We start from the raw sequence: 54,791 nt of genomic DNA, 5'->3' as shown, positions 1-54,791 counted from the left end.
CAGACGCGGCGCAGGATCGATCAGAAACGTCCGGAGGTTCGGAAGGGAGAACGGCATCGTGAATTTCCTTCAGGTTGCGATTGCATTTCAGTACGTTTTCTTATGATTATGACTGTAGGTAGCGTCACTCCAGCAAATAGTTTTCAGTCTAGATGAATGAAATTCAGATCAAGAACCTCGACCTGAACCTGCTCCTCGTCTTCCGGGTCCTGATGGAAGAGGGCAGCGTGAACCGGGCCGCCGAACAGCTCGGCCGAACACCCTCGGCCGTGAGCCACGCGCTTGGGCGATTGCGCGAACAACTGGATGACCCATTAATGGTGCGCGCCGGTGGCATTATGAAACCAAGCCCGCGGGCCGAGGCCCTGTATCGCGAGATCCGACCGATCCTGTCACGTATCGAACGCGTGGTGCAGGCGCCCGCCCCCTTCGAACCCATGACCTGCTCCAGGACCTTTCGCATGGCAGGACCGGCGCTGAATTGCATCGCCTCTGGAGTTGTCTCGCGCATGCAGGCAGAAGCACCGGATGCGGCATTGGCATGGCAACCCTATTCCAAAGAAACCATGGATCAGATCATCAAGGGTGAAGTGGATATCGCATTTGGAAACGCCAACTTTCCCCTGCCTGAAGGTCTGAGGGCAAAAGTCCTGAAACCGATGAAACGTTATGTTCTGGCCCGGCGGGGCCACCCGGCGACAAATGACTGGAGCTTGGACAACTGGATGCGATGGCCGCATGCCGTTGTGAGCATTCCGGCCGCCATCCACGGTACGGTCGAAGAGCATCTTGCCCATCTTGGTTTGAAGCGCCGCATTGGATTTCACGCGGCTAGCTGGTCCGGAATCGCATCAGCGCTGAACGATACAAACATGTTGGGAAACTTTGTTGCGTTAGTCTTGCTGGAGGGCCGCGCTGGCGACGACCTGCAAGTCCTGGAACCGCCCGAACCGATGCCCGATCTTGTTTTTCGTGTCATCTGGAATGCGGAGCTGGACGCGGACCCGGCCCTTGTCTGGATGCGCGGTATTGTTTTGACCACATTTGAAGACCTCGTGGATGAAGCCCAAAAACTCGTGTCAAATCGCGATATCATCGTACCGCGAACCTTCGGTTGATGTTTCAGGCAACCCCAGACACTCTTCATCTCGGAAGCAGTCATTCGTCGTCGGCCCAGAATTGAGCACTTTTGGGCTCAGTGTTGCCGTTCTCTGCGGCTTGCATGATCGACTGGTCGCAGCCCAAACCGGACATCCATCGTCGGGCTTTGCAAACTCCCAAATGAGGTAAAAACCTGCCTTTTAACACTTGGTGCCCAATATCTGGTTCCTGCTTCTCGCGATGCTGCCAAAATTAAGTCAGCGCTGAATCAAAGCTCTTCTTCGACGAGAGAAAACAATTCGATTGGACGCGCAAGTCCACGAACTTCTTGAAACCCACAAGGGGAAAACAGATCAGGGGAGACTTCGGCAATCGCAGATGTTGCCAGCACTCTCCGGCCAATAGATTTAGTCAGCCCCTCAATTCGACTCGCAACGTTCACTGCACCTCCGAGAACCGTGAAATCAAGTCGACCAGGGCTGCCGATGTTGCCATAGCTGACTTGTCCAACATTGATCCCGATCCCAACGTCCAAAGACGGCTTTTTCGCTTCAGCGCGGCGACGGTTGAGGACCGTCAAACCGGCCAATACACTTTGTGCGGCTTGCGCAGCCTTTCGGCATCGGTCGGCGTGATCAGCCTGAGTTGCGATGGTGAAGATCGAGAGAATTCCATCACCCATGAACTTGAGAACATCGCCACCGTTATCTTCCACAGACTGAACAACCAGATCAAAGTAGCCGCTCAGCGCGTCAAACACATCGGCCTCGGGTGCGGCTTCTGAAAGCGCCGTGAACCCTCGTAAATCAGAAAACATGACCACCGCATCAAGGGTCGTTCGTTCGCCTCGCTTGATCCGCCCGCTCCATACGGCGTCGGAGGGCCCATCGCCAAGATATGTTCGCAATAGACCCTTGGCTGACTTGCGCATCGTGACAGGTTCCAAAGCGGAAGACAAAGCAGGCAGCGCTGCCTCAATCAATTCCAGATGTTGCGGTGAAAAGCCGTCTGGTTCCTGCGTGACAAATGTGCAGCCGTGCAGAGATCCGTCGCCATAATACATCAGAGTTGCATAGTAATCTGTGCCACCGAGCTCAGCGAACTCTAGATACGATAAATGCTCAGTCTTTGGATCCAGTTGTCGCAGGCTTTTGTGAAGCGGCTTTCTGTGCTCCAGAATGTACTCAAACGAGCTACCAACATACCCTTCCGTCAACATCGTTTCATGAGTTACGTCGTAGCTGTCGGTCCCATCAGGTGTCCAAACGACCCCCCATGCAATGAGTAGCGGATTGGCGAAGCGCTGACCGATATTGACCCGCCAGAGCGGTACACCTTCCTCAATTAAGGACGAGCAGAAATGCGAAACTACTTTAACAGGGTCGCCTGAGCGGCGTCCTTCGGTAATCATCCAGTCGGTTAGTTGTGCTACGGAGGCCATGTTCTCAAACTAGCTGCTTAGACAAGATGATAAAGAACCTTGTCTTTGCTTTGTTTGCCTTAATCCAAGCAGTTTCTCAACGACCTTAACCGCATACGGCAGAGCGAAGCGCTAGGGTGCAACGACCGAAAGACCGTTGCTTCAGTCTTCAATTATCTGACGACTTTTTCTCATCGTAGTCCCTAAGAAGGGCATGTGTGAATTGTACAAACAGCGTGATGAAGACCCCGACGCCTACGAAAATATACAACACGGTAAAGAGTTTTCCTGTGTCGGTTACGGGCGTTAGGTCACTGAGGCCAACCGTAGAAATAGTAGTTGCACTGAAGTACAGCGCGTCCACCCAAGACCACCCCTCGACGCTGACATAAAACAAAGTTCCGGAAAGCAACAAGAGTATTGCAAGGGTAAGCGCTCCGCGGAATCTAGGGCTACTCCACGAGCGGACAATCGCTTTTAAGAGCCTGTAGAAATTCAAAAAAAATGAAAACATTCCGCCGTCCAATCCATAGTTCTGTTTGGCAAATCGTTGAGGTGCCATTGCAATCCGTCAAGGGAACTCTGCTACATCGGAGCCGAGATTCGTATTAATCGGTTTTCGGCAGAACTAAAAAGACAACCGGTCAAATGGGTACAGTACGCTCAATTTGCTCTGATGGTAAAATTCCATATATGCTTTTGTACAGGCTCCCAAATCGTCCCAAATCGGTGAATCCGTGAGCGAGCGCCACTTGCTTCACCATGGGTTTTTGCTGAGACGCCTGAATAAGTTCATCATGGACATTGGCCAGTCTTTGAAGAGCAAAAAATCGTGCTGGTGTTTCACCCGTTACGTCGCGAAATGCTGAGATCAATGTTGGCGCGCTTACCGCGGTTACTCGACACAGATCTGCCACTGATGGCCTTTTTGACAAGGCGGAAGAATAGTACTCTCGTGCTTTTGAGACCAAACCCACTTTTTGAGACCAAGTCGCTTTGCGTGCATTCCCACTATTCAGAGATAAGGCAAAGAAGATCGCAAGCGTCCTTGCAAGACGCGCCTCCAAATCACTCTGGGTATATTGACCATCGGCTTGGTTCATTATGCAGCTAAGTGTTCGCACCAAAGCTGCGTGAAAATCAGAAGACAGTTTCACGATAACCGTTGGTCCGCGAAAATCCGATGTATTTCTGCCGGAAAAAAGTTGAACCTCTTTGAGAAATCGTTGCAAGGGCACACGACCACATAACGAAGTTCGATTGCGCGCGACTACCTCGGTTTCCGATGCAGTGAAATTGAAGAAAACGGAGTTTTCTTTCAAAGGAACGCCACTTACCGTCCATAACTCTGAAGCGCAGATTGGTACAGTGAAATTAGCGAAGCTTTCACTTTGTGCGGTTCTCACCAATGCATTGGGCTTGAAGCGGATACTAGACAAACGGGAAAGCCCTAAACGAGCTGTGAAAATTGCGCCTTCGTCAGCCCCCTTTCCCAACTGTATCACATCGCCATCGAAAACCTCTCCTGTCATTGCTTCACGTACGGTTGCCGCAAAAAGCTCCGGTTTGCCTTCGCCAAGTTCCTTAAAAAAGTTCATATCGATTTTCCTCGGAGAGTTGGCTACCTTCGTTAAAATTAAACAATCGAATGCTTTGATATTCCTAGGGTGAAAGATATGCGCAAAAATCAATTGTCAACGCTCTGCTTGGTAGTCTCAAGCATGCTGGCAACGCTGGCGAGCGCTCAAGAGGATTCTACAAGAACTCTCATAACGAATGTTCATGTTTTTGACGGGGTAAACGAAGCACGCATCGAGAATGCTAACGTTTTGATCGAAGATAATCTCATAACCGCTGTTTCTTCCGACCCAATCGAAGCCGAGAACGCGGTGGTGATTGACGGTGGCGGTCGCACGATGATCCCAGGATTGATCGATGTCCATTGGCACACGACGTATGCCTACACCCCTGCATCCGTTCTAATGTTGAATCAAGGCGACATGTCGGAAGTGGCCATTCGCAGTATGAAGGGGGCTGAAGAGACTTTAATGCGTGGATTTACCACCGTTAGAGACCCTGGCGGAAATCCGTTTACGATCAAGAAACTGATTGACGCTGGTGAATACCCCGGTCACCGCATTTTGCCCTCCGGACCATTCATGAGCCAAACGTCAGGCCATGCCGACTTTCACACGCTGCTTGAAAACCCAAGAAACTCCAACTCTGAACTGAGTTATTGGGAAAAAAATATGATGGCGATGATTTCTGATGGCGTACCGGAAGTCAGAAAGAGAACCAGAGAAATCCTCAAGTTTGGTGCTACTCAGGTCAAAATCACGACTGGTGGTGGTGTCTCTTCCCAATACGATCCGCTGGATGTGAGCGAGTATTCGGTCGACGAAATTCGTGCGGTAGTCGAAGAGGCAACGAACTTTAATACCTATGTTTTGGCGCATGTGATGACAGACAGAGGTATCCGTACCTCAATAGAAAACGGCGTGATGAGCATTGAGCACGGCTTCTTCGCATCAAGAGAAACACTGGAATTGATGAAGGAAAAAGGCGCTTGGCTCAGTCCTCAGGCGATGTTTGAGGCCGATATGGTTTGGGATAGCCCAGTTAGTGCCAAAAAGTGGAAACAGGTGACTGATGCTGTAGACGCGCTGTACCCAATGGCCGTCGAAATTGGCGTGAATCTCGCCTTTGGCACCGATCAACTCATGGATCCATCAAAGGCGTATCAACAGAGCGAATATCTTGTGAGGTTGGGAACTTGGATGACGCCTTATCAAGCGCTCAAGATAGCGACCTCTGAAAATGCCCGCCTAATGGAAATGAGTGGCCCTCGTCATCCCTACCAAGACGGTCCACTCGGAGTTATCAGAGATGGCGCATACGCTGATCTGATCCTCGTGGACGGCAACCCGCTTGAAAACTTGGAGCTTGTAGGGGACCCACAAGAAAACTTCGACCTGATTATGAAGGACGGAGTCATCTATAAAAACGAGCTTTGAACTGTGTTTCGCTTAGAGCCCAAGTGTCCATAAATGTCTTAAGCTGGCAGGTGATGACGCATTGACCAACTGTCCGTTGTCAGGGATTTTGGGACAGATGGCTGCCTGAGCTAAGAGAGGATCTGGCGCATCTGGTTGGTTTGATTATGCGGCGGATTTGCGGTGAAGCAAGCGCCGGGTTTCGAGTGTCTTCCGTTTGATCCTTTCTCGTTGTTTCAGAATGGTGTGGCCGCGTCCGAAGTAGACATCAGCGGGCGTGAGGTTTTGTAAGCTTTCGTGGTAACGCCGGTGATTGTAGTGATCGACGAAAGCATCGATCTGCTGCTGGAGGTCACCGGGCAGATAGTAGTTTTCCAGCAAGATGCGGTTCTTCAAGGTCTGGTGCCAGCGCTCGATCTTGCCTTGGGTCTGTGGGTGATATGGCGCGCCTCGAACATGATCCATTTTCTGATCTTCCAGCCATTCTGCAAGCTCACCAGAGATGTAGCTGGACCCGTTGTCACTGAGCAGGCGTGGTTTGTGCCGCCCCGTTGCCTGATCACAGCCTGAGGCTTGCAAGGCGAGGTCCAGTGTGTTGGTCACATCCTCGGTCTTCATCGTCGTACAAAGCTTCCAGGCGATGATGTATCGGCTGTAATCGTCCAGGATCGTGCTGAGATAGAACCATCCCCAGCCGATCACCTTCAGATAGGTAAAGTCGGTCTGCCAGAGCTGGTTCGGCCGTGTCGTCTTGTCGTGGAACTCATCTGCTGCTGACAGAACCACATAGGCTGGGCTGGTGATCAGGTCGTAAGACTTGAGGATGCGATAGACCGAAGCCTCTGACACAAAGTACTTTTCTGTGTCGGTGAAGCGAACAGCTAACTCACGCGGGGAAAGCTCACTTTCCTTCAGTGCCAGGTCCTTGATCTTCTCACGCATTGGCTGCGGAATGCGGTTCCAGACCCGTGATGGCTTGGGACTACGATCCTCAAGCGCCTCAGGACCACCCGACAGATACCGGTCATACCAGCGATAGAAGGTGGTCTTCGGGATGCTCAGCTTATCCAATATGCGCTTGGTCGGGAGATGCGAACCTTCGACGAGGCGGATGATCTCCAGTTTTTCGGATGCGGGATACCTCATTCGTCGTCGCCCCCATCCGCGATCATGCTTTTTTTGAGCAACCGCAGTTCAAGAGCCTGTTCGGCAACCACTTCCTTCAGATCGCGTGCCTCGCGGCGCAGATCTTTGACCTCGGTCGATGTCGCTGCACGGGCCGTGTCGCCTGCCAGACGTTTCTTGCCGGCTTCAAGGAACTCCTTGGACCAACTGTAGTAGAGGCTCTGGGCAATGCCTTCACGGCGGCACAGCTCTGAAATACTGTCTTCGCCCTTCAGGCCGTCCAGCACAATCCTGATCTTCTCTTCTGCTGAATATTGCTTACGCGTGGCGCGGCGGATGTCTTTTACAACTTTCTCACCGTGGCTCTGCTTGGTTCCGGGTTTCTTTCTCATCTCCACTCCTTGGCGGTTACGATGAGCCAGAAACCCTCTCTTATCAAATCGACCTAAACTGTCCCATTGGCGCTGACGTCAGACAGATCGAGTCTACCGGCATCTCGGAACCCTTGCCCGTCGCGGCGACTTTTGATTTCCGCGACGAGGACGGCGAAAGCCTTTCTGATGTTGCCCGCCTTGACACGATGGTTACCGTTGTCGACGCCGTGAACCTGCTCAAGGACTTCTCCAGTCATGATTTCCTGCATGACCGCGGCGAAACGATGGGTGAAGGCGATGAGCGTACGCTGGTTCATCTGCTAACGGACCAGATCGAGTTTGCTGACGTTGTCATCCTAAACAAGATTGATGATGCGGGGCCGGAACGCACCGACGCCGCTCGTAAAATCATCCGCAGCCTGAACGCGGATGCACAGATCATCGAGACGAACCACTCCGAGGTCGACAGCGACTCTATTCTGGATACCGGCTTGTTCGATTTCGAAGCAGCTCATCAACATCCGATGTGGGTTAAAGAGCTTTACGGTTTCGCCGACCACGTCCCGGAAACCGAAGAATACGGGGTTGCGTCTTATGTCTACCGCGCCCGTCAGCCGTTTGAGCCCGCGAAAATTCTGGCCTTGCTCGACGGCGACTTGCCGGGTGTGATCCGGGCAAAGGGGCATTTCTGGATCGCAACACGGCCTGAATGGGTGGCCGAGTTTTCCCTCGCCGGTGCCCTGTCGAGCGTTCAGCCGATCGGCACGTGGTGGGCGTCGGTCCCCGATACCCGGTGGCCGGACCACCCTTCGGTGCTGGATTACATCAAACAGCACTGGGCAGAGCCATGGGGCGACCGGCGGCAAGAGTTGGTCTTTATCGGCGCGGGCATCGACTGGCCGCTGTTGAAGTCCCGGCTTGACGCCTGTTTGCTGTCTGAGGCGGTCGCCTCTGGACCGGACGTTTTGCCCATCGACCTGCCTGATCCTTTCCCGCTTTGGCGCCGCGTGGAGGATGCGGCATGAGCTTTATCCGAACGGAATTTAAAGATGCAGCGGTGGGTGTTGGTGTGGCCGACACCCCAGATGGATTGGCAGAAATAAAAAAGCCGGGGTGCGCTGCAGCGATCTGGCGGCGTCAGCTTGGTTCAGAGTTTCAGGCATGGGTTGATACGCTTGATCCATCGCAACTGCCAACGGCGCGCCTTGTTCTTCGCACCGACGCGATCCCAAATGCCCTACGACATTTGTGCGACATCGCAGGTATGGATGACACGGCTGAACGCAATTGGTTCGAAAAGGACATCGCTGATTTGGCTGCAGGTTTTGCCAAGATCATGCGTGCACCCTATCTGCGCCTTCGATTGGACGCGATCAGCACCAACGCCTGCCGGAAATTTCATATCGACGCGATCTATGCGCGTCTGATCTGCACTTATCGAGGCACCGGCACACAATACGGCATTTCTACAGATGGCGAAGATCCAACGCGGGTTTTCACCGTCCCGACCGGCGCTCCTATGGCCATGCGTGGCACGCTTTGGCCGCAGGACTCACCCGTAGGTCTGGTGCACCGCTCACCACCGATTGCAGGCACGGGTGAAACACGACTGGTACTTGTGCTGGACCCTGTATTCGACCTGGATGAGGCTGATTGATAGGGCGAAGGTTTGCCCAAGCGCAATTCTGCGGGAACTACACCACTCGTTAATGCCTTCCCCCCCAATTTTACTTGCCAGATGATTCCCTAAAGCAACAAATTCGTTAATGCTACGTTAACGTCTCTTTTCCGCCTTATTTTGCGTTGATAAGAGTTGCCTAATCGTTAGTGGTGAGTTGAAAGTGCAGGCGGGTACAATGAGAGCCGGACAAAACGGTCGTAAAGCCATATTGTGGAGTCAGACAGAAATTGATGGACTTGAGGCGGCGCCTTTGTCCTATCTGACTATCGGAGCAGCTTGGTCATGGCGCGGACAAGCGCGTTATCTTGTTGAAACTGCTGCGAGGGCGGTGGAATGGGCTGGGACTGTCGGCGCCAGTGCTGCTGCGACGCTGGAACATTGCGCTCAGGTCCAGAGCTTGCCGGAAGAAGCCAGTGGCCTGCTGGTATTAACCAACGGCGCGCAGACTTTCACGGCAACCTTGTTTCCAATTGCAGGCGAATCAGTGCCGCTGCTGGTCTTTGAAGGGGACTACCCCGCACGGGATCAGGAATTCTGGATCAGTGACATCACCGCAAACGAGTGCCGCGCTGACGATGCCACGCGTATGGATAACACCGTGGTCGCGTTCCCAACCCGTTCAAAGCAAAGCCTGGTTGAGCCGGACCATCGTTATGCGATCACGGTTGGGCGCAGGGCTGATTAAGACGTCCCTAAAGTAACCAAGTTTTCCTGGCGGAAATTACGATACTATTCGGGGCGGCATGTTGACTCTGCCGATTTCACGGATATAAGCGCGGCTTTATTGGTGTTGGTGGCCCCCGCAAGGGGATGCCTGTCATGGGGGAAACCTCAAGAGGACAACGCCCTTCATAGCGGCCCGCAGGGCCTCGACCAAAACGAAGGAGATCAGCCGTGACCAAACGCACGTCTGCCAAGTACAAAATAGACCGCCGGATGGGCGAAAACATCTGGGGTCGCCCGAAATCCCCGATCAACCGTCGTGAATATGGCCCCGGCCAGCACGGTCAGCGCCGCAAAGGCAAACTGTCGGACTTCGGTCTGCAGCTGCGCGCCAAGCAGAAGCTGAAAGGCTACTATGGCGACCTGACCGAGAAGCAGTTCCGCCGCATCTACGCCGAAGCCGAGCGTGTAAAAGGCGATACCGGTGAAAACCTGATCGGTCTGCTGGAGCGCCGTCTGGACGCCGTCGTTTACCGCGCCAAGTTCGTGCCGACCGTTTTTGCTGCACGTCAGTTCGTGAACCACGGCCACGTCAAAGTGAACGGCAAGCGGGTCAACATCCCCAGCTACCGTGTCAAAGAAGGCGACGTCATCGAAGTACGTGACAAGTCCAAGCAGCTGGCTGTTGTTCTGGAAGCCGTTGGCCTGGCCGAGCGTGATGTACCTGACTACATCGACGCCGATCACTCGAAAATGACCGCGACCTTCGTGCGCGCACCGGGCCTGAGCGATGTGCCTTACCCGGTCATGATGGAACCGAACCTGGTCGTCGAATTCTACGCGAAGAACTAATCTTCGCCGACACCGAGAGTTTCGAGGCCGCGCAACCTGCGCGGCCTTTTTCGTTTCGCTATGGTCCTGTTCAGGCTGCGTTCGGCGATCCAATGTCCTGTCTCGGAGACACGCCGAATTTGCGCGAATACTCTCGGCTGAACTGGGTCGGGCTTTCATACCCCACTTCAAATGACGTCTGAGACACGCTGAGCCCGCGATGGGACAGCAGCCTGCGCGCTTCGAGCAGCCTCAGGTCTTTTTGGTACTGCAACGGTGACTTCGCGGTGACCGTTTTGAAATGAGCGTGAAAGGCCGAAACGCTCATACCCGCTGTGTGCGCAAGGTCGGATACGGGTAACGAGGTTCGGAAATCCGCCCGGATGACGTCAATGGCCCGTGCGATCCTGCTGGCGGCACTGTCACGCCACAGCATTTGCCGCAACATCCCGCCGTGATCCGCCTGCAGCAACCGATAGTGGATTTCTCGGTTGATCATCGGCGCAAGTACCTGCCGGTCCATCGCGGTCTGGCTGGCGCGAAACAGGCGTGCCATAGCGTCGACCATCTCGTCCGAGGCTTGAGATACGGCCAGACTGAGGGCTTCTTCGGGTTCGGATGGCGTAGTCTCAACCTCATCGTAGAGGCCACGCAACACGGATAGGTCCAGCGAAAGAACCAGACCCACATAGGGTGTCTGACGGCTCGCCTCGGTGACCGAAGCCAAAACTGGCAGTGCGTGGCTGACGATCAGAGAGTCTCCCGCTCCGAAATGAACCAGCCGGTCGCCAATGCGGGTTTCTTTTCTACCTTGTAGAACCAGGCAGACAATAGGGTCATAGACCTGGGCTTCGATGGACTTGGTTTTGACGTCGTGCAGCAGCCCCAGACCGTCCAGCGCAGTTGGGTAGAACTGCGCATCTTCGGGTTGACCGCGCACGGTTTCGCAGATTTCCGCAATCAGATCAGTTTGTGTCATGTCCGGCCTCGCGCTCCGTTCATGAGTATTCTGCCCGACCGTGCCTGACCAATGAAAACCCGAAGGTTCAGAGGAATAGGCAGAAGTTGAGGAGAAATCGGCATGCCTCAAGCGGGGGAAGGGCCTACCTGTGTGTCATACTCATCTTAATGGAGAACGATTATGGCACAGACCATCCTCATTACCGGCGCGTCGTCCGGCATCGGTAAAGTCACTGCGGAACTGTTTCAGCAAAATGGCTGGAACGTCATCGCCACCATGCGCAGCCCCGAGAAAGAAACCGAGTTGGCGCAGCTTGAGAATGTTCTTGTCACCCGGCTGGATGTCACCGACGAGGCCTCGATCACGGCGGCGGTCGCAGAGGGGATCGCGCGGTTTGGCCAGATTGATGTTCTGCTGAACAACGCAGGTTACGGCGCTTATGGACCGCTGGAGGCCTTTCCGATGGACCGTATCCGGCGGCAGTTCGACACCAACGTGATCGGTCTGCTGGCCGTGACCAAAGCTGTGTTGCCGCATATGCGGGCCAACGGGTCGGGGTGCATCGTTAATATCTCGTCCATCGGTGGGCAGATCACCTTCCCACTCGGAGCGCTGTATCATGGCACGAAATTCGCGGTCGAAGGCCTGTCGGAATCGCTGCACTACGAGCTTGCCGCAGCCGGAATCAAGGTGAAGATCGTCGAACCCGGTCTGATCGCCACAGATTTCGGCGGTCGGTCCTTCGATTTCGTCAATGATGAAAGCATGACCGAATATCAGCCTGTGGTGCAGGCCCTGTTCAGCACATGGGGGTCCGAGGAAATGGCCGAGCGCACCTCTCCGCCCAGTGTCGTGGCCGAAGTCATCCTGTACGCGGTGACGGACGGGACGGACACGCTGCGCTATCGGGCCGGGGCTGATGCGGTGGAGTTGTTGGACAACCGCAAGGCTCTGGATGATGCTACCTTCATTGGCGGTATGAAAACGATGCTTGGGCTTGGCTGAACTCAGATTGGCAGCGGTCGCCCCTCGGCGATCGCTTCCATCGCGAAATATGAGGTCACGCTGTCCAGTTCGACCTTCTCGATCAGGCGTTGATAGACTTTGTCATACGACGCCATGTCCTCGGTCACGACTTTCAACTGATAGTCATAGTCGCCACCAATGCGGTGGAAATCCACCACCTCGGGAATGGTTAGAACATGGCTGCGAAAGGCCTGCAGCCACTCGGTCGAGTGGTGCCGGGTGCGCAGCATGACGAAGACCACAAGGCTCAGCCCCAGTTTCTCGCGTGCAATCCGAGCGGTTGAGCCAATGATCACGCCATCCTCGTTCAATGCCTTCAGTCGTCGCCAGCAGGCATTTTGTGATAAGCCAACCCGATCCGCCAGTTCGCGTTGCGACAACGTGGCGTCGGTTTGCAGCTCACGCAGGATGCGTTTGTCAATTTGATCTATTTTCTGTGCCATATGAAGTCATATGACACAAAAAGAGAAGGAAGTGTCAAAAGAAAGGTGAAGTTTCCTCGGGAAAACCAAATCACATTAGAAGGGCAATACGGAGCCCTTGCCATGACCCTGTCCAAATTTCGTGCAGACATCCAGTCCACCACTCACAATTCAAGTCTGCGCGACGGGTTGATCGGAGAAAACGTTCTGATCCCGGGTCTGCATGGGGACGTCCCGCTGGTTTATGCGGATTACGTCGCATCGGGCCGTGCGCTGCGGCAGGTTGAGGATTTTGTCGCCCATGAGGTGCTGCCCTTCTATGCCAACAGCCATACCGAGGCCTCCTATTGCGGGTCTTACATGACCCGTCTGCGCCGTGAAGCACGCGCAGAGATAGCCCGCATCGTTGGTGCGAGGGGAGAAGACGCGGTGATCTTTACCGGGTCCGGCGCAACTGCGGGTCTGAACCGGCTGGTCAGTTTGTTGGGTACGGATGCGGCTGACCGGCCGGTTGTTCTGATTGGGCCGTATGAACACCACTCGAACATTTTGCCCTGGCGCGAAAGCAAGGCGCAGGTGATTGAAATCCCTGAGGCCGTCGAGGGGGGCGTTGATCTCGCTGCGTTGCAACGGGCTTTAGTCGACAATGCCGGTTCCGATCTGATCATCGGGTCGTTCTCGGCCGCATCGAATGTTACCGGGATCATTACAGATCCGGACCCGATCACCCGGTTGCTCAAGGCGCATGGTGCGGTGTCGGTTTGGGATTACGCAGGCGGCGGTCCCTACCTGCCGATGGATATGGGGCCGGAGGATGCGCGCAAGGATGCCATCGTTTTTTCACCACATAAGTTTCCGGGCGGACCGGGTGCTTCGGGCGTGCTGATCGTCAACCAGAACGCTGTGAAACGCACATGCCCCAGTTGGCCGGGCGGCGGAACGGTTAGTTTCGTCTCACCGTGGCGGCATGACTACAGCGAGGATTTGGCGGCGCGGGAAGAGGCCGGAACGCCCAACGTGATCGGGGATATCCGCGCGGCGCTGGCGTTCATCGTCAAGGATGTGGTGGGCACCCATGAGATTTCCCGCCGCGAGGCGCAGTACAACCGCATGGCGTTGGAAGGGTGGGGTAACAACCCGAACCTGACCCTGCTGGGCACTGAAAATCCACATCGCCTGCCGATCTATTCGTTCCTGGTGCGGGACAACTCGGGTCAGCCGGTGCATCAGCAACTGTTCACCCGGATGCTCAGCGATATCTACGGTATTCAGGCGCGGGGCGGCTGTGCCTGTGCCGGGCCCTATGCGCATCGTCTGTTGGGGATCGATCGGGAAACGTCGGAGGAATTGCACGCAGCGCTGTCCGCCGGGGAAGAGATGAAGAAACCGGGATGGGTACGCCTGAACTTCTCGTATTTGATGAGCGAAGAGACGGTTCAGTTCATCATCGACAGCGTCAACGACCTGTCCCGCCGGACAGAGGAATTCGCGCCCTATTACAGTGCTGACCCGGCAACCGCCCGCTTCAAAGCGGCGTGACGGAATTGCCGCTTTTCTCAACGCGTTGAGACGGGTATGAGAGGCTCCAATCAACGGAGCCTCTTATGAACAAGATCACCCCTCAACCCGGCATTATGGACATCGCGCTCTATCAGGGCGGCCAGTCGCATGTGGCCGGGGTCGAGCATGTGATCAAGCTGAGTTCGAACGAGAACCCGTTCGGCCCCAGCCCCAACGCGATCGAGGCGGCGCGCGACAGCGTCGCGACCTTGCATCGTTATCCCAGCACCGACCACGCGCCCTTGAGGGAAGCCATCGGTGCGCGTCATGGGCTGGACCCGGCGCGTCTTGTCTGCGGTGTGGGCAGCGACGAGGTGCTGCAATTCATCGCTCAGGCCTATGCCGGACCGGGGGATGAGGTCATCTATACCGAGCACGGCTTCTCCATGTACCCGATCATCGCCCGCATGGCCGGTGCGACGCCGGTGATGGTTTCAGAGCGGGACCGTCACGTCGACGTGGACAACATCCTGGCCGCCGTGACTGGGCAAACCCGGATCGTGTTCGTCACCAATCCGGGCAACCCGACCTCGACCATGATCCCCGAAGCGGAACTGGCGCGGTTGGCCGAAGCGCTGCCGCAGAGCTGTCTGATGGTGATCGACGGGGCCTATGCCGAGTTCGTCGACGGGTTCGACGGTGGTGCATCGCTGGTGGACCGGTTCGAGAACGTGATCATGACCCGAACCTTCTCGAAGGTCTACGGTCTGGGCGGGATGCGCGTCGGCTGGGGTTATGCCGCGCAGTCGATCATCGACGTGCTGAACCGAGTGCGTCAGCCGTTCAACTTGTCTCTAACCGCGTTGGCGGCGGCTGAAGCGGCGGTAAATGACGTGGAGTTCCTGACCTTTTGTCAGGCAGAAAACGCCCGTCTGCGGGCGTGGTTGTCTGAGGAACTGGCCAAGGTCGGCGTGCCGTCTGATGCCTCCTACACCAACTTCATCCTTGCCCGGTTTGCGGATCAGGCCGAGGCTGAGGCCTGTGACGATTACCTGAAAACTCAAGGTCTGATCGTGCGCCGTGTCGCGGGGTACAACCTTCCCAACGCCCTGCGGATCACTGTGGGTGATGAAGACGCCTGCCGTCGCGTCGTTGCGGCCATCACCGCGTTCAAAGGAGATGCCGCATGAGCCAGGTTTACGACCGTGTCGCGCTGATCGGGCTGGGACTGATCGCGTCGTCCATGTTCTGGGCCATCAAACGCTCCGGCCTTGCGGGTGAGGTCACCGGTTACGCTCGGTCCGAGGCGACCCGCGAAACAGCACGTCGTATTGGTCTGTGCGACCGCGTATGCGATTCAGCGCGCGAGGCCGTTGAGGGTGCAGATCTTGTCGTGTTGTGTGTTCCGGTCGGCGCGATGGAGGCCGTGGCCGCAGATATCGCCCCGGTCCTGAAGCCGGGCGCGACGGTAACGGATGTGGGCTCGGTCAAGCGGCACGTGATTCAGGCAGTGTCCCCGCATATCCCCGAAGGTGTGCATTTCGTCCCCGCGCACCCGCTGGCGGGAACCGAGCATTCGGGCCCCGAGGCCGGTTTCGCCGAGCTCTATGACAATCGCTGGTGTCTACTGGTGCCGGTCGAAGGTTCGGACCCGGATGCCATCGCCCGCCTGCGCGCGCTCTGGGAGGGCATGGGCGCAAATGTTGATGAGATGGATGCGGACCACCACGATCTGGTGCTGGCCGTGACGTCCCACGCGCCTCACCTGATTGCTTACACGATGGTGGGCGTGGCTGACGACCTGCGTCGGGTGACCGACAGTGAGGTCATCAAGTATTCCGCCGCCGGTTTCCGGGATTTCACCCGGATCGCGGCCTCGGACCCGACCATGTGGCGCGATGTGTTCCTGACCAACAAGGATGCGACGCTGGAAATCCTTGGACGCTTTACCGAGGAGCTTTTCGCACTGCAGCGTGCTATCCGTACCGGCGATGGCGAGCATTTGTTCGACTATTTCACCCGCACACGTGCGATCCGGCGCGGGATCATCGATGCGGGGCAGGATACGGATGCACCGGACTTTGGACGAGGTAAAGCAAACCCATGAGATGCGGCTGGAGGTTTCTGTTGATTGGATGCGCTGCAGTCAGCGCCACATGGTCCTACGCGGCGCCTCCGGAACGGTCACTGGTTCCCGTCACACGACCCTCGGAAGCCCCAGTGCTGGCCTTTGCCAGCCCGATCCCTGCTGAAATTCGCCCTAAATTGCGGCCCGAGACGCAAATCGTTCTGGCTGCAGCGGCCCCGGCGGCGGATGTGTTGGTGTTGGAGCACGCCGCGCCACTCCGACCGCATGTGCGACCAAAAGCGCTGGAGTTGGAGGTGCTGTTCAAGAAACGCAAGCTGCGTAAAACCTCGGTGTGTGGGGATATCGAAATCCAGGGCGAACCTGTTGGAAGCGTGCCGGGCAAGATCAAGGCGTGCGGCATTAACGACGCGGTTCAGGTCACCTCGGTTTCGGGAGTTGCGCTCAGCCGTCCCTCCACGATGGATTGCGGCACGGCCATTGCGCTGAATAAGTGGGTCGACAAATCGGTCAAGCCCACCTTCAAGCGCCGTGGACCAGTGGTCGAACTTCAGGTCGCCGCGCACTATGCCTGCCGCACTCGGAACAACCGCAAAGGTGCGCGCATTTCTGAACACGGCAAGGGCCGGGCGATTGACATCTCGGGCTTCAAAATGGCGGACGGAGAGGTTGTGACCGTCCTCAACGGCTGGCGCAAGAACCCGTCAAAGCGGCAGCTGACCAAGGTCTGGCGCGGGGCGTGTGGGCCGTTTGGCACAGTGTTGGGACCAAACTCGGATCGGTATCACCGGGATCATTTCCACTTGGACACGGCGCGCCACCGTAGCGGTCCGTACTGCCGTTAACGAAGGATCAGGCGTGGGGCCGGTCCAAGGGGCAGGGGCCCGAGCGCCACAAATCCATCGCGGAAGTTCAGTTGCAGGTCCAGGGCGTTGGGATTGCCGCCCAATCCAGCCATGAAGTTGAGCGCACGGGTTACCGGAACGACGGCCTTGTCGGGCAGAGCGCCTGCCGCGTTGGCCATTGCGATCATATCACGCCAGTTCTCAGCCTTGATCGCAATCTCACCGGTTGGAATGCCTTGCTGATCGACATCCAGTTCTCCGGCCGCGAACAGGCGCAGTTCACCCCATTTCATCTCGGCCAAGCGTAGATCGATCTTTACTGGCTGTGGCCGGCTTTCTTCCAGAGACGAACGATCCCATGCTTTGTCAAAAGTGGCGGTCAAATCCAGCTCCAGCGTTTCGAACGTCTGCGGCAGGGTCGTGGCCGAGCGCATCAGTTCGCGCAGGTCGTCTCCGGGGGTAAAGCCGTCTATCCGGGCACCGATCACATAGGCCTCGGGTGTAGGCGTTTGTTCCATTACAAGGGCAAGCGTGTCGCCACCGGCCAGCGAGCCGGTATCGTCAGTGATTGACCAAGGCCCGGCAGTCAGCGCCATCTTCTCCAGCACCAATGCAACACCAGGCTGCAATTGCAGCTCAGCTTGCAGGTCGCGGGCTATAATGGTGGCCGTCTGGTCGTAGTAGGACAAGCGCTGCGGCGTGTCGGCAAAACGCAGCACCTGCCGGCCAGGCCAGATTGCGGGGCTTTGGAATTCGATCCAGTCGGCGCTCCACGCTGTGCCGTTGACCGGATCGGCCAGCGCGGGACTGTTCAGGCGAGTCATGTGGTGGAACGGGTATCCGGCCGTCTCAACGTCGGAAAAGTCGGCTTGCCAGCCCTGTTCCTGTTGCTTGTCGAACCATGTCGTAATCGCATTACGCAACCCGAAACCGGCGATGAACCAATAGGCGCTCCACGCGACAATGACGAAAATGATAACCCGCACCAGACCGCGCATGACAGATGGCCCTTTTTCCCGCCTCGGAATTGATGTTTATAGGCGCAAACGGGCAAGGACCAGTGCTATGACGATGTGGGTATTCGGATATGGATCGCTGCTGTGGAATCCGGGCTTTCCGGTGGCCCGCAGTGAACACGCCACGCTGCACGGATATGCCCGATCTTTTTGCATGAGCTCGATCCACCACCGCGGCACCGAGGATCATCCCGGTCTTGTTCTGGCTCTGGACGAGCAGGCCGAGGCCCATTGCAAGGGCCTGGCCTTGGCAGTCGAAGCTGGCCACGAAGAGCGTACCCTACACGAATTGCGCGAACGCGAGCTGATCTCATCAGCCTATGTCGAGAAAATGCTGGATGTGCATTTGGACAACGGCGAAGTGGTGAATGCCGTGACTTACGTGATCGACGCCGACCACGTGCAATATTGCGGTGGCATGCCATTAGAGGAACAGGCCCAGATCATCGCTCATGCGGTTGGCGGACGTGGCCCGAACACCGAATACCTCTATAATACTGCAGAGCATCTTGCCGAGATCGACCTGCGCGACCCCGATCTTGAGTGGTTGGCGCAACGGGTCCGATCCATCACTGCATAAACCCTTGGCGTCACGCGTGGGTTTTCGTTAGGTTTTGCACAGAGCAGGCAAAATTCAGGAACTACGCGCATGGCGCAGGCACATCCGGGCGCGAGACCGCATTTCTCGCAACCCATTCGTCAGATCGTCACGATGCTGGTCGCGATCGCCTTGGCCGGGTTTGGGGTCTTCATGGCGCTGCCCTACGTTATGCCCGTGGTGTTGGCCAACCCCTACCTGAATGGTTTCATCATACTGGTCTTCGTTATCGGCGTGTTTGCCTGTTTCTATCAGGTGACACAGCTGATTGGGTCGGTTCGCTGGATCGAGGCTTTTGTTGGCGGTGTCGTCGGCGAAGACGCGCGGACACCGCAGTTGCTGGCACCGCTGGCCTCGCTGTTGCGCGAAAGGGGCGCGCGGTCGCAGATCAGCTCCACCTCGACACGTTCTATTCTGGATTCGGTGGCCGAGCGGGTCGAGGAAGAGCGCGAGATCACCCGATATATCACCAACGTTCTAATTTACCTTGGTCTTTTGGGTACTTTTTTCGGTCTGGCCACCACCGTACCGGCCATCGTTGACACTATCCGCAGTCTCAACCCGCAAGAGGGCGAAGAGGGACTGGCCGTATTCAACCGACTGATGGTTGGGCTGGAATCGCAACTGCAGGGTATGGGCGTGGCCTTTGGATCGTCACTGCTGGGTCTGGCCGGATCGCTGATCGTTGGCCTGCTGGAACTGTTTGCGGGCCACGGACAGAACCGGTTCTACCGCGAGCTTGAGGAATGGCTGTCCTCGATTACCCGCGTTGGCTTTGCTGGAAGTGACGAGGGTGGGGCTGAACTGGCCGTTCTGACCCCGGTGCTGGACGCAATGTCCGAACAAATGAACGCCCTGCAGGATCTGTTTGCTGCGCAAGAGGCAGACCGTGCGGCCGTGTCGTCTAGATTGGGTCAGTTGGCAGACTCCATTGGCGAGATGAACCAGCGTCAATCCGATAACGAGGGCGTGACCGCCGCGCTGGAACGGGTGGCGTTGGGGCAGAGCGCATTGTTGGATCATATGCGTGAACAGGGCTCGGGCGAAGGGATTGATGCCGAAAGCCGGATGCGCCTGCGTTCGATGGACGTGCAACTGCTGCGTATACTCGAAGAGATTTCGGCTGGCCGCCAGGAAAGCATGAGCGAACTGCGCAAGGATATCGAGCTGTTGGTCAAAGCCCTGACATTGCCCCGAGGCGCCGTTCGCTCTGCTCCGGAAGGAGAGTAATAGATGGCTCTCTCCCGCCGCACTGGTCAGCGTTTTCAGGGTTCGGTCTGGCCCGGTTTCGTGGACGCGATCACCGGGCTGCTGATGGTGCTGACCTTTGTGCTGACCATCTTCATGGTGGTGCAGTTCGTGCTGCGCGAAACCATTTCCGGGCAAGAGGATGAACTGACCGCCCTTTCGGACGAGATCGAGGCACTGGCCGGGGCGCTGGGTCTTGAGGAACGCGAAAACAGCCGGTTGCAGGCGCGGCTGGGGGTGTTGAACTCAACGCTTTCTCAGGTTGAAAGTGAGCTGGTCCAGGCGCAGATAAGTCTGACGGATTTTGAAGATCAGGTCGCGGCTCTGTTGCTGGAACAGGAGCAGTCACAGGGTGAAATCGCCGAATTGCAAGACGAGCGTGAGGCGTTGAATTTGGCTCTGGCGCAAAGCCGAGCTGAGATCGACGAGCAAACCGAGGCTGCCCGTCTGGCCGCCGCGCAACGCGAAGCGCTTGAGGCTTTAGTGGCTGATCTGGAGCAAAGTGATGCAGTACAGACAAGTCGTATTTCGGAGCTTGAAGAACAGCTTACCACCGAAGAGGCCGCCAAGTTGGCCGAAGCCGCCGCCGCTGAAAACTTGCGCAACCGCCTGCAGAATGCAGATGCCGAGTTGACGGCCATGACTCTGGCGCTGGAGGCGCAGCGTAAAGAAGCAGAAGACACGTTGACCCTGCTGGCAGCAGCCCAAGCCGCAAAGGCCGAACTGGAACGGCAGTTTGGAGAATTGAACGCCGAGGATCTGCGGGCCAGACTGGAAGCAGCCCTTGTCGCGCAAACCGATGCGGAGGCTGAGGCGCAAGAACAACGAACATTGGCCGAGGAACGCGCGGCCCTGTTGGCCGTAGCGCGCGATACGCTGTCCAGCGAACAGGCGATCTCGGAAAAAGCGCAACGTGAAACCGCTTTGCTGAATCAGCAGATGGCAGCGCTTCGCGAGCAATTGGGGGGATTGCAGGCGCTGCTCGATGACTACGAAGAACGTAATGCCGCTGCCGATATTCGTATTCAATCGCTTGGGCAGGATCTGAACGCGGCTCTGGCGCGCGCGGCCTCGGAAGAACGCCGCCGCCGTCTGCTGGAAGAAGCCGAACGTATCCGGCTTGAAGCCGAGGCTGAAGACCTCGCAGCGCAGGCCAAGGACCTACAGCGCTATCGGTCTGAGTTCTTTGGTCGCTTACGCGATGTGCTGGGTGACGAGGAAGGTGTCCGAATCGAGGGAGACCGTTTCGTGTTCTCGTCCGAAGTGCTGTTTGACACTGGCTCGGCCATCTTGTCTCCGGTCGGTCAGCAGGAGGTCGCCAAAGTTGCCGCCATCCTGCGCAGCGTGGCGGCCGAGATTCCCGAAGGCCTGAACTGGGTGATCCGGGTGGATGGTCACACGGACAACGTTCCTTTGGCGGGGACGGGGCGGTACCGCGACAACTGGGAACTTAGTCAGGGCAGGGCGTTATCGGTGGTGCGTTACATGGTTGAAGCGTTGGGTATTCCACCAAACCGGCTAGCGGCCAACGGTTTTGGTGAATTCCAACCCGTCAACCCGACCGATACCCCTGAAGCCCGCGCACAGAACCGCCGGATCGAATTGAAGCTGACCGAGCGTTGAGCGTGTTGGTTGGCCGTATCGTTCGCTACCTAACCCACCCGCAGGTTCAGATTGATCCAGCCGTCGACATACCTGATTGGTCACTGAACGACGTCGGGCGCTCACGCGTGTCCAGGCTAGCAGAAAGTCTGGGCGTTTTGCGTGGAACGACCCGGATCATCAGCAGTCAAGAAACCAAGGCGATTGAAACAGCGCAGCCGTTGGCGGTCGCTTTGGGGTTAGAACTCGAAATGCGCCAGGACATGCATGAGAATGATCGCAGCGCGACAGGGTTTCTTCCGCCAGTAGAGTTCGAGGGTGTCGCAGATCAGTTCTTCGCCCATCCAAACGTAAGTGTACGCGGTTGGGAGACAGCCTCAGCTGCGCAGGATCGGATTGTCAGGGCAGTGAAGTCCTGTTTGTCAGAGCATGGTGAGGGGGACATTTTGTTCGTTGGACACGGCGGGGTTGGCACTCTGTTGTTTTGCGCATTGGCTCAGCTGCCAATAGATCGAAGATATGATCAGGGGCCCGGGGGTGGTGGCAACTGGTTTCAATTCAGTACCGACGATATGAAACCACTACATGGTTGGCGATGTATCGAGGAACTGGCAGCCTCTTAATCCGATGCGATGTCGGTGTTTGGAATTAAGGTTCTCCAAAAAGAAAAGCCCGCCGGATTAGTGGCGGGCTTCTGTCTTGACGAGAGTGTGAGCTTTAGTCTGCTGTCAGTAGCGGAGGTTTATCACCCGGAATGCGCGGCTGATCAGGGCCGAAGATTTCCAGATTCAACTCACCCTTCTTGACTGACACTTGCACCACACCGCCCTTGGCCAGCTTGCCGAACAGCAACTCCTCGGCCAGAGGTTTCTTGATGTGCTCTTGGATCACGCGGCCCAGTGGACGAGCGCCCATCTTGTCGTCATAGCCCTTGTCGGCCAGCCATTCGGCGGCCTTGGGCGTCAGATCGATGGTCACGTTGCGGTCCAGCAGTTGTGCTTCAAGCTGCAGCACGAACTTTTCAACCACCTGCAGAATGACCTCTTTCGGCAGCGGTGCAAAGGAGATCACGGCATCCAGACGGTTGCGAAATTCCGGCGTGAACATACGCTCGATTGCGGCAGTATCTTCGCCTTCGCGACGGTCACGGGCAAAGCCGATGGCAGCCTTAGCCTGTTCCTGAGCGCCCGCGTTCGAGGTCATGATCAGAACCACGTTGCGGAAGTTTACCGTGCGACCGTTGTGATCGGTCAGCTCACCATGGTCCATCACCTGCAACAGGATATTGAACACGTCGGGGTGCGCTTTTTCGATCTCATCCAACAGCAGCACACAGTGTGGGTGCTGATCGACACCGTCGGTCAGCAGACCGCCCTGATCAAACCCGACATAGCCCGGAGGGGCACCGATCAGACGGGAAACCGCATGTTTCTCCATGTACTCGGACATGTCGAAACGCAGCAGTTCCACACCCAGCGTGTCTGCCAGCTGTTTCGCTACCTCGGTTTTACCCACACCGGTCGGACCGGCGAACAGGTAGTTGCCGATGGGCTTTTCGGGCTCGCGCAGACCGGCACGCGCCAGTTTGATCGCGCTGGAGAGCGCGACGATGGCGTCATCCTGACCGAAGACGACACGTTTCAGCGAAGCCTCAAGGTCTTTCAGAACCTCAGCATCGTCCTTGGTGACGTTCTTCGGCGGAATGCGAGCGATCTTGGCGACGACGGCCTCGATTTCCTTCACGCCGATGGTCTTGCGACGCTTGCTTTCCGCGACCAGATGCTGCGCAGCACCGGCTTCATCAATCACGTCGATAGCTTTATCCGGCAGTTTGCGGTCATTGATATAACGCGCCGAGAGTTCCACGGCGGTCTTGATCGCGTCCGCAGTGTATTTGATCTCGTGATGCTCTTCGAAATAGGGTTTCAGACCGCGCAGGATTTTCACGCTGTCCTCGACCGAAGGCTCGTTCACGTCGATCTTCTGGAACCGGCGGCTGAGCGCGCGGTCTTTTTCGAAGTGCTGACGGAACTCTTTATAAGTAGTCGAGCCCATGGTGCGCAGCTTACCGCCCTGCAGGGCTGGTTTCAGCAAGTTCGACGCATCCATCGCGCCACCCGAAGTTGCACCGGCACCGATCACGGTGTGAATCTCGTCAATGAACAGCACCGCGTCAGGGTGATCTTCCAGTTCAGTGACGACCGCCTTGAGCCGTTCCTCGAAATCACCGCGATAGCGGGTGCCTGCCAGCAGCGCGCCCATGTCCAGCGAGTAGATGGTAGTATTGGCCAGCACATCCGGTGCCTCGCCCGCCACGATCTTGTGCGCCAGCCCCTCGGCGATGGCGGTTTTGCCAACGCCCGGATCCCCCACCAACAGCGGGTTGTTCTTGCGGCGGCGGCAGAGAACCTGAATGCAGCGTTCAACCTCATCGGCGCGGCCGATCAGCGGGTCAACATCGCCTGCCCGCGATTTCGCGTTCAGATCAATGCAGTATTTCCCAAGCGCGCTTTCCTTTTGTTCGCCTTCGCCCGCGGTGGACTGAACCTCTTCCTCGACCTGATCCGCACCCGAAACCGAGCGGTTTTCGCCATAAGCCGGGTCTTTGGCCACGCCATGCGCAATGAAGTTCACCGCGTCATAGCGGGTCATATCCTGTTCCTGCAGGAAATAGGCCGCGTTGCTTTCGCGTTCGGCGAAGATAGCCACCAGTACGTTAGCGCCGGTTACTTCGGTCCGGCCCGAGCTTTGGACGTGGATCGCGGCACGTTGGATCACACGCTGGAACGCAGCAGTAGGTACGGCTTCGGATCCGTCAATGTCAGTGACTAGGTTGGAGAGGTCTTCGTCGATGAATTCCACCAGAGTGCTACGCAGTTCATCCAGATCGACGCTGCAGGCCTTCATAACGCGGATGGCGTCAGGCTCCTCCAACAGCGCCAGCAGCAGATGCTCCAGCGTTGCGAATTCATGTCGCCGCTCATTCGCAGCCGCCAAGGCCGCGTGAATGGCTTGTTCTAATGTGCTCGAGAATGAAGGCACGCGGGTGCTCCTCTGTCTTGGGTCGAAAGGGGGCGGGCTTCGGCCGGACCCCCATCCAACCATGTCCTCATACTATTAGAGTTTGGTTGATCGTGGCCCGGCTTCAAGGGTTTTCTTTCTCTTGACAGTCACATTTCATGTGACCGTGGCCGTGAAGAGAGCGAAATAGGCACTAGAAGCGGTCTTTTCTAGCCCGAATCTCGGCAAAAACTTCAGTCGGGTCGGCATTTTCCATCCCCAGATGCGCCTGAATCGCCGGATCAGTGGCGCGCAGAAACGGGTTTGTGGCCTTTTCCAGCGCCAGAGTCGACGGCACCGTGGGTCGTCCTTCGGCACGAGCGCGGTCGATATCGGCCATGCGTTGCAGCAATGCGGTGTTGTTGGGGTCGACGGTCACGGCAAATTTGGCGTTGGATTGTGTGTATTCATGCCCGGAGCAGACGATTGTTTCGTCCGGCAGGGCGGCCAGTTTGCTAAGCGACGCCCACATTTGAGGCGCGGTCCCTTCGAACAGGCGGCCACAGCCAAGTGCCATCAGGCTGTCAGCGGTGAAAACCACAGAGCTTTGCGGCATATAATAAGCAACATGCCCGACCGTGTGGCCGGAGACGTCCAGCACCTGAACCGGTTCGCCTCCGATTTCGAACGTATCGCCGTCCGAAACTTGCTGGTCCAGCGGGGGCAGCCGATGGGCGTCGGCAGCAGCGCCGATAACCTTGGCGGGGTGCTTTTCAAGAATGCCGGCCAAGCCGTCGACGTGATCCCAGTGGTGATGGGTCAGCAGTACATGGCTGAGGCTCCAGCCACGCGCCTCCAATTCGGCCAGAATCGGGCCGGATTCGGGGGCATCTACAAGGGCGGTCTGGCCATTGGCGGCGTCATGCGCCAGAAAAGCGTAATTATCACTGAGACATGGGATGGTGGCGATCTCAAGAGGCATGGCCTTTTGCCCTTTCGTTGCTAGAGTGTGCTCAGCTAAGCCGATTGACCGGGTGTCCGCAATGCATCTTGATGTGCAGGATCTGAGGAATTTTTATTACCGCAGTACATTGGGTCGGGCGGCGCAGGCGGCTATTCGGGGTCGGCTGACCGAGATATGGCCCGAAGCCAAAGGGCAAACGGTGGTGGGATTCGGTTTCTCGGTGCCCCTGTTGCGCCCTTATCTGACTGATGCACGACGGGTGATCGGCCTGATGCCGGGGCCGCAAGGTGTGATGCCGTGGCCAGCAGGAATGCCCAACGTATCGGTGCTGACCGAAGAGACGCTGTGGCCCGTCGAAACTGGCCACGTGGATAAGCTGGTGGTGATGCACGGGCTTGAGACTTCCAGCCGCCCCAGTGAATTGCTGGACGAATGTTGGCGCGTTCTGGGGCCGGGAGGACGTGCGTTGTTTGTCGTGCCGAACCGGGCCGGGTTGTGGTCGCGCACGGACCGCACGCCGTTCGGGTTCGGGCGCCCTTACTCAGCGTCGCAACTGGAGAGTCAGTTGAAAGAGCACCACTTCATCCACGAACGTCATTGCTCGGCCCTGTATATGCCGCCGTCGTTTCGCCGGTTCTGGCTGAAGTCCGGAAGTCTGATCGAGAAAACCGGGCAACGCTTGCCGACTGTCATGGCGGGTGGGGTTTTAATGGTTGAAGTGACCAAACACATCCGACCTCCCAGCGGTAGCGTCACAAAAGATGCTGAACGGCGTCCCATCAAAGCGCTGGACGGGTTGCTTAAGCCCGCATGACTGCCGAGCCGCCATGAGGGCGGAAAAACGCGGGAAAAAAGTCACAGGAATCGCAAAAACCTGCATATTCGTAACATTTTTCAACTGACCTAAGGTGTCCAAACCGTCGCACTTGGCTTAAGTATTTGAAAAGTAATGATTTGTGGATAATTCCGTTACCGCTATAGTATATTGCTTGGTTGGTTCTGCTCTGCTACATCCCCGGTGATTTTGATCCCCGCCCTAAAAGGACGGGGTTTCCTCACGCCCCAAAGTAGCGGCCGCTACTCAAAATCGGGGCCTCAAATATCGGAAGGGTGGACGTGTCCGAACCAGCTTCGATTTCCACAGGCATCGCCGAGCGCTATGCCACTGCAATCTTTGAGATTGCAAAAGAGAACAATGACCTTGCAGGTCTGGAATCCGGCATCAACGATCTGGCAACAGCTTTGGGCGAAAGCGCCGAGCTGCGCGAGCTGATTGCATCCCCACTGGTTTCGCGTGCCGAACAGGAAGGCGCAATTACCGCAGTTGCCGAAAAGATGGGCCTGCACGCGATCCTGCGCAATACGCTGGGTCTGATGGCGCAGAAACGCCGCCTGTTTGTCGTGCCGCAACTGGTGCAGGTTCTGCGTGACATGCTGGCCGACGAGCGCGGCGAAGTGACCGCAGATGTCGCCTCGGCCAAGGCGCTGACCAAGACGCAACTGGAAAAATTGTCCAAGACGCTGTCCGAGCGTGTGGGCAAGACCGTGACTATCAATGCGACCGTTGATGAAAGCCTCATCGGCGGTCTTGTCGTTAAAGTGGGCTCGAAGATGATCGATAGCTCGATCCGTTCGAAGCTCAACTCCCTACAGAATGCAATGAAAGAGGTCGGATAAATGGGAATCCAAGCTGCAGAGATTTCTGCAATCCTGAAGGACCAGATCAAGAATTTTGGTCAGGAAGCGGAAGTGGCCGAGATCGGCCGCGTGCTGAGCGTCGGTGACGGGATTGCCCGTGTATACGGCCTGGACAACGTGCAAGCCGGTGAGATGGTCGAATTCCCCGGCGGCATCATGGGCATGGCCCTGAACCTGGAAAGCGACAACGTCGGTGTCGTTATCTTCGGTTCCGACCGTGACATCAAAGAAGGTGACACTGTCAAGCGCACCAACTCGATCGTGGACGTTCCGATCGGTGACGAACTGCTGGGCCGCGTTGTTGACGGTCTGGGCAACCCGTTGGACGGCAAAGGCCCGATCAATGCAACCAAGCGTGGCGTTGCAGACGTTAAAGCCCCTGGCATCATCCCGCGTAAATCGGTTCACGAGCCGATGGCAACCGGCCTGAAATCGGTTGACGCGATGATCCCGATCGGCCGTGGCCAGCGGGAGCTGATCATTGGTGACCGTCAGACCGGTAAAACCGCCGTTGCTCTGGACGCGATCCTGAACCAAAAAACCTACAACGATGCAGCCGGCGACGACGAGTCGAAAAAACTGTACTGCGTTTACGTTGCGATCGGTCAAAAGCGTTCGACCGTTGCGCAGCTGGTGAAGAAACTGGAAGAGTCCGGTGCGATTGATTATTCGATCGTTGTGGCCGCAACCGCGTCCGACCCGGCGCCGATGCAGTTCCTGGCACCTTACGCCGCCACCGCGATGGCCGAATACTTCCGTGATAACGGCCGCCACGCGCTGATCATCTATGATGACCTGTCGAAACAGGCCGTGTCCTATCGTCAGATGTCACTGCTCCTGCGTCGCCCGCCCGGACGTGAAGCGTATCCGGGTGACGTTTTCTACCTCCATTCCCGCCTGCTGGAACGTTCGGCGAAGCTGAACGAAGACTTCGGTGCGGGCTCGCTGACCGCTCTGCCGGTTATCGAAACTCAGGGTGGTGACGTTTCGGCGTTTATTCCGACCAACGTGATCTCGATCACCGACGGTCAGATCTTCCTGGAAACCGAACTGTTCTACCAAGGTATCCGTCCTGCTGTGAACACCGGTTTGTCGGTTTCGCGTGTGGGCTCCTCGGCTCAGACCAACTCGATGAAGTCGGTTGCCGGTCCTGTTAAGCTGGAACTGGCTCAGTACCGCGAAATGGCTGCGTTTGCGCAGTTCGGTTCCGACCTTGACGCCGCGACCCAGCAGCTGCTGAACCGTGGTGCGCGTCTGACCGAGCTGATGAAACAGCCGCAGTACTCGCCGCTGACCAACGCGGAAATCGTCTGCGTCATCTTCGCGGGTACCAATGGTTACCTCGACAAGATCGATGTGTCCGATGTTGGCCGTTACGAAGCTGGCCTGCTGGCGCACCTGCGTGGCAAACACGCGGATCTGCTTCAGTGGATCACGGACGAAGATCCCAAGATCAAGGGTGACGCTTCCGACAAGATCAAGGCTGCGCTGGACGAATACGCCGCAACCTTCGCTTAAGGGAGAGGCGGGCATATGCCAAATCTTAAGGACCTTAAAAACAGGATCGAGTCGGTCAAATCGACCCGCAAGATCACCAAGGCCATGCAGATGGTCGCGGCAGCAAAACTGCGCCGCGCCCAGGAATCTGCCGAAGCCTCGCGTCCCTATGCCGAGCGGTTCAATGCCGTGATGGCGGGGCTGGCGGCGTCGGTCGGGGGCAGCGACAGCGCCCCCAAGCTGCTCCGTGGTACGGGCAGTGATGATGTCCATCTGCTGGTTGTGATGACAGCTGAACGCGGCCTGTGTGGCGGCTTCAACTCGAACATCGCCAAGCTGGCCCGTGTCAAAGCGGAAGAGCTGCGCCTGAAAGGCAAGACGGTCAAGGTTCTGACCGTTGGCAAGAAAGGCCGCGACGCGCTGAAGCGTGATTTTGGCGACATGTTCGTCGGACATGTCGACCTGAGCGAAATCAAACGCATTGGCTACACCAACGCGCAGGACATCGCGAAGGACATCCTGTCCCGCTTTGACGGGGGCGAGTTCGACGTTGCCACGATCTTCTACTCGAAGTTCGTCAACGTTGTGACCCAGATCCCGACGGCACAGCAGATCATTCCCGCCTCGTTCGAAGACGAAGCGACGAGTGACGACAGCGGTGCGGTATTCGATTACGAGCCCAGCGAAGAGGCCATTCTGGCCGACCTGTTGCCCAAGGGGGTTGCGACCGCGATCTTCTCGGCTCTGCTCGAAAACGGGGCGTCTGAACAGGGTGCACGGATGTCCGCAATGGACAACGCGACACGCAACGCGGGTGAGATGATCGATAAGCTGACGATCCAGTTCAACCGCTCGCGTCAGGCCGTGATCACCAACGAGCTGATTGAAATTATTTCCGGCGCCGAAGCGCTGTAAGAAAACCGGAGACGAAACATGGCGAATGCAAAAGGCAAAGTCACACAGATCATCGGGGCCGTCGTCGACGTGCACTTCGAAGATCAGCTGCCTGAAATTCTGAACGCGCTGGAAACCACCAACAACGGCAAGCGCCTGGTGTTGGAAGTTGCTCAGCACCTGGGTGAAAACACTGTCCGCACCATCGCGATGGACGCGACCGAAGGCCTGGTCCGTGGCGAAGCGGTTACCGACACCGGCGCCCCGATCTCGGTTCCGGTTGGCAACGCAACTCTGGGCCGCATCCTGAACGTTGTCGGCGAGCCGATCGACGAAAAAGGCCCGGTTGAGGCAACTGAAGCCCGCGCGATCCACCAGCCCGCACCCGAGTTCGACGAACAGTCGACCGAGTCGGAAATCCTGGTCACCGGCATCAAGGTTGTTGACCTGCTGGCTCCTTACGCCAAAGGCGGTAAGATCGGCCTGTTCGGCGGCGCCGGCGTGGGTAAAACCGTTCTGATCATGGAGCTGATCAACAACATCGCAAAAGTGCACTCGGGCTTCTCGGTGTTCGCCGGTGTTGGTGAACGGACCCGTGAAGGGAACGACCTTTACCACGAGATGATCGAATCGAACGTTATTAAGCCGGACAACCTGTCGGAATCGCAGGTGGCCCTGGTTTACGGTCAGATGAACGAACCTCCGGGAGCACGTGCACGTGTTGCTCTGACCGGTCTGACCCTGGCCGAGCAGTTCCGCGACCAGTCCGGTACCGACGTTCTGTTCTTCGTCGACAACATCTTCCGCTTCACGCAGGCGGGTTCCGAGGTTTCGGCTCTGCTGGGTCGTATTCCTTCGGCGGTGGGCTATCAGCCAACACTGGCGACCGACATGGGCGCCCTGCAGGAACGCATCACCTCGACCAAGTCGGGCTCGATCACCTCGGTTCAGGCGATCTACGTGCCTGCGGACGACCTTACCGACCCTGCGCCGGCGACCTCGTTTGCTCACCTGGACGCGACCACCGTTCTTAACCGTGCGATCTCGGAAAAGGGTATCTACCCTGCGGTTGACCCGCTCGACTCGACCTCGCGTCTTCTCGACCCGGCCATCGTTGGTGAAGAGCACTACAAAGTTGCGACCGACGTTCAGCAGATCCTCCAGCGCTACAAGTCGCTGCAAGACATCATCGCCATCCTTGGTATGGACGAACTGTCGGAAGAGGACAAACTGACCGTGGCCCGTGCCCGTAAGATCGAACGCTTCATGTCGCAGCCGTTCGACGTGGCTCAGGTCTTCACCGGTTCGCCGGGTGTTCAGGTTCCTCTGGATGTCACCATCTCGTCGTTCAAGGCCGTTGTGGCCGGCGAATACGATCACCTTCCCGAAGCGGCCTTCCTGATGGTTGGCGGCATCGAAGAAGTGATCGCCAAAGCGGAAAAGATGGCCGCAGAAGCCGCCTAAGGAGTATCCCTGATGGCAAACACGATGCAATTCGACCTCGTCAGCCCCGAGCGGAGCCTAGCTTCGCTTGCGGTGACGGCGGTCCAGATTCCCGGCGCGGACGGGGACATGACGGCGATGCCCGATCATGCCCCCACCATTACCACGCTGCGCCCGGGCATCCTGAAGGTCGACTCACCCGAAGGGTCCAGCGAATATCTGGTCACCGGCGGGTTTGCTCAGATCAACGGCGACGGTCTGTCGGTTCTGGCCGAAAAAGCCATTCCGGTGACCGAGGTGACCCGGTCGCATTTGGACGACCTGATCGCCGAGGCCCGCGCCTCGCACGAAGTGGCAAAGAACGGAGACGATCAGAGCATCGTCGACGACGCCGCCAAGCTGCTGGCCGATATGGAAGCCCTTGGAACGCATATGAGCCTGTAAGGTTCACTGCATTCAGAATGTCGAAAGCGGCCCTGTTCCCACAGGGCCGTTTTTTTGTCGTGATTTTGCCGAAACCCCGAGATAAGGTCTGGGAATTCAATGACAAAGACGATGAAATGAAGACTTTTCGAACCCACCCAATTGGCATCGACCAAGGTGAAGCAGTGTTGTTTTCCGAATTTGCCGATGGCGGCGAGATGTGGACGGGCGAGGGTCCGCGCGAAAGGCGAAAACCGATCATTTTCAACCAGTCATTCCGATCTGTGCCGGTGGTTCAGATTGGCGTGTCGCTCTGGGATGTGGACACGTCCTCGGCGCTGCGTGCCGAAGTGACGGCCGAGGATATTTCACCTGAGGGCTTTACTGCTGTGTTCCGGACCTGGTCCGACACCCGCATCGCCCGGATACGGGCTGCGTGGACCGCCATCGGAGAGGTCCCTCATGAGGATGATTGGGATATTTCCTGAGGGCAGACGGCCTTTGCTTGGAAATGACCTTGCAATAGCAGCCTGCAATTTTACCGTTTGATGGCGTTCGCCTTAGGCCTCCGTAAAAACGCCTCATTGCCGAAACATATTGAAAGAATGGATTTAAGGCATGCCCGACAAGAGTATTTAGATTATCAACAGCATAGCTGACATTCCATATTTTACTGGTCGCAGCACATTCAGCGCCTATGCGTTGGAGTTCAGAAACGCCGCGATGGAGCATATCGAGAATGCTTTGGAAGCAGCAAAATCTGGAAGAATGGGAAGGCGCTGAAATCAGGGCGGATGAAGTCAGTTTCGGGTTTGCCGTAGACGATTTTGAGCAGGCGGAAGCGGCTGTAAGACAGGCCGTCTCGTGCACACGCTAGACTGGTATTCGTGAGATCGTGTGGTGTGAGCTGTCCGAGGATGACTTTGCTGGTTCGATAGCAGATGCCAAGCCCTTTGGGTTCTTTGGGTTTCTCATCCCGCTGACCTTTAGACGCCTACCAAGGTGGTTCAGGGATAACAGGGTCTAATAGAACTGGGTGGCTCAAACTGAAAAGCCAGACCTGTTTCAGGTCTGGCTATTACTGTTGCGAGCCCGGAGGCGAGCAACCTCAGCCGTTGTTACCTTCGATCATGTCTACCCGCGTCGCGTGACGTCCGCCTTCGAACTCGGCCCCCAGAAACGCATCGACGATGTCCAGCGCTTGACCTTCGCCAACCACACGGGCGCCGATGGACAGCATGTTGGCGTTGTTGTGCTGACGGATCATCCGGGCTGAGAACGCGTCCGAGCAGACGCCACAGCGGATGCCGGGAACTTTGTTGGCCGCCATCATGATGCCCTGTCCGGTGCCGCACAGGATGATCCCCAGCTCACAATCCCCCGAGGCTACGGCCTGTGCTGCGGCTTTACCATGTTTGGGGTAATGTGTGCTTTCCGGGGTGGTCGGTCCTATATCGACCACGTCCCAGCCTTGGGCTGCGATGTGGTTGGCGACGGCTTGGCGCAGTTCAATGGCTGCGTGGTCGCTGGAAAGTACAATACGTTTTGAGGCTGTCACGGGAACGTCCTGTCTTGTTTTATTGACAAAAAAGGGCGGCTGTCGGACCGCCCGTCTCAGTCAGTCCATGTGATACATGGATTCGTAGATCGGGGTCAGGGTCTTATCCTCGAACAGAGATGACACGCTTGTGCCGTTCCAGATGTTCAGGATTGCCTGGGTAAAGATCGGCGCGGTCGGCACGATGCGGATGTTCTTCGCTTTTGCGATCTCTTTGGTGGGTTGGATCGTGTCGGTCAGTACCAGCGACTTCATCACCGAGTTGGTCACACGCTCGACCGCAGGGCCGCTCATGACGCCGTGAGTAATGTAGGAGTGCACCTCTTTCGCGCCGTTATCCAGCAGCACCTGCGCCGCTTTGCACAATGTACCGGCGGTGTCGCACATGTCGTCCACGATCAGGCAAATCTTGTCTTTGACGTCACCGATCACGGTCATCTCGGCCACTTCGCCGGCCTTTTCGCGGCGCTTGTCCACGATCGACAGGGGGGCGTTGATCCGCTTGGCCAACTCGCGCGCGCGGGCTACACCACCAACGTCTGGTGAGACCACCATGATCTCGTCCAGATTATCCTTGAACTGGTTTTTCACATCCAGCGCAAAGATCGGCGAGGCGTAAAGGTTGTCCACCGGAATATCAAAGAACCCCTGAATCTGGGCTGCGTGCAGGTCCATGGTCAGAACCCGCTCAATCCCTGCGCCGGTCAGCATGTTGGCCACCAGCTTGGCGCTGATTGGCGTGCGGGCCTTGGTGCGGCGGTCCTGACGGGCATAGCCGAAATAGGGGATGACGGCGGTGATGCGCTGAGCGGACGAACGGCGCAGCGCGTCGGCGATGATCAACAGCTCCATCAGGTTGTCATTGGCCGGGTTCGAGGTCGGTTGGACGATGAACATATCCTCGCCCCGGACGTTTTCGAACACTTCGACGAAGATTTCACCGTCATTGAACCGCTCGACCCGTGCATCGACCAGACCCTGATCGACTCCGCGATACAGGCTCATGCGGCGTGCAATGGATTCGGCAAGCGGAAGGTTGGCGTTCCCAGCGATTAGCTTGGGTTCGTGGAGTGTCGGCATCGGCTGAGGTCCCCGGGCAGCAATGGCAAATGTGACAGATTCGTGATGTTGACACCGCTTAGCATGGCCTTACCGTCCAGCAAAGATAACGCAGCGGAGAAAGTGAACATGGCCACCATTGACTACTATTTTGCGACAATTTCGCCATTCACATATTTGGCTGGCGCGCGGCTGGAAGAGATCGCGGCCAAGCATGACGCGACGATCAACTACAAACCGCTGGATATCATGGCACTGTTCGCGCGCACCGGGGGAACACCACCAAAGGATCGTCATATCTCGCGCGTTGAATATCGGGCGCAGGAATTGCAGCGGCAGTCAAGAAATCTGGGGATTGCGTTCAATATGCAACCGGCGCATTGGCCGACGAACATGGCGCCGTCCTCTTATGCAGTGATCGCGGCAGTCAAGGATGGCTCGGGTGATGTGGGCAAGCTTGTTCAATCCTTCCTGCGCGCCTGCTGGTCCGAGGAAAAGGACATCGCGCAGGATGACGTGATCCGCGCGTGTCTGTCTCAGGCCGGGTTTGATCCGAACCTCGCTGACAGTGGCCTGTTGGTGGGGGCCGAAACCTATGCCGCCAATCTGGAAGAGGCGGTGGATCGTGGGGTCTTTGGCGCGCCTTTCTATATCACCGAGGATGACCAAAGGTTCTGGGGACAAGATCGGCTGGACGATCTGGACCGGCACCTGAGCGAGATGAAAGGGTGAAGGACCAGTTGCCGGTTCATGTCAGAACCCTAGGGCAGGGCGCGCGCAAGGTGCTGGCCCTGCACTGCACCATTGCGCATTCCGGCGCGTGGTCTGGTCTGGCAGCAGCGTTGGAGGGTGAGGCGACCCTGATCGCCCCCGATATGCTGTCGCATGGCCGCAGCCCGGATTGGGATGGGGAGGGGGATTATTTCGACCTCACGACGGCAACTGCTGCCGCGCAATTAACCGAGCCGATGGACGTGATTGGCCATTCCTTTGGCGGCATGATCGCGCTGCGCCTTGCGGTCGAGCATCCCGACCTGATCCGTAGCGCAGTGCTGATCGAGCCTGTTTTCTTTGCCGTCGCAAAACAGGACGTGCCTGATCTGGTGGCGAAACATGACCACGAGGCGCAGCCCTACACGGATGCTCTGGCCGCCGGAGACTTGGCGCTGGCCGCGCGCCTGTTTAACAGGATGTGGAGCTCCGATGACAGCCCCCGCTGGCCGGACCTGCCCGAGCGTACGCGCGCGGCGATGGTGCGGGGCGTGCACGTTGTAACCGCGGTCGAAGACGTCCTGTTTCAGGATCAGAAAGGTTTATTGAACCCCGGCGTTCTGGACCGTGCGACCATGCCGGTTCTGATCCTCAGCGGATCAAAGACGCATCCGGTGATGCCTGCGATAGGTCAGGGGCTGCAGCGACGGCTGCCTAACGCATCCTGCGCCTTGGTCGAGGGCGCAGGGCATATGGTGCCGATTTCACATCCGCAAGATACGGCGCGACTGGTGCAGCAGTTCTGGCAGAACGCCCGCGACCGTTAAAGCAGGGCGAGGAACCGGTCGATCTCCTCGGCGCTAATCGACCAGTCGCAGACCAGTCGGCAAGCGAGAATCTCCGCGTCATCGACCCCATTCAGCTCAGCTCCCCACAGGTGATAAACGGCACCGGCTTCGTGCAGCTGTTTGTGCCGCGCCCGCGAGAATTGGGCGAAGATCATATTCGCCTGCGGTTCATGCAGGAACGAGGCCCCCTTGGCGCGCAACCCCTCGGTCAGTCGGGCGCAGTTGTCATTGGCCTGACGCGCCAGTTTCAGCCACAAGTCATCCTGCAGATATGCCGCCATTTGCGCCGACAGATAGCGGTGTTTGGAAAACAGATGCGCCCCACGCTTACGGCGAAGTTCGAATTCCCAGGCCTTGGATTCGTCGAAGAAGACAACAGCCTCGACCCCCATCAGCCCGTTCTTGGTGCCGCCAAAACTGACCGCGTCCACGCCCGCTTTCCAAGTCATCTCGGCCGGAGAGCAGTTCAGCGCAACCAGTGCGTTGGTAAACCGCGCACCGTCCAGATGGACCGGCAGGCCGTATTCCTTGGCCACGCCACACAGCGCCTGCAATTCGGCCAGCGAATAGACCGACCCACGTTCCGTGACCTGTGTGATCGATACCGGGCCGCGTTGGGGGCCGTGCACGCCGCGCGTCTCTTCAGCCTGAATGGCCACGCGTAAGGCTTCGGGTGTCATTTTGTCTGCGCCCGGCACCAGCGTTAGCTTGGCCCCAGTGTAGAACTCCGGCGCGTTACACTCATCCTCATGGATATGCGCCACGGGTGAACAAAAAATCGTGTCCCAAGGGTTTGCCAGCGTCGCCAGTGCCAGCGAATTCGCCGCCGTGCCTGTGGCCACCAGATAGACCGCCGCGCCCGGAGCTTCAAAGATGCCGCGAATGCGATCGCGCACCTCGTTCATCAGCGTGTCTGCACCATAGGCCATCTGATAGCCTTCATTGGCCGCGTTCAAAGCAGCCATAACCTGCGGATGAACCGGCCCGGAATTGTCAGAGGCAAAATACATCAGCTGGGCTCCTCAATGATATAGTCTTCCCACTCTTCAAGCGGTGTTTCGAACTCGGACACCGTGCGGCCCTGGACCGACATTCCGGCGGCGTGCACGCTGTTGGGCGTACCAGATATCAACGGGTGCCAGTCGTAAAGAGGCTTGCCTTCCCACAGCAGACGATAGGCGCAGGTTTGCGGCAGCCAATAAGCGTGGTCGTCTATGTTGTCGGGCTTCATCACGATGCATTCCGGCACGAACTGGTGGCGGATGTCGTACTGCGTGCAACGGCAGGTCTCATCATCCAGCAGGCGACAGGCCACGCAGGTCAGGGCGACCTCGCCGGTATCTTCGTCCTCCAGCTTGTTTAGGCAGCACTTGCCGCAGCCGTCGCACAACGCCTCCCACTCACGCTGGTTCATTTTGGTCAGCGGTTTGCGTTCCCAGAACCGGGGACTCAGGCCGTTTCGATCAATGGGGTCGGTGGTCATAACGCCGCCAGAATTCCACGGGCCTTGTCGCAGTCGGCATTCATCTGGTTGATCAGCCCGTCCAGCCCGTCAAATTTCATCTCGGGGCGCAAGAATTCAACCAGCCCGACCGACAGGGTCGCGCCATACAGGTCGCCCGAGAAATCGAACAGGAAGGTTTCGATATTGGGGACTTCGCCGTTGAACATAGGCCGGGTGCCTATCGAAGCTGCGCCGTGATAGCTGCCTTGATTGGGGCCGTCCAGCACATCAACCAAAACGGCGTAGACGCCGAATTTCGGTGGATGTAGCCCTTCGATTGACATGTTGGCTGTGGGAAAACCCAATTCGCGACCACGTTGCTCACCGCCGATCACTTCGCCTTCGATCCGGTGCCAGTGGCCCAGCATTTCGGCTGCATCACTTGGGCGGCCTTCGGTTAGGGCTGTGCGGATCGCAGTAGAGGAAACGATGTTTTCGGATCGCTCCATTAGTGGGGCAATGGTGACACCGAAACCCATGTCTTGCCCAAAGCGAACCATGTCATCCGCCGTGCCACTGCGGCCCTTGCCGAAACAGAAATCGGCCCCGACAACCACATGTGACAGGCTCAATCCATCGCAGATTACACCGCGCGCGAATTCTTCTGGCGTCAAACCGGACAGAGCCGCGTTGAAGGGGAGTTCATATAGCTTCCGCACGCCCAGCTTCTCCAACCGGTGTGCGCGGGCATTGCCGCGCATCAGGCGAAAGGGCGGGGTGTCGGGTGCGAAGTACTCGCGTGGGTGCGGCTCGAAGGTCAGCACTCCCAACGGGGCGTCCGGAGCGGCATTGCGCGCCAGTTCGATCACCGACTGATGCCCGATATGGACGCCGTCAAAATTCCCGATCGCCACGCTGGCGCCGCGGTCCTGAGGCTCGATAAACTGAAAATCCCGGATGATGCGCATAGGCGAGTGCGTAGCGTTGCGAGTCAATTTGTTCAAGCGGCAGTTTGATTTTAGCGAGCGAGACCGGACGAAATTGCCCAAAACTTAACAGTAGCCCGGATAACGCTGGAGGCTGTCCCAAGTTTATCGTGCAGCGGATGGACAACTTCTTGATTCCAAAAAAAACCTGTGTGTAGACTGAATGCCCGATCCATAGAATTTACTGTAAACCGGATCGAAGCCCGGCCAGGCTCGAACGAGCCCAGCACAGGAGGCAGACCCATGTATCGATTGCGACTGTTCGCGATTCGCCATGCCCGCACGTTCGAGTGGATTTACAAATGCGTCGAACGCGGCATGGTCGCCATGGACCCGCTATTTGCAAAGATCGGCTACAACCGTGTCGAACGCCCGATAGCGCTGGTCGAAAAAGGTGTGAAGACCCTGCTGTTTGACTGCAAGATGTGTGGACAATGCGTGCTGTCGTCCACCGGTATGTCTTGCCCGATGAATTGCCCAAAACAGTTGCGCAATGGTCCGTGTGGCGGCGTGCGCCCCGGTGAGTTCTGCGAGGTAAAGCCTGACATGAAATGTGTTTGGGCGCTGGCCTGGGATGGAGCAAGCCGAATGCGCCATGGTGGCGACAAGATTAAAGAAGTCCTGCCACCAGTGGAACACACGTTACGGGGCTCGTCGTCCTGGTTGCGGGTCAGCCGCGAGATCGCTGCTCAGGAGCGTGACGCCCGAGACGCCGCGCGAATGACACTGGCGCAGGCGTTTCCCGAAGCACGAGAGAATGAACCTTCTGCGGCACCTCTGGCCGCCGAGCCACCCAACGCGGTGAACCGGGAGCTGAAGAAATGAGCGATGCCCATCGCAGCGAGGTCGAGCCAACTGGCTATGTTCCCGTCCCCGAAGGGTATGTGTCGCACAGCCGATTGGAGAGAGTGCTACGCTCTGGCCGTTTTGCAGTGACGGCAGAGTTGAACCCGCCCGACAGTGCCGATCCCGAGGATGTTTTTCAGGCCGCTCAGCCGCTTGGTGAGGTCGCTGACGCGATAAATGCAACCGATGCTTCCGGCGCCAACTGCCACATGTCTTCAATCGGGATCTGTGCGCTGCTGACGCGTGCAGGGTATTCGCCGGTCTATCAGATTTCCTGTAGGGACCGGAATCGGATTGCAATTCAGGGTGATGTATTGGGTGCCGCTGCATTGGGGGTAAGCAACGTTCTATGCCTGACTGGTGACGGTGTCGGCGTAGGGGATCAGCCGGGGGCAAAGCCGGTTTTCGACTTCGACTCCCTGACCTTGTTGCGCACAATACGCACGATGCGCGATCAGGGAACGTTTCTGTCTGGCCGTAAAATCACACGCCCCCCTCAACTGTTTCTGGGAGCGGCGGAAAATCCTTGCATACCGCCCTATGACTGGCGTCCGGATCGTTTGGCAAAGAAGGTTGAGGCCGGGGCTGAGTATATTCAGACCAACTATATCTACGACATTCCACTGTTCGAGAAATTCATGGCGCGGGTACGGGATGCCGGTCTAGACAAGAAAGTTTTCATTATAGCGGGTGTCGGTCCCATCGCATCGGCACGCGCGGCACGTTGGATGCGCAGCAATGTGCCCGGCATTCACATACCGGATCAGGTCATCGACCGGATGGAAAAAGCGGAAAAGCCCGGTGCGGAGGGTAAAAAGATCTGTATCGAACTGATCCAGCAAATCCAGGATATCGCTGGGGTTTCGGGGGTTCACGTGATGGCCTACAGGCGTGAACACGTGGTGTCAGAGATCATTCTGGAATCCGGCGTACTAAAAGGACGCAAGCGAGTTCGTCGATCCTGACGGCTTCACATTACGCGGTCAGTTGGCGAGGTCCTGAAGACAAAAAAGGCGCCTGTTGGGCGCCTTTTTACACGGGTTGGTGGGGCGATCAGTCAAATTTGCGCGACGGGGCCAGCACCATGGCTTCGCCAATCAGTACTTTCTTACCATCGACCGAACAGTGGCAGTCCAGTTTGACGCGACGCTTGGAAAAGTCGATGTCGACCACCTTGACCTCGGCATAGACCATGTCGCCCGGGCGGACCGGGGCAAGGAATTTCAGCGATTGGCCCATATAGACCGTGCCGTGACCTGGCAGTTGTTCTCCGATCACGGCCGAGATCAGACCAGCGGTCAGCATCCCGTGCGCGATGCGGCCTTCGAAGATCGTATCGCGCGCGTAATCGTCATCCAGATGCACCGGATTCCGGTCCGTGGAGACCTGTGCGAACATCTCGATGTCTTCGTCCGTCACCACCTTACGCAGGTAACGGGTCATACCCATTTCGATGTCTTCAATACAGATCGTGCCGCGCGGAAGATTGTCCAACATGTCGCCCTCACTTGAATCCGTAGGGCAACAAAACAATCAAAGTCACCCCTGTTCGGCAACTTTATTACTTCGCAACTGCAGAAAATCAAGTCTTTTCTGACTATCTCAAGCGACCGATTGTATAGGTGGGATTGATATTTTCCCTTGCAATATAATAGGTTAGGGATTCGTGGTGCGGATGGTGCGACGTTTTTGTTTCAGCCGCAGCCAATCCGCCCGAAATAAACAGAGAATCAATCCCCTCTCCCATGCCGCCAAGAATGTCTGTATGGGGGCCGTCTCCGATCACCAGAATGTCGCCATCGGGGATGTCATGGCCCAGTTCCTGTAACCGGCGGCGGGCCAGATCGTAGATCGGCGGATGCGGCTTGCCGAAATAAAGGCTCTCGCCGCCCATCTCAGTATAAAGTTTGGCCAGTGCCCCAGCACACCATTCCCGCACCTCGCCGCGGTCAACCACGATATCGGGGTTGGCACATAGCAGCTTCATGCCCTTTTGCTTGGCATAGAGGAAATCCGGGCGGTTGACCGACGGATCCGCCATCGGATCGAAGGGACCGCAGCAGACGATGCCTTCGGCCTCATCCAGTGGGACACGTTCGATGTGGATGGGGTGGTGCAGCAGTTTCAGCGGTTCAAAGAATCCGGCATCGCGTTGCCATTCCCCCATGAAGTAAACCTTTTCGCCCACCGCGCCCCGAAACATCGCCGAGCGCGCCGAGTCACCGCTGGTAGCGATGGTGTCATAAGCATCCGCGGGCACGTTGAATTGTGCCAGCTGCTCAGCCACACCAGCGCGGGGTTTCGGAGAGTTCGTCACAAGCACCACAATCCCGCCTTTCGCACGGTAGGCTTGAAGGGCGGCAACGGCTTCGGGGTAGGCGGTGATACCGTTGTGAACGCAGCCCCAAAGGTCGACAAAAAGCGCTTTGTAGCGGTCGGAGATTTCGGTCAGGGCGTGGATGATCTGGGTCATGAAAAGCCTCGGGGGAGTTAAAACAAGGTTGAGTCAGCTATTGCAAAGCTGGTGCAGTTTGACCATCCCGCAATATCAATCGCCGGAGAAATAGGCTCGTTTCTCTCAGTTTTCTTCGGTCACTTTCTCTACGTCCGGTGCTTGCTGGACGGTGTCTGTGCCCAATATGATCTGCGCGCCAATTCTGTTTTGAAAGCGCACAACGACCAAATAGCCCGGACCCAGTTCCTTGCGTAAGACGTCAACCAGAGGTTTCTCTCGCAGGCTCTCAGGTAATAGTCCTACAACCGAGGACACTTTGTAGGCGGCCTCGATCGGTAGGTCGACAATCAACCAGATGTCGGCGTGTTTGCTTTTGGCGTTTACGTCAATGCGGATGATTTCGACTGAGACCGGATCGGCCCAGTTGCGGATGGTTTGTGCCAGTTGTGCCTCGGTCCGTGTTTCGAGGTACCGGTTATACGTGGATTTGCCCAACTGTAGGACGACAAAGGCCAAGAAGGCTAATGTTATCACTACGCTGGCAGTGAAGTTCAGCTTGCGCCGACCTTTACTGAAAACCACCGAGCGGGCCGCGTACACGATATAGACCGCGCAGGCGGACAGGATAATCGCGCCCAGGTTTGTGGCAAACAACAAAACGGCTTCATAGGCTTCTGCCGGTTCTCCGAAATACATCAGTACACCCGAGGCTGACAAAGGCGGCACCAGTGACACACCAATGGCCGCGCCGGGCAGCAAGCTGGCTTCGGATCTGTTGATCTGAACATATGCGCCGGCGACACCTGCAGCCAAGGCCACGATCAGATCCTCGGTTCCGGGGTCAGTCCGGGCCAGAACCTGATCAGGGATCAGGATGCCGCGCGGGACGTCGGCGACATAGACCAGAAACCAGGCCAGCAGGACGCATAGTACGGCTGCACCGCAAACGATCAATGCGAGGTAGAGCGCCCGCCCCAGCCATCCCATGACCATTGCTGCCGCCACGCCAAGAATGGGGGTCATCAGCGGCGCCACCAACATTGCGGCGATTACCACTGCGCCGGAATTGCGCAACATGCCCATCGTGGCGATTACCACGGACAGGGTCAGCAACATGGCAAAGCGGCGCCAATAGGCTGATTTATCCTGGCCTTCGAACCGCAGGATGCTGCGTGTTGTGCTGAACTTGCGCTTACTCATACGTTGGATCTGGTCCGGTACCCATTCTTAGGGCCAGAGTAGCAACGGAAACGTTTCACGCAAATCCTTCAGTGCAATGAAAAAAGGCGCCCTCATAGGGCGCCTTTAAAACCAATTGTTCCGAAGATCAGACCTTGAGGTTCGGAATGATCTGCTTTTTGCGGCTCATGATACCCGGAAGAACAACCGCGTCGCCGTCAACCGACGCGCCAAAGCTTTTCTCGGCCACGCCTTTGACCAGATCGTTCGTTACCAGCAAGGTGGCTTCTTCGTTCAGAATGTCGACGACGAACAGCAGAACCTGATCGACGCCGTCTTCCTTGGCAACGTCCACCATCGAGCCCGCCAGACTTGCCTTACGGTCAAGCACGACGCCGGGTGCAGTGGTTTCCAGAACCGAGACGCGGAACTTGGTGCCGTCCACTTCGTATTCCTTGCTGTCCATGCGGATCAGTTCGGCGTCCGAGAAGGACGATACATCCGATTTCGCCGCGAACATGTCGGCGGCATAGGCCGAGACGTCCAGCCCCAGTTCAGCGGCCAGTTTCTCGGCCACGTCACGGTCATGCGCGGTGGTTGTGGGCGAGCGGAATTCCAGCGTGTCCGACAGAATACAGGTCAGCGCCGCGCCTTTGATGGCTTCGGGCATTTTGACCGCGTCGTCGCCCATCAGGTCAACCATGATGGTTGCGGTGCAGGCCAGCGGGCGCACGGTGATGTCGATCGGGCCTTTGGTTTCCAGGCCGCCGACCAGCTTGTGGTGGTCGATGATGGCGCGAATGTCGGCGCTGTTGATGCTGGCGGGCAGCTCGGCCGGGTTGTTGGTGTCAACGATGACAACAGGCGCGTCTGCTTCGACATCGTCGATGATGCGCGGCTTGGGCAGGTCCCAGCGCTGCAGCATGAACGCGGCTTCGGTGTTGGGTTCGCCCAACAGAACGGGCTCGGCCTGTTCACCTTTGACTTCGTTCAGGTACCACGACCAAAGGATCGGCGAGCCTGTGGAATCGGTGTCGGGGGATTTATGGCCAAATACAAGAGTTGTCATGTCAGCGTCCTGAGGATGATAAATTTGCGCGCCTTATAGGGCGGTCCGCAGGACTTGTCACCCGGCAGAGTTTACGCTGCGACGGTTGGTCTGGATTTTGCTGGTTTCAGGTCAGAACGGCCCGCGGGTCAGGGAATATCCGGCTTGCTGCAGCTGGTTCAGCAGGCCGTGTTTGCCGCTCAGGTGCCCGGCTCCGGTGGCGATTACTGCGGTCTGGTCCTGAATGCTCAGGAGATGCGACATCCAGTTGTTGTTCCGTTCGACAAGCAGTTTTTGCTCGAAGGCACCCCATTCCTCGTCAAACTCTTCGGGCGACATGCCTGAAAATTCAAGCGCCATAATGCGGCCCAGTTCGAGAGCCTGTCCGTGTTTTTCACTGAAATAGGCGTTCGTCATGGTCGCCAACTGATCGTCGCCGTTTTCATAGGCATTGGCCATCCGCGCCAGCGATTGTGCCTGTTCTTCGATAGGATAGAAGTCGAACATAGCCATCAGGTCATCGATGCTCTCCAGCGAATGCTGCGGTATGCCGTGTTCGTTGGCCAAGTCGGTCAGACGCGCATCCATCCCGTGACTGGCCTCCGGCTCCTGAACCAAACACGCGGGCATGGCCAACATCATTCCGACGAACCAGGGACGCATTTTCGCGCCCATCCAGCCGGGTATGCCGCGCTCGGCCAATGCAGAAGACAGGGTTGTCCAGGCCTCTTCGGGCAGCAAATCAATCAAGGTGGGGCCGGACGTGATCAACACCGGGCTCGGGTCCGCGGCTAGTTTTTGTTCCCAAGCGTTCATTTCGTCCTGGGTAACCTCAAAGTAAAAAGCGTCGGCCTGGCTGAGCGTCGGTGTCAGGCGTTCGACAATTGCGTCCATGCGTGGGTCGTTCAGGTGCATGGTCCCGATCAAGTGCAATACAGTGTCACCTTTGGTGGCGATCCAATGGTTGCCTTCCGGAAACGGCAAGTCGACCAGGGCCTGATTCAACTCTGCTCGCATTTCGGGGGTAAAATCCTCCCACAGATCATGCCCCTCACAAGCGGCCTGAACCGTCAAAGGAAAGAGCAGAGAGATCAGAAGCAGGAACAGGCGCATGTGTACAATCCAGTGATGAGATCTTTGCCTGAAACTTGCCCCGGTGGCTGGCGGTGTGCAAGGCGGATCAGAGGGTCGTGCGCGGCCTCTGGCATTCTGTGGCATTTTGCCTAGCATGTGGCCATGGACCGCGAGCAGGATCTCTATCCCCCCATCAAGGCGTTGCTGGAGCGTCAGGGCTATACCGTCAAAGGCGAGGTCGGCGCCGCCGATATCGTCGCCGTGCGGGATGGCGATGACCCGGTGATCGTGGAGCTGAAGCTCCGGTTTTCTCTGGCGCTTTTCCATCAGGCGATCACGCGGCTGAAGGTGACTGATCAGGTTTATATCGGGGTTTGCAAACCCAAAGGGCGCACGGCCCGGCGGGCGCTCAAGGACAATCTCGCCCTGTGTCGTCGTCTGGGCCTGGGGCTGATCACCGTGCGGGCCGATGGCGCGGTCGAGGTACAGTGCGATCCCGGTCCCTATGCGCCGCGCAAGAACAAGGCCAAGGCAGTGCGGCTGCTGCGTGAATTCGACCGGTTGGAAGGCGACCCCAATGCTGGTGGCGCCACCCGGCACGGTATTGTCACGGCCTACCGGCAGGACGCTTTGAAATGCGCGGCGCATCTGGCTGAATGCGGCGCGACCAAGGGGGCCGAGGTGGCAAAAGCGACCGGAGTGCCCACGGCCACCCGCCTGATGCGGGAAAACCACTATGGCTGGTTCGACAAGATCGACAAAGGTGTTTACGCGCTGTCGGACGCAGGCAGCGAAGGTCTGAAACACTGGGCCTACAGCTGGGAAAACGCCGACTGAGGTTAATTGCCAAAAAAATCCATCACAGCTTGTTGACTCGGGGTTTCCGACCCCCTAGCTATTCGTCGTTATCACTCACACACTCCGAGTGCTAACGCCTCACCGTCCGGTGAGGGGAGGATAAACAAACTTTGAGCCCAAGGAGCTGCAAAGATGGCATTGAAACCGCTTCATGACCGCGTGCTGGTTCGCCGTACCGAAAGCGAAGAGAAAACCGCAGGCGGCCTGATCATTCCTGACAGCGCAAAAGAAAAGCCCAGCGAAGGCGAAGTCGTTGCAACCGGCGAAGGCGCACGCAAGGACAGCGGCGAACTGATCGCAATGGCTGTAAAAGCTGGCGACAAGATCCTGTTCGGCAAATGGTCGGGCACCGAGGTTCAGGTCAACGGCGAAGAGCTGCTGATGATGAAAGAAAGCGACATCATGGGGATCATCGAGTAAGCCACGCGCTTTCTCTGATCTTCATTCCAATTTATTTTCTCAAGGAGAAACGACATGGCTGCAAAGGACGTCAAGTTCGACACCGATGCCCGTAACCGCATGCTGGCAGGTGTGAACATCCTGGCCGATGCTGTTAAAGTGACCCTGGGCCCCAAAGGCCGCAACGTGGTTCTGGACAAATCCTTCGGCGCACCGCGCATCACCAAAGACGGTGTTTCGGTTGCCAAGGAAATCGAACTGGAAGACAAGTTCGAAAACATGGGCGCGCAGATGGTGAAAGAAGTCGCCAGCCGCACCAATGACGAAGCCGGTGACGGCACCACCACCGCAACCGTTCTGGCACAGGCAATCGTTCGCGAAGGTCTTAAGCAGGTTGCAGCTGGCCTGAACCCGATGGACCTGAAGCGCGGCATCGACCTGGCAACTGCCAAGGTTGTTGAAGGCATCAAAGACGCCTCGCGCGAAGTCAAAGACTCGGCAGAAGTTGCTCAGGTTGGCACCATCTCGGCCAACGGCGAAGCCGAAATCGGCCAGCAGATCGCAGACGCGATGCAGAAGGTCGGCAACGAAGGCGTTATCACCGTCGAAGAAAACAAAGGTCTGGAAACCGAGACCGATGTTGTCGAAGGTATGCAGTTCGACCGTGGCTACCTGTCGCCTTACTTCGTCACCAACGCAGACAAGATGATCGCAGAGCTCGACGACTGCATGATCCTGCTGCACGAAAAGAAACTGTCCTCGCTGCAGCCGATGGTTCCGCTGCTGGAACAGGTGATCCAGTCGCAAAAGCCGCTGCTGATCATCGCTGAGGATGTTGAAGGCGAAGCGCTGGCAACTCTGGTTGTCAACAAACTGCGCGGCGGCCTGAAAATTGCTGCTGTCAAAGCACCGGGCTTCGGCGATCGTCGCAAAGCCATGCTGCAGGACATCGCAATCCTGACCGGCGGTCAGGTGATCTCGGAAGATCTGGGCATGAAGCTCGAGTCCGTGACCATGGACATGCTGGGCACCGCCAAGAAAATCGAAATCACCAAAGACGAAACCACCATCGTTGACGGTGCTGGCGAGAAAGCCGAGATCGAAGCACGTGTTGCTCAGATCCGCACTCAGATCGAAGAAACCTCGTCGGACTACGACCGTGAGAAGCTGCAAGAGCGCGTTGCCAAACTGGCAGGCGGTGTTGCTGTTATCCGTGTCGGCGGCATGACCGAAGTGGAAGTAAAAGAGCGTAAGGACCGTGTGGACGATGCTCTGAACGCAACGCGCGCAGCCGTTCAGGAAGGCGTTGTCGTTGGCGGTGGTGTTGCTCTGGTTCAGGCCGGTAAAGCACTGGACGCTCTGGAAGGCGCAAACGCTGACCAGAATGCAGGTATCAACATCGTGCGTAAGGCAATTGAATCGCCTCTGCGCCAGATCGCTGAGAACGCAGGTGTCGACGGTGCGGTTGTTGCTGGCAAAGTTCGTGAATCCTCGGACGCAGCATTCGGCTTCAACGCGCAGACTGAAGAATATGGCGACATGTTCTCGTTCGGCGTGATCGACCCGGCCAAAGTTGTCCGTACCGCTCTGGAAGATGCGGCATCGGTTGCTGGTCTGTTGGTCACCACCGAAGCAATGGTTGCCGACAAGCCGCAGAAAGATGCACCTGCTGCAGGCGGCATGCCCGACATGGGCGGCATGGGCGGCATGATGTAAGCACGTCGAATTCGCCTCGGCGAATTCTGACGGCCCCGACAGGCGATTGGCCGCAAGGCCAGGCTGCCGACAGGGAAATGCCACTAAAATATGAACGGGGTCACCTTCGGGAGGCCCCGTTTTTTTGTGTTTCACGTGCCGCGCGGGAATGTGAGTGTCCAAGTCTTCGGGAAACCGCTATGCGGTTGATATGAGACTGTTCCTCCTCACCGCTCTGACCATGTGCGCCTTTGCGGCGAATTCGATCTTGAACCGTCTGGCAATCGATAGCGGCGCCAGCGATCCCGCCGAGTTCGCGGTTGTTCGTGTTCTGGCCGGGGCTGTAGTGCTGGCTGCTCTGGTCTGGACGAGGGCCGGGCGCCTGCCGCTCCGCAATCGGCGCAGGATTGCGGGGGCAGGGGCACTGTCGCTGTACATGATCGGGTTCTCGCTGGCTTATCTGACCTTGGATGCCGGACTGGGGGCATTGATCCTGTTCGGCGTGGTGCAGATCACCATGTTTGCGGTGACCTCCATGACAGGGAGCATCCCAACCGCCCGCCAGATTGCCGGTGCTGCAATTGCGCTGGCCGGGCTGACCTATGTGCTCTGGCCGTCCGATGCGATACAGGTCGACCTTGTAGGTGCGGTGCTGATGACGGCTGCCGGTATCGGTTGGGCAATCTATTCACTGGTTGGGCGGTCTGAACCAGACGCCTTGGCGGGTACAGCGGCCAACTTCATCGTCGCGCTGCCGGTCACGGCACTGGCGCTTTTGATCAACGGAGGAGACTGGCAGATGAACGCTTCGGGCTATTTGCTGGCTGCCATCTCTGGCGGTGTAACGTCGGGGATGGGTTATGCGCTCTGGTATCGCGTCCTGCCGCAGCTTGCGCCTACTACAGCGGCTGTGGTGCAATTAAGTGTTCCAATCATTGCCATTCTAGGTGGCGTTCTCTTGCTTAGCGAAACCGCCAGCCTGCGTCTTGTTATGGGTGCAGCGTTGGTTCTGGGCGGCATCGCGCTGGCCGTCCTGCGCCTGAAACCACGCTAGGGGTTTCATCACCTGCGCTTAGGTCTTATCTGGCGGCTATGAGATACCTGCTCGCCTTGTTTCTGTTCCTCGTCCCCGCCGCGGTTCACGCGAAATGCGTGGTGTTGTTGCACGGGCTTGCGCGGACCGAGGCGTCGTTCACCGTTATGGAGCAGCTTTTTCAGGCGCATGGCTACACCGTGGTGCGACCCGGATATCCTTCAACGGATTTGCCGATCCCTGAACTGGCCAATCAGACTTTGCCGGACGCGTTCGCAGGCTGCGGTGATGACACCGTAAATGTGGTGGCGCATTCGATGGGCGGCATCCTGCTGCGCTATTGGTTGCAGGACCACCATCCGGAAAACCTGGGCCGTGTGGTCATGCTTGGCCCGCCCAATCAGGGGAGCCAGTTGGTCGATGAACTAGGCGCCTGGGAGGTGTTCGGTATGTTGCACGGACCCGCCGGGCTGGCGCTGGGGACCGGTCCCGAAGGCATTCCACGTCAATTGCCTCCGGTGGATTTCGAGCTGGGTGTGATTGCAGGCGAGAACTCGTTGAACCCGGTGTTTTCGTCACTGATCGATGGTCGGGATGACGGCAAGGTTTCGATCGAGACGACAAAGGTCGAGGGGATGAAGGACCACATCGTCCTGCCGGTGACCCACACCTTTATGATGAACAATCCCCGCGTGATGGCGCAGGCGTTGCATTTCATCGAATATGGACAGTTTGATCCCCAAATCACTTGGCTGGACGGGGTTATGAGTATCATCGACGAAATCTGTATCGGGCAGGATTGCTCGGAGCCCGAGTCGGAGCTTTCTCAATGACTGCGCTGAATCTGACCCTGATCGGCGCAGAGGTGCTCCTGCCGGAGCGGGGCCTTGTGCATGAGGACCTTTCTTTCGCAGATGGCGTCATCCTGTCGGATCACGCTGGACGTCAGGTCGATTTGTCAGGGTATGTCGTTTTGCCAGGTATTATCGACCTGCATGGCGACGGGTTCGAACGCCATATAGCGCCGCGTCGTGGGGCGATGAAGCAGATGGATGAGGGTATCCTCTCGGTCGAGGCCGAGCTGGCCGCGAATGGCATCACCACCGCCGTGCTGGCTCAGTTCCACAGTTGGGAGGGTGGGGTACGTGGCCCCGAATTCGCGGGGCAGGTGTTTGATGCGATTGCCAGGGTCAAGGATCGCGTCGTGACCGACCTGATGCCGCAGCTGCGGTTTGAGACGCATATGCTGGACGATTTTGCGGGCTTGCCCGAGCGGATTGCCGAATGGCAGGTGCCCTATATAGTGTTCAACGACCACTTGCCGCATGACCGCTTGGCAGAGCGGCGCAAGCCGCCACGCCTGACCGGGCAGGCGCTCAAGGCTGGGCGCAACCCGGAGAAACACTTTGAACTGTTGTTGTCCATGCATGACCGCCGGACCGAGGTGCCTGCGGCACTGGACGCGCTGTGTGCGCATCTCGCCAAGCAGGGCGTGCGTATGGGTAGCCATGACGATGCCACCGCACAAACCCGTGCCGAATGGCGTGCACGCGGGGCACAAATCGCCGAATTCCCCGAAACGCTTGAGGCTGCCGAAGCCGCGAGTGCCTGCGGAGACTACATAATTTTGGGCTCGCCCAACGTGGTGCGTGGGGGCTCGCACAAGGGCAATGTCAGTGCGCTGGACCTGATCACGATGGGGTATTGCGACGCACTGGCCTCGGACTATCACTACCCCAGCCCCAGACGGGCCGCGTTGATGTTGGCCAAGTCCGGGTTGGTCGATATGGCAGAGGCGTGGGCGCTGGTGTCCTCGGGGCCTGCACGTGTGCTGGGACTGCAGGACCGTGGGACGCTGACCCCGGGCCAGCGCGCCGATCTGGTCATTCTGGATTCCGAAACCCACCGCGTTGCCGCCACTCTGGCAGCAGGTCGGGTCAGCTACATGGCCGGAGACATCGCGGACCGGTTCGTCCGCTAACCCGCTTCATCTTTTCCCAAAGACTCCTGCCTGAGGCATCGCGCGTCCGCGCGATATCTTAGCGCGAGATGCGGTTGAAATGACCCATCTTGCGACCGGCCTTAACCTCTACCTTACCATAAAGATGCAGCGCCACGTCGCGCTCCTGCGCCAGTTCGGGGACGCGATCCATGTCGTCGCCGATCAGGTTCTCCATGACCACATCCGAATGCCGTTGCCCGTCTCCCAGAGGCCATCCAGCCACGGCGCGGATATGTTGTTCGAATTGGTCCACCGCACAGCCGTTCTGCGTCCAATGACCCGAGTTATGCACCCGAGGCGCAATCTCGTTCACGATCAGACCGGTGGGCGTGACGAATAGCTCAACACCCATAACTCCCACATAGTCCAGCGCGTTCAGGATATTAGCTGCCAGCAGCACCGCATCCGTACGTTGTGCCGGACGTAGCCGTGCTGGAACTGTCGTTGTGTGCAGGATACCGTCGCGGTGCACGTTCTCGCCGGGGTCGAAACAGGCAACCTGACCGTCCAGCCCACGGGCGGCGATGATCGAAACCTCGTGGCTGAATTCCACGAACCCTTCCAGGATCGACGGCGCGCCCGCCATATCAGTCAGAGCTGCCTCGGCGTCCTCAGGCCCACGCAACCGCGCTTGCCCCTTACCGTCATAGCCGAACCGACGGGTCTTCAAGATGGCGGGCGTGCCAATCTGCTCAATCGCCGCTTTCAGGCTGTCCAGATCGGTGATATCGGCAAAAGGCGCGGTTTGCAGGCCTAGCCCCTGCAGAAAGTTCTTCTCGGTCAGCCGGTCCTGACTGACCCGCAATGCCTCGCGTCCCGGCCGGATCGGGCAGTGGGATTCCAGCAGATCCAGCGCCTCGGTCGGGATGTTCTCGAACTCATAGGTGATGACGTCGACGGACTCGGCAAAGGCGCGCAAGGCGTCCGCATCGTCATAGGCCGCAGTAGTCACCCGGTCGGACACCTGACCGGCGGGCGGGTTGGCGGAGGGTTCAAAGATATGGGTTACAAATCCCAGACGAGCTGCGGCCACGGACAGCATCCGGCCCAACTGGCCACCGCCCAGAATTCCGATCTTTGCGCCGGGTTGCAGCATGTCACTCATCGACGGGCTCCTCGGGGATCGAGGCCGACAGAGCCTCACGCCACGCGTCCAAGCGTTGCGCCAGAGCATCGTCTTGCAAGGCCAGAATCCCGGCAGCCATCAGACCCGCATTCGCACCACCTGCTGAACCAATCGCCATGGTTGCAACGGGAAATCCTTTCGGCATCTGAACGATGGAATACAGTGAGTCTACACCAGAAAGTGCTCGCGTCTGAACCGGAACTCCAATCACCGGCACACGGGTTTTCGAGGCCATCATACCCGGCAAATGCGCAGCCCCTCCGGCCCCGGCAATGATTACATGCAGACCGCGCGAAACGGCGGTCTTACCATAGTCCCACAAACGGTCGGGTGTGCGGTGCGCCGAGACGATGCGTTTCTCATACGCAATGCCCAGTTCATCCAGAATGTTCGCGGCTTCTTTCATCGTGGGCCAGTCCGATTGGCTGCCCATGATAATCCCCACTTTTACGTCGCTCATCCGCTTTCTTTCCTGCCTTCTGAGAGAGCGCGCACTATAGCTAAATCCGACTTCGTGGCAATGCGTCAGGCGATGATGTCAGGGGTCAGACGATCTTCGATCAGGCGAATGATGTCCTTGAGCCGCAGTTTCTGTTTTTTCAGCCGCTTGATTGTCAGCTGATCGGCGGTGCCAGTGGCTTGCAGCGCCTCGATCGCCTCGTCCAGATCACGGTGTTGACGGCGGAAAACCTCCAGTTCAACCCGCAAAACCTCGTCTGTTTTCATCGAAAGATCGGTGGGCGCGTTCATGTGCGACTCAGTGCCTTTTGTGGTGCTTAACACACAAGATAGTGTGTCAGGCTTTATCCGGCCAGACCTTGTGGACATCCCTGCATATTCCCATATTCTATTCTACACGGTTGCCAGAACGGGGCCGCACCACACGTCGCTTTGACAAAAAAGGACGAAAATACGTGTCGAAACTTACTCTTGGCTCATACCCGCATCTTTTGGGGTTCGAGCAGCTGGAACGCCTTCTGGAACGGTCTGCAAAGGCTGGCAACGAAGGGTACCCGCCCTATAACATCGAACAGACCTCGGATTTTTCGTACCGCATTACTCTGGCGGTTGCCGGGTTCGCGGAAGAGGATCTGTCGATCACCATCGAGGATCGCCAACTGGTGATCCGGGGCCGTCAACGCGACGACAGCGAGGGGCGTATTTTCCTGCACCGTGGCATTGCGGCGCGTCAGTTTCAGCGCATGTTCGTGCTGGCTGATGGTGTCGAGGTGGGCGAGGCGATCATGGAAAACGGTCTGCTGCATGTGGATCTGACCCGCGCCGTGCCCGAAACCGTGGTGCAAACGATCAACATAAGAAAGGGGTAAGAGCAATGAATACACCGATTGAGCTGAACGCCGAAGGCGACAGGATCGTCTATGTGAAAGCTGTCGACGTCGCTGATCTGCCTCGGGAAGTGCGCGAACAGGCGGGTGATCTGGATCAGCTTTACGCCGTTCACGACTCCGATGGTCAGCAACTGGCGCTGGTCGCCGACCGCAAACTGGCCTTCAACCTCGCGCGCGAGCATGACTATTCACCGGTGGCCGTGCACTAAGCCACAAGATTTCCACGTGACATCTACCGCCCCGCGGGCGAGATATGCGAACCTGTAGCGGTTCGCATATCGAAAGGGTGCAACACATGAGCTGGTTTGATTTTGATTGGGTAGACGCCTTCAGCGACCGCGCTTTTGGCGGCAACGGGTGCGCAGTGGTGCATGGTGGTGCCGTGCTTTCCGAAGATGTCTGCATGGCTTATGTGCGCGAAACTTCTCTGGTTGAGTGCACGTTTACGGGACCGTCCGATGTGGCAGATATTCGGGTGCGTTATTTCCTGGCCAGCCGCGAGATTCCCTTTGCCGGGCACCCCACAATCGCTACCGTGGCCGCGATGCGGTCGCGTGACCTGTTTAAGGGCGATGAGTTGACGCTTGAGACCGGGGCCGGGGTCGTATCGATCCGCCTGAACGGCGATGAGATCGAGATGACGCAGGTTGCGCCGCAATTTGGTGCGATGGTGCCTGCTGATCTGGTTGCCGCCGCCATCAGCCTGCCCGAAGAGGCTATCATTTCTCCGCCGCAATTTGTCTCTACCGGACTACCCTTCTGCGTCACCGTTCTGCGCGATCATGAGGCCCTGCGTGCCGCAAAGCTGGACGTCAGCGTGCTGCCAAAAATAACTGAGAAGGCCGGGTTTTCGGGATCAGATATGGCCGAACCTTTCCTTGTGACACTCAAAGGTGCGACCGATACGGGCGACACGTTCTCACGCCTGTTGATGGCACCGCCCAGTCCCCCCGAGGACCCGTTTACCGGATCGGCCACCGGTGCAATGGCGGCCTATCTGTGGAAATATGGGTTGATGCCCAAAGACACGTTCGTCGCTGAACAGGGACATGACATGGGGCGGGCCGGTCAGGCCACTGTCACCCGTGTTGGGCCAATGGATGCGATGACCGGAATCAAGGTTGCGGGTTGCGGCAAGGTGCTCATGCGCGGTCAGGTCGATCTGTCTGAAGCCGAGTGATGATCCGGCTCTAGATACGCCTCAACCGACCGGCCGGCAGGACAGTCGGTGATCCGGAAGCCATCGTCTACATGGTTATGCGGCTGCAGAGCATTCCGATTTCGGTTTTCTGCATCATTACGTTGCCACGGTTCCCATTCGGGAGGAACACAACGCTGAGAACCCCACATCCTGTTCGTTGTTCGCCTTGGATGAGTTCAGCTTTGAAAAAAGAAAAAGCCCCCGCGATGCGAGGGCTTTAGCATGTTTATGGCGCCAGTTTACGACGCTGCAATCAGGCCCATGCTTTCGAGTTTGAGCAGGACCTGATGGGCACAGTTGTCGACGTCGACATTCTCGGTCTCGACGCTCAGTTCAGGGTTCTTAGGCACATCATAGGGGTCCGAGATGCCGGTGAACTCTTTGATCTTGCCCTCGCGCGCCAGCTTGTACAGGCCCTTGCGGTCGCGGCGTTCGCATTCCTCGATCGAGGTCGCGACGTGCACTTCGCAGAAAGCACCGAACTGTTCGATCTCTTCCCGAACCGCGCG

The 54,791-nt window shown here is 57.6% G+C and carries 58 protein-coding genes and 1 pseudogene (1 of these 59 running past the window's edge); 35 read left to right on the top strand and 24 right to left on the bottom strand.

Annotated features, from left to right (window positions below):
- Positions 1-57, bottom strand: the 5' end (the start) of a protein-coding gene (locus GOW98_RS11475) for a DoxX family protein (RefSeq protein ID WP_170332097.1). It extends 402 nt beyond the left edge of the window; 57 of the gene's 459 nt are visible here — the first part of the coding sequence; the start codon lies at positions 55-57; the stop codon falls past the left edge of the window.
- 95 nt (positions 58-152) lie between these two features.
- Between GOW98_RS11475 and GOW98_RS11470 the strand changes: the two genes are divergently transcribed.
- A complete protein-coding gene (locus GOW98_RS11470; RefSeq protein ID WP_170332095.1) occupies positions 153-1,118 on the top strand; it encodes a LysR family transcriptional regulator in 966 nt (321 codons plus the stop codon).
- Positions 1,119-1,369: 251 nt separating this feature from the next.
- Here the strand turns inward: GOW98_RS11470 and GOW98_RS11465 are convergent, their stop codons facing one another.
- From GOW98_RS11465 to GOW98_RS11455, 3 genes are all read right to left on the bottom strand, one after another.
- Positions 1,370-2,512: an adenylate/guanylate cyclase domain-containing protein gene (locus tag GOW98_RS11465; RefSeq protein WP_253282648.1), complete on the bottom strand. Its 1,143-nt coding sequence runs from the start codon at positions 2,510-2,512 to the stop codon at positions 1,370-1,372.
- A 178-nt stretch (positions 2,513-2,690) separates the two neighbouring features.
- Positions 2,691-3,035 carry a potassium channel family protein gene (locus GOW98_RS11460; RefSeq protein ID WP_170332502.1) on the bottom strand — a complete coding sequence of 115 codons (345 nt, stop codon included), beginning with the start codon at positions 3,033-3,035 and terminating at the stop codon, positions 2,691-2,693.
- Positions 3,036-3,165: 130 nt separating this feature from the next.
- Positions 3,166-4,119 carry a helix-turn-helix domain-containing protein gene (locus GOW98_RS11455; protein WP_170332091.1) on the bottom strand — a complete coding sequence of 318 codons (954 nt, stop codon included), beginning with the start codon at positions 4,117-4,119 and terminating at the stop codon, positions 3,166-3,168.
- 78 nt (positions 4,120-4,197) lie between these two features.
- Here GOW98_RS11455 and GOW98_RS11450 point away from each other — a divergent pair, with 78 nt between their 5' ends.
- Entirely contained in the window at positions 4,198-5,535 is a 1,338-nt protein-coding gene (locus tag GOW98_RS11450; protein WP_170332089.1) for a metal-dependent hydrolase family protein, read from the top strand.
- A 144-nt stretch (positions 5,536-5,679) separates the two neighbouring features.
- Here the strand turns inward: GOW98_RS11450 and GOW98_RS11445 are convergent.
- Positions 5,680-7,031 (bottom strand): IS3 family transposase gene (locus GOW98_RS11445; protein WP_170332088.1). Its coding sequence is split into 2 segments (ribosomal slippage): positions 5,680-6,695 and positions 6,695-7,031, totalling 1,353 coding nucleotides; the frame shifts between segments, so codons are not numbered across the junction.
- A gap of 74 nt (positions 7,032-7,105) precedes the next feature.
- On the opposite strand from GOW98_RS11445, the pseudogene GOW98_RS11440 reads away from it, so the two are divergent.
- The 4 genes and pseudogenes from GOW98_RS11440 to rpsD form a co-directional block, all read left to right on the top strand.
- A pseudogene (locus tag GOW98_RS11440) lies at positions 7,106-8,038 on the top strand (CobW family GTP-binding protein); the annotation flags it as partial.
- Positions 8,035-8,670, top strand: coding sequence for a DUF1826 domain-containing protein (locus GOW98_RS11435; RefSeq protein ID WP_170332086.1), 636 nt, complete (start codon positions 8,035-8,037; stop codon positions 8,668-8,670). The pseudogene GOW98_RS11440 and the gene GOW98_RS11435, both read left to right, overlap by 4 nt.
- A 199-nt stretch (positions 8,671-8,869) precedes the next feature.
- Complete coding sequence (locus GOW98_RS11430; protein WP_170332084.1) at positions 8,870-9,379, top strand: hypothetical protein; 510 nt, start codon at positions 8,870-8,872, stop codon at positions 9,377-9,379.
- A 209-nt stretch (positions 9,380-9,588) separates the two neighbouring features.
- A complete protein-coding gene (rpsD, locus tag GOW98_RS11425) occupies positions 9,589-10,209 on the top strand; it encodes a 30S ribosomal protein S4 (protein WP_170332083.1) in 621 nt (206 codons plus the stop codon).
- A 70-nt stretch (positions 10,210-10,279) separates the two neighbouring features.
- On the opposite strand, the gene GOW98_RS11420 is transcribed toward rpsD, so the two are convergent.
- Positions 10,280-11,167 (bottom strand): AraC family transcriptional regulator, encoded by an 888-nt coding sequence (locus GOW98_RS11420; RefSeq protein ID WP_170332081.1) that lies wholly within the window; start codon positions 11,165-11,167, stop codon positions 10,280-10,282.
- 162 nt (positions 11,168-11,329) lie between these two features.
- Between GOW98_RS11420 and GOW98_RS11415 the strand changes: the two genes are divergently transcribed.
- A complete protein-coding gene (locus tag GOW98_RS11415) occupies positions 11,330-12,154 on the top strand; it encodes an SDR family NAD(P)-dependent oxidoreductase (RefSeq protein WP_170332079.1) in 825 nt (274 codons plus the stop codon).
- 2 nt (positions 12,155-12,156) lie between these two features.
- Here the strand turns inward: GOW98_RS11415 and GOW98_RS11410 are convergent, their stop codons facing one another.
- Entirely contained in the window at positions 12,157-12,618 is a 462-nt protein-coding gene (locus GOW98_RS11410) for an Lrp/AsnC family transcriptional regulator (protein WP_170332077.1), read from the bottom strand.
- Between the two features lie 102 nt (positions 12,619-12,720).
- Between GOW98_RS11410 and GOW98_RS11405 the strand changes: the two genes are divergently transcribed.
- From GOW98_RS11405 to GOW98_RS11390, 4 genes are all read left to right on the top strand, one after another.
- Complete coding sequence (locus GOW98_RS11405) at positions 12,721-14,136, top strand: aminotransferase class V-fold PLP-dependent enzyme (RefSeq protein WP_170332075.1); 1,416 nt, start codon at positions 12,721-12,723, stop codon at positions 14,134-14,136.
- 65 nt (positions 14,137-14,201) lie between these two features.
- Positions 14,202-15,287, top strand: coding sequence for a histidinol-phosphate transaminase (gene hisC / locus GOW98_RS11400; RefSeq protein WP_170332073.1), 1,086 nt, complete (start codon positions 14,202-14,204; stop codon positions 15,285-15,287).
- Entirely contained in the window at positions 15,284-16,204 is a 921-nt protein-coding gene (locus tag GOW98_RS11395; protein ID WP_170332070.1) for a prephenate/arogenate dehydrogenase family protein, read from the top strand. The genes hisC and GOW98_RS11395 overlap by 4 nt, the downstream gene beginning before the upstream one ends.
- On the top strand, positions 16,201-17,028 hold the full coding sequence (locus GOW98_RS11390; protein ID WP_170332068.1) for an extensin family protein: 828 nt from the start codon (positions 16,201-16,203) through the stop codon (positions 17,026-17,028). Before GOW98_RS11395 ends, GOW98_RS11390 begins: the two co-directional genes overlap by 4 nt.
- Here the strand turns inward: GOW98_RS11390 and GOW98_RS11385 are convergent.
- Positions 17,025-18,026, bottom strand: coding sequence for a DUF2125 domain-containing protein (locus GOW98_RS11385; RefSeq protein WP_170332066.1), 1,002 nt, complete (start codon positions 18,024-18,026; stop codon positions 17,025-17,027). The genes GOW98_RS11390 and GOW98_RS11385 overlap by 4 nt on opposite strands.
- A gap of 67 nt (positions 18,027-18,093) precedes the next feature.
- Between GOW98_RS11385 and GOW98_RS11380 the strand changes: the two genes are divergently transcribed.
- The 4 genes from GOW98_RS11380 (at position 18,094) to GOW98_RS11365 (ending at position 22,115) form a co-directional block, all read left to right on the top strand.
- The gene (locus GOW98_RS11380) at positions 18,094-18,624 is read left to right on the top strand and encodes a gamma-glutamylcyclotransferase (protein WP_170332064.1); all 531 of its coding nucleotides are present in this window, start codon (positions 18,094-18,096) and stop codon (positions 18,622-18,624) included.
- A 69-nt stretch (positions 18,625-18,693) separates the two neighbouring features.
- Entirely contained in the window at positions 18,694-19,872 is a 1,179-nt protein-coding gene (locus GOW98_RS11375) for a biopolymer transporter ExbB (RefSeq protein ID WP_170332063.1), read from the top strand.
- A 3-nt stretch (positions 19,873-19,875) separates the two neighbouring features.
- Positions 19,876-21,513 (top strand): peptidoglycan -binding protein, encoded by a 1,638-nt coding sequence (locus GOW98_RS11370; RefSeq protein WP_170332061.1) that lies wholly within the window; start codon positions 19,876-19,878, stop codon positions 21,511-21,513.
- 2 nt (positions 21,514-21,515) lie between these two features.
- Positions 21,516-22,115: a histidine phosphatase family protein gene (locus GOW98_RS11365; protein WP_367646840.1), complete on the top strand. Its 600-nt coding sequence runs from the start codon at positions 21,516-21,518 to the stop codon at positions 22,113-22,115.
- Between the two features lie 94 nt (positions 22,116-22,209).
- Here GOW98_RS11365 and clpA read toward each other — a convergent pair whose 3' ends face one another.
- A complete protein-coding gene (clpA, locus tag GOW98_RS11360; RefSeq protein WP_170332059.1) occupies positions 22,210-24,534 on the bottom strand; it encodes an ATP-dependent Clp protease ATP-binding subunit ClpA in 2,325 nt (774 codons plus the stop codon).
- A gap of 172 nt (positions 24,535-24,706) precedes the next feature.
- Positions 24,707-25,474: a hydroxyacylglutathione hydrolase gene (gene gloB, locus GOW98_RS11355; RefSeq protein WP_170332057.1), complete on the bottom strand. Its 768-nt coding sequence runs from the start codon at positions 25,472-25,474 to the stop codon at positions 24,707-24,709.
- A 61-nt stretch (positions 25,475-25,535) separates the two neighbouring features.
- Between gloB and GOW98_RS11350 the strand changes: the two genes are divergently transcribed.
- The 7 genes from GOW98_RS11350 to GOW98_RS11320 all read left to right on the top strand — a co-directional run bounded on the left by GOW98_RS11350 (position 25,536) and on the right by GOW98_RS11320 (position 31,899).
- Positions 25,536-26,270: a class I SAM-dependent methyltransferase gene (locus GOW98_RS11350; protein WP_170332055.1), complete on the top strand. Its 735-nt coding sequence runs from the start codon at positions 25,536-25,538 to the stop codon at positions 26,268-26,270.
- A gap of 302 nt (positions 26,271-26,572) precedes the next feature.
- Positions 26,573-27,133: a F0F1 ATP synthase subunit delta gene (locus GOW98_RS11345; RefSeq protein WP_170332053.1), complete on the top strand. Its 561-nt coding sequence runs from the start codon at positions 26,573-26,575 to the stop codon at positions 27,131-27,133.
- A complete protein-coding gene (gene atpA, locus GOW98_RS11340) occupies positions 27,134-28,672 on the top strand; it encodes a F0F1 ATP synthase subunit alpha (RefSeq protein ID WP_170332051.1) in 1,539 nt (512 codons plus the stop codon).
- Positions 28,673-28,687: 15 nt separating this feature from the next.
- On the top strand, positions 28,688-29,566 hold the full coding sequence (locus GOW98_RS11335) for a F0F1 ATP synthase subunit gamma (protein ID WP_170332048.1): 879 nt from the start codon (positions 28,688-28,690) through the stop codon (positions 29,564-29,566).
- Between the two features lie 18 nt (positions 29,567-29,584).
- Positions 29,585-31,009, top strand: coding sequence for a F0F1 ATP synthase subunit beta (gene atpD, locus GOW98_RS11330; RefSeq protein ID WP_170332047.1), 1,425 nt, complete (start codon positions 29,585-29,587; stop codon positions 31,007-31,009).
- Between the two features lie 12 nt (positions 31,010-31,021).
- Positions 31,022-31,432, top strand: coding sequence for a F0F1 ATP synthase subunit epsilon (locus GOW98_RS11325; protein ID WP_170332045.1), 411 nt, complete (start codon positions 31,022-31,024; stop codon positions 31,430-31,432).
- Positions 31,433-31,548: 116 nt separating this feature from the next.
- Positions 31,549-31,899: an H-type lectin domain-containing protein gene (locus GOW98_RS11320; protein ID WP_170332043.1), complete on the top strand. Its 351-nt coding sequence runs from the start codon at positions 31,549-31,551 to the stop codon at positions 31,897-31,899.
- Between the two features lie 620 nt (positions 31,900-32,519).
- Here the strand turns inward: GOW98_RS11320 and rpiB are convergent.
- Positions 32,520-32,969 carry a ribose 5-phosphate isomerase B gene (gene rpiB, locus GOW98_RS11315; RefSeq protein WP_170332040.1) on the bottom strand — a complete coding sequence of 150 codons (450 nt, stop codon included), beginning with the start codon at positions 32,967-32,969 and terminating at the stop codon, positions 32,520-32,522.
- Between the two features lie 60 nt (positions 32,970-33,029).
- Positions 33,030-34,049: a ribose-phosphate pyrophosphokinase gene (locus GOW98_RS11310; RefSeq protein WP_170332039.1), complete on the bottom strand. Its 1,020-nt coding sequence runs from the start codon at positions 34,047-34,049 to the stop codon at positions 33,030-33,032.
- A 108-nt stretch (positions 34,050-34,157) separates the two neighbouring features.
- Between GOW98_RS11310 and GOW98_RS11305 the strand changes: the two genes are divergently transcribed.
- Together GOW98_RS11305 and GOW98_RS11300 are read left to right on the top strand one after the other, a co-directional pair.
- Positions 34,158-34,760, top strand: coding sequence for a 2-hydroxychromene-2-carboxylate isomerase (locus tag GOW98_RS11305; RefSeq protein ID WP_170332036.1), 603 nt, complete (start codon positions 34,158-34,160; stop codon positions 34,758-34,760).
- Positions 34,757-35,566, top strand: a complete 810-nt coding sequence (locus GOW98_RS11300) for an alpha/beta fold hydrolase (RefSeq protein WP_170332034.1) — start codon at positions 34,757-34,759, stop codon at positions 35,564-35,566. The genes GOW98_RS11305 and GOW98_RS11300 overlap by 4 nt, the downstream gene beginning before the upstream one ends.
- On the opposite strand, the gene GOW98_RS11295 is transcribed toward GOW98_RS11300, so the two are convergent.
- The 3 genes from GOW98_RS11295 to GOW98_RS11285 are packed head-to-tail and all read right to left on the bottom strand — an operon-like array spanning position 35,563 to position 37,999.
- Positions 35,563-36,597: a threonine aldolase family protein gene (locus GOW98_RS11295; RefSeq protein ID WP_170332032.1), complete on the bottom strand. Its 1,035-nt coding sequence runs from the start codon at positions 36,595-36,597 to the stop codon at positions 35,563-35,565. The two genes, GOW98_RS11300 and GOW98_RS11295, sit on opposite strands and share 4 nt — an antisense overlap.
- Entirely contained in the window at positions 36,597-37,070 is a 474-nt protein-coding gene (locus GOW98_RS11290) for a YcgN family cysteine cluster protein (RefSeq protein WP_170332030.1), read from the bottom strand. The genes GOW98_RS11295 and GOW98_RS11290 overlap by 1 nt, the downstream gene beginning before the upstream one ends.
- A complete protein-coding gene (locus GOW98_RS11285) occupies positions 37,067-37,999 on the bottom strand; it encodes a bifunctional riboflavin kinase/FAD synthetase (protein ID WP_170332028.1) in 933 nt (310 codons plus the stop codon). The genes GOW98_RS11290 and GOW98_RS11285 overlap by 4 nt, the downstream gene beginning before the upstream one ends.
- A 261-nt stretch (positions 38,000-38,260) precedes the next feature.
- On the opposite strand from GOW98_RS11285, the gene GOW98_RS11280 reads away from it, so the two are divergent.
- Together GOW98_RS11280 and GOW98_RS11275 are read left to right on the top strand one after the other, a co-directional pair.
- Positions 38,261-38,842, top strand: a complete 582-nt coding sequence (locus GOW98_RS11280) for a methylenetetrahydrofolate reductase C-terminal domain-containing protein (RefSeq protein ID WP_170332026.1) — start codon at positions 38,261-38,263, stop codon at positions 38,840-38,842.
- Positions 38,839-39,828: a methylenetetrahydrofolate reductase gene (locus tag GOW98_RS11275; protein ID WP_170332024.1), complete on the top strand. Its 990-nt coding sequence runs from the start codon at positions 38,839-38,841 to the stop codon at positions 39,826-39,828. Before GOW98_RS11280 ends, GOW98_RS11275 begins: the two co-directional genes overlap by 4 nt.
- 88 nt (positions 39,829-39,916) lie before the next feature.
- Here the strand turns inward: GOW98_RS11275 and GOW98_RS11270 are convergent, their stop codons facing one another.
- The 5 genes from GOW98_RS11270 to GOW98_RS11250 all read right to left on the bottom strand — a co-directional run bounded on the left by GOW98_RS11270 (position 39,917) and on the right by GOW98_RS11250 (position 44,658).
- A complete protein-coding gene (locus tag GOW98_RS11270) occupies positions 39,917-40,360 on the bottom strand; it encodes a MaoC family dehydratase (protein ID WP_170332023.1) in 444 nt (147 codons plus the stop codon).
- Between the two features lie 100 nt (positions 40,361-40,460).
- A complete protein-coding gene (locus tag GOW98_RS11265) occupies positions 40,461-41,336 on the bottom strand; it encodes an HAD family hydrolase (protein ID WP_170332021.1) in 876 nt (291 codons plus the stop codon).
- Positions 41,337-41,441: 105 nt separating this feature from the next.
- Positions 41,442-42,518, bottom strand: coding sequence for a DUF389 domain-containing protein (locus tag GOW98_RS11260; RefSeq protein ID WP_170332019.1), 1,077 nt, complete (start codon positions 42,516-42,518; stop codon positions 41,442-41,444).
- A gap of 127 nt (positions 42,519-42,645) precedes the next feature.
- The gene (locus GOW98_RS11255) at positions 42,646-43,566 is read right to left on the bottom strand and encodes a manganese-dependent inorganic pyrophosphatase (RefSeq protein WP_170332017.1); all 921 of its coding nucleotides are present in this window, start codon (positions 43,564-43,566) and stop codon (positions 42,646-42,648) included.
- Positions 43,567-43,677: 111 nt separating this feature from the next.
- Positions 43,678-44,658, bottom strand: a complete 981-nt coding sequence (locus tag GOW98_RS11250) for a TraB/GumN family protein (RefSeq protein ID WP_170332015.1) — start codon at positions 44,656-44,658, stop codon at positions 43,678-43,680.
- 123 nt (positions 44,659-44,781) lie between these two features.
- Here GOW98_RS11250 and GOW98_RS11245 point away from each other — a divergent pair, with 123 nt between their 5' ends.
- From GOW98_RS11245 to GOW98_RS11220, 6 genes are all read left to right on the top strand, one after another.
- Positions 44,782-45,456, top strand: a complete 675-nt coding sequence (locus GOW98_RS11245) for a DUF2161 domain-containing phosphodiesterase (protein WP_170332013.1) — start codon at positions 44,782-44,784, stop codon at positions 45,454-45,456.
- Positions 45,457-45,609: 153 nt separating this feature from the next.
- Positions 45,610-45,897 (top strand): co-chaperone GroES, encoded by a 288-nt coding sequence (gene groES, locus GOW98_RS11240; protein ID WP_039523824.1) that lies wholly within the window; start codon positions 45,610-45,612, stop codon positions 45,895-45,897.
- A gap of 54 nt (positions 45,898-45,951) precedes the next feature.
- Positions 45,952-47,592, top strand: coding sequence for a chaperonin GroEL (gene groL, locus GOW98_RS11235; protein ID WP_170332011.1), 1,641 nt, complete (start codon positions 45,952-45,954; stop codon positions 47,590-47,592).
- A gap of 190 nt (positions 47,593-47,782) precedes the next feature.
- Complete coding sequence (locus GOW98_RS11230; RefSeq protein ID WP_170332009.1) at positions 47,783-48,625, top strand: DMT family transporter; 843 nt, start codon at positions 47,783-47,785, stop codon at positions 48,623-48,625.
- Positions 48,626-48,663: 38 nt separating this feature from the next.
- Positions 48,664-49,437 carry an alpha/beta fold hydrolase gene (locus GOW98_RS11225; protein WP_170332007.1) on the top strand — a complete coding sequence of 258 codons (774 nt, stop codon included), beginning with the start codon at positions 48,664-48,666 and terminating at the stop codon, positions 49,435-49,437.
- On the top strand, positions 49,434-50,585 hold the full coding sequence (locus tag GOW98_RS11220; RefSeq protein WP_170332005.1) for an alpha-D-ribose 1-methylphosphonate 5-triphosphate diphosphatase: 1,152 nt from the start codon (positions 49,434-49,436) through the stop codon (positions 50,583-50,585). The genes GOW98_RS11225 and GOW98_RS11220 overlap by 4 nt, the downstream gene beginning before the upstream one ends.
- Positions 50,586-50,643: 58 nt before the next feature.
- Here GOW98_RS11220 and GOW98_RS11215 read toward each other — a convergent pair whose 3' ends face one another.
- The 3 genes from GOW98_RS11215 to GOW98_RS11205 all read right to left on the bottom strand — a co-directional run bounded on the left by GOW98_RS11215 (position 50,644) and on the right by GOW98_RS11205 (position 52,482).
- Positions 50,644-51,711, bottom strand: a complete 1,068-nt coding sequence (locus tag GOW98_RS11215; protein ID WP_170332003.1) for a 5-(carboxyamino)imidazole ribonucleotide synthase — start codon at positions 51,709-51,711, stop codon at positions 50,644-50,646.
- The gene (purE, locus tag GOW98_RS11210; RefSeq protein WP_170332001.1) at positions 51,704-52,192 is read right to left on the bottom strand and encodes a 5-(carboxyamino)imidazole ribonucleotide mutase; all 489 of its coding nucleotides are present in this window, start codon (positions 52,190-52,192) and stop codon (positions 51,704-51,706) included. Before purE ends, GOW98_RS11215 begins: the two co-directional genes overlap by 8 nt.
- Positions 52,193-52,257: 65 nt before the next feature.
- A complete protein-coding gene (locus GOW98_RS11205) occupies positions 52,258-52,482 on the bottom strand; it encodes a YdcH family protein (RefSeq protein ID WP_170325931.1) in 225 nt (74 codons plus the stop codon).
- Between the two features lie 164 nt (positions 52,483-52,646).
- On the opposite strand from GOW98_RS11205, the gene GOW98_RS11200 reads away from it, so the two are divergent.
- The 3 genes from GOW98_RS11200 (at position 52,647) to GOW98_RS11190 (ending at position 54,261) form a co-directional block, all read left to right on the top strand.
- Positions 52,647-53,060, top strand: coding sequence for an Hsp20 family protein (locus tag GOW98_RS11200; protein ID WP_058275530.1), 414 nt, complete (start codon positions 52,647-52,649; stop codon positions 53,058-53,060).
- A gap of 5 nt (positions 53,061-53,065) precedes the next feature.
- Complete coding sequence (locus tag GOW98_RS11195; protein ID WP_170332000.1) at positions 53,066-53,290, top strand: DUF1150 family protein; 225 nt, start codon at positions 53,066-53,068, stop codon at positions 53,288-53,290.
- An 86-nt stretch (positions 53,291-53,376) separates the two neighbouring features.
- On the top strand, positions 53,377-54,261 hold the full coding sequence (locus GOW98_RS11190; RefSeq protein ID WP_170331998.1) for a PhzF family phenazine biosynthesis protein: 885 nt from the start codon (positions 53,377-53,379) through the stop codon (positions 54,259-54,261).
- A gap of 260 nt (positions 54,262-54,521) precedes the next feature.
- On the opposite strand, the gene GOW98_RS11185 is transcribed toward GOW98_RS11190, so the two are convergent.
- Positions 54,522-54,791, bottom strand: a 270-nt coding sequence (locus GOW98_RS11185; RefSeq protein WP_170331996.1) for an adenylyl-sulfate kinase, incomplete at its 5' end; no start/stop codon positions are given.

The sequence above is a fragment of the Ruegeria arenilitoris genome (assembly GCF_013032445.1).
Lineage (GTDB): Bacteria > Pseudomonadota > Alphaproteobacteria > Rhodobacterales > Rhodobacteraceae > Ruegeria > Ruegeria arenilitoris_F.
Note: the sequence above shows the minus strand (reverse complement) of the source record. Positions and strands in the feature narration are given on the sequence as shown.

What these genes read in the sequence shown, in the direction of transcription:
- GOW98_RS11470 (WP_170332095.1), top strand. Translation starts at nt 153, where the DNA reads ATGAATGAAATTCAGATCAAGAACCTCGACCTGAACCTGCTCCTCGTC.
- GOW98_RS11465 (WP_253282648.1), bottom strand. Translation starts at nt 2,512, where the DNA reads ATGATTACCGAAGGACGCCGCTCAGGCGACCCTGTTAAAGTAGTTTCG.
- GOW98_RS11460 (WP_170332502.1), bottom strand. Translation starts at nt 3,035, where the DNA reads ATGTTTTCATTTTTTTTGAATTTCTACAGGCTCTTAAAAGCGATTGTC.
- GOW98_RS11455 (WP_170332091.1), bottom strand. Translation starts at nt 4,119, where the DNA reads ATGAACTTTTTTAAGGAACTTGGCGAAGGCAAACCGGAGCTTTTTGCG.
- GOW98_RS11450 (WP_170332089.1), top strand. Translation starts at nt 4,198, where the DNA reads ATGCGCAAAAATCAATTGTCAACGCTCTGCTTGGTAGTCTCAAGCATG.
- GOW98_RS11435 (WP_170332086.1), top strand. Translation starts at nt 8,035, where the DNA reads ATGAGCTTTATCCGAACGGAATTTAAAGATGCAGCGGTGGGTGTTGGT.
- GOW98_RS11430 (WP_170332084.1), top strand. Translation starts at nt 8,870, where the DNA reads ATGAGAGCCGGACAAAACGGTCGTAAAGCCATATTGTGGAGTCAGACA.
- GOW98_RS11420 (WP_170332081.1), bottom strand. Translation starts at nt 11,167, where the DNA reads ATGACACAAACTGATCTGATTGCGGAAATCTGCGAAACCGTGCGCGGT.
- GOW98_RS11415 (WP_170332079.1), top strand. Translation starts at nt 11,330, where the DNA reads ATGGCACAGACCATCCTCATTACCGGCGCGTCGTCCGGCATCGGTAAA.
- GOW98_RS11410 (WP_170332077.1), bottom strand. Translation starts at nt 12,618, where the DNA reads ATGGCACAGAAAATAGATCAAATTGACAAACGCATCCTGCGTGAGCTG.
- GOW98_RS11405 (WP_170332075.1), top strand. Translation starts at nt 12,721, where the DNA reads ATGACCCTGTCCAAATTTCGTGCAGACATCCAGTCCACCACTCACAAT.
- hisC (WP_170332073.1), top strand. Translation starts at nt 14,202, where the DNA reads ATGAACAAGATCACCCCTCAACCCGGCATTATGGACATCGCGCTCTAT.
- GOW98_RS11395 (WP_170332070.1), top strand. Translation starts at nt 15,284, where the DNA reads ATGAGCCAGGTTTACGACCGTGTCGCGCTGATCGGGCTGGGACTGATC.
- GOW98_RS11390 (WP_170332068.1), top strand. Translation starts at nt 16,201, where the DNA reads ATGAGATGCGGCTGGAGGTTTCTGTTGATTGGATGCGCTGCAGTCAGC.
- GOW98_RS11385 (WP_170332066.1), bottom strand. Translation starts at nt 18,026, where the DNA reads ATGCGCGGTCTGGTGCGGGTTATCATTTTCGTCATTGTCGCGTGGAGC.
- GOW98_RS11380 (WP_170332064.1), top strand. Translation starts at nt 18,094, where the DNA reads ATGACGATGTGGGTATTCGGATATGGATCGCTGCTGTGGAATCCGGGC.
- GOW98_RS11375 (WP_170332063.1), top strand. Translation starts at nt 18,694, where the DNA reads ATGGCGCAGGCACATCCGGGCGCGAGACCGCATTTCTCGCAACCCATT.
- GOW98_RS11370 (WP_170332061.1), top strand. Translation starts at nt 19,876, where the DNA reads ATGGCTCTCTCCCGCCGCACTGGTCAGCGTTTTCAGGGTTCGGTCTGG.
- gloB (WP_170332057.1), bottom strand. Translation starts at nt 25,474, where the DNA reads ATGCCTCTTGAGATCGCCACCATCCCATGTCTCAGTGATAATTACGCT.
- GOW98_RS11350 (WP_170332055.1), top strand. Translation starts at nt 25,536, where the DNA reads ATGCATCTTGATGTGCAGGATCTGAGGAATTTTTATTACCGCAGTACA.
- atpA (WP_170332051.1), top strand. Translation starts at nt 27,134, where the DNA reads ATGGGAATCCAAGCTGCAGAGATTTCTGCAATCCTGAAGGACCAGATC.
- GOW98_RS11335 (WP_170332048.1), top strand. Translation starts at nt 28,688, where the DNA reads ATGCCAAATCTTAAGGACCTTAAAAACAGGATCGAGTCGGTCAAATCG.
- atpD (WP_170332047.1), top strand. Translation starts at nt 29,585, where the DNA reads ATGGCGAATGCAAAAGGCAAAGTCACACAGATCATCGGGGCCGTCGTC.
- GOW98_RS11325 (WP_170332045.1), top strand. Translation starts at nt 31,022, where the DNA reads ATGGCAAACACGATGCAATTCGACCTCGTCAGCCCCGAGCGGAGCCTA.
- GOW98_RS11320 (WP_170332043.1), top strand. Translation starts at nt 31,549, where the DNA reads ATGAAGACTTTTCGAACCCACCCAATTGGCATCGACCAAGGTGAAGCA.
- GOW98_RS11310 (WP_170332039.1), bottom strand. Translation starts at nt 34,049, where the DNA reads ATGCCGACACTCCACGAACCCAAGCTAATCGCTGGGAACGCCAACCTT.
- GOW98_RS11305 (WP_170332036.1), top strand. Translation starts at nt 34,158, where the DNA reads ATGGCCACCATTGACTACTATTTTGCGACAATTTCGCCATTCACATAT.
- GOW98_RS11295 (WP_170332032.1), bottom strand. Translation starts at nt 36,597, where the DNA reads ATGTATTTTGCCTCTGACAATTCCGGGCCGGTTCATCCGCAGGTTATG.
- GOW98_RS11290 (WP_170332030.1), bottom strand. Translation starts at nt 37,070, where the DNA reads ATGACCACCGACCCCATTGATCGAAACGGCCTGAGTCCCCGGTTCTGG.
- GOW98_RS11285 (WP_170332028.1), bottom strand. Translation starts at nt 37,999, where the DNA reads ATGCGCATCATCCGGGATTTTCAGTTTATCGAGCCTCAGGACCGCGGC.
- GOW98_RS11280 (WP_170332026.1), top strand. Translation starts at nt 38,261, where the DNA reads ATGTATCGATTGCGACTGTTCGCGATTCGCCATGCCCGCACGTTCGAG.
- GOW98_RS11275 (WP_170332024.1), top strand. Translation starts at nt 38,839, where the DNA reads ATGAGCGATGCCCATCGCAGCGAGGTCGAGCCAACTGGCTATGTTCCC.
- GOW98_RS11270 (WP_170332023.1), bottom strand. Translation starts at nt 40,360, where the DNA reads ATGTTGGACAATCTTCCGCGCGGCACGATCTGTATTGAAGACATCGAA.
- GOW98_RS11265 (WP_170332021.1), bottom strand. Translation starts at nt 41,336, where the DNA reads ATGACCCAGATCATCCACGCCCTGACCGAAATCTCCGACCGCTACAAA.
- GOW98_RS11260 (WP_170332019.1), bottom strand. Translation starts at nt 42,518, where the DNA reads ATGAGTAAGCGCAAGTTCAGCACAACACGCAGCATCCTGCGGTTCGAA.
- GOW98_RS11255 (WP_170332017.1), bottom strand. Translation starts at nt 43,566, where the DNA reads ATGACAACTCTTGTATTTGGCCATAAATCCCCCGACACCGATTCCACA.
- GOW98_RS11250 (WP_170332015.1), bottom strand. Translation starts at nt 44,658, where the DNA reads ATGCGCCTGTTCCTGCTTCTGATCTCTCTGCTCTTTCCTTTGACGGTT.
- GOW98_RS11245 (WP_170332013.1), top strand. Translation starts at nt 44,782, where the DNA reads ATGGACCGCGAGCAGGATCTCTATCCCCCCATCAAGGCGTTGCTGGAG.
- groES (WP_039523824.1), top strand. Translation starts at nt 45,610, where the DNA reads ATGGCATTGAAACCGCTTCATGACCGCGTGCTGGTTCGCCGTACCGAA.
- groL (WP_170332011.1), top strand. Translation starts at nt 45,952, where the DNA reads ATGGCTGCAAAGGACGTCAAGTTCGACACCGATGCCCGTAACCGCATG.
- GOW98_RS11230 (WP_170332009.1), top strand. Translation starts at nt 47,783, where the DNA reads ATGAGACTGTTCCTCCTCACCGCTCTGACCATGTGCGCCTTTGCGGCG.
- GOW98_RS11225 (WP_170332007.1), top strand. Translation starts at nt 48,664, where the DNA reads ATGAGATACCTGCTCGCCTTGTTTCTGTTCCTCGTCCCCGCCGCGGTT.
- GOW98_RS11220 (WP_170332005.1), top strand. Translation starts at nt 49,434, where the DNA reads ATGACTGCGCTGAATCTGACCCTGATCGGCGCAGAGGTGCTCCTGCCG.
- GOW98_RS11215 (WP_170332003.1), bottom strand. Translation starts at nt 51,711, where the DNA reads ATGAGTGACATGCTGCAACCCGGCGCAAAGATCGGAATTCTGGGCGGT.
- purE (WP_170332001.1), bottom strand. Translation starts at nt 52,192, where the DNA reads ATGAGCGACGTAAAAGTGGGGATTATCATGGGCAGCCAATCGGACTGG.
- GOW98_RS11205 (WP_170325931.1), bottom strand. Translation starts at nt 52,482, where the DNA reads ATGAACGCGCCCACCGATCTTTCGATGAAAACAGACGAGGTTTTGCGG.
- GOW98_RS11195 (WP_170332000.1), top strand. Translation starts at nt 53,066, where the DNA reads ATGAATACACCGATTGAGCTGAACGCCGAAGGCGACAGGATCGTCTAT.
- GOW98_RS11190 (WP_170331998.1), top strand. Translation starts at nt 53,377, where the DNA reads ATGAGCTGGTTTGATTTTGATTGGGTAGACGCCTTCAGCGACCGCGCT.